53 protein-coding genes (1 of these 53 only partly in view) are annotated in these 56149 nt (G+C 66.2%); 36 read left to right on the top strand and 17 right to left on the bottom strand.

Features of this window, described 5'->3' with window-relative positions; genetic code table 11:
• The 4 genes from HMPREF9710_RS07350 to HMPREF9710_RS07365 all read left to right on the top strand — a co-directional run.
• On the top strand, nucleotides 1–375 hold a 375-nt coding region (locus HMPREF9710_RS07350), incomplete at its 5' end, for an ATP-binding protein (RefSeq protein ID WP_005665251.1).
• 3 nt (nucleotides 376–378) lie between these two features.
• Nucleotides 379–1839 carry a sigma-54-dependent transcriptional regulator gene (locus tag HMPREF9710_RS07355; protein ID WP_005665253.1) on the top strand — a complete coding sequence of 487 codons (1461 nt, stop codon included), beginning with the start codon at nucleotides 379–381 and terminating at the stop codon, nucleotides 1837–1839.
• A 661-nt stretch (nucleotides 1840–2500) separates the two neighbouring features.
• Nucleotides 2501–5431: a ribonucleoside-diphosphate reductase subunit alpha gene (locus tag HMPREF9710_RS07360; protein ID WP_005665256.1), complete on the top strand. Its 2931-nt coding sequence runs from the start codon at nucleotides 2501–2503 to the stop codon at nucleotides 5429–5431.
• Nucleotides 5432–5548: 117 nt separating this feature from the next.
• Nucleotides 5549–6652, top strand: coding sequence for a ribonucleotide-diphosphate reductase subunit beta (locus HMPREF9710_RS07365; protein ID WP_005665258.1), 1104 nt, complete (start codon nucleotides 5549–5551; stop codon nucleotides 6650–6652).
• Nucleotides 6653–6717: 65 nt separating this feature from the next.
• Here the strand turns inward: HMPREF9710_RS07365 and HMPREF9710_RS07370 are convergent, their stop codons facing one another.
• On the bottom strand, nucleotides 6718–7143 hold the full coding sequence (locus HMPREF9710_RS07370) for a VOC family protein (RefSeq protein WP_005665260.1): 426 nt from the start codon (nucleotides 7141–7143) through the stop codon (nucleotides 6718–6720).
• A 74-nt stretch (nucleotides 7144–7217) separates the two neighbouring features.
• On the opposite strand from HMPREF9710_RS07370, the gene HMPREF9710_RS07375 reads away from it, so the two are divergent.
• From HMPREF9710_RS07375 to HMPREF9710_RS07385, 3 genes are all read left to right on the top strand, one after another.
• Nucleotides 7218–7904, top strand: coding sequence for a helix-turn-helix transcriptional regulator (locus HMPREF9710_RS07375; protein WP_005665262.1), 687 nt, complete (start codon nucleotides 7218–7220; stop codon nucleotides 7902–7904).
• A gap of 63 nt (nucleotides 7905–7967) precedes the next feature.
• Entirely contained in the window at nucleotides 7968–9671 is a 1704-nt protein-coding gene (locus tag HMPREF9710_RS07380) for a PQQ-dependent sugar dehydrogenase (RefSeq protein WP_005665264.1), read from the top strand.
• 201 nt (nucleotides 9672–9872) lie between these two features.
• Nucleotides 9873–10160, top strand: a complete 288-nt coding sequence (locus tag HMPREF9710_RS07385; protein WP_157225448.1) for a hypothetical protein — start codon at nucleotides 9873–9875, stop codon at nucleotides 10158–10160.
• A gap of 4 nt (nucleotides 10161–10164) precedes the next feature.
• Here the strand turns inward: HMPREF9710_RS07385 and HMPREF9710_RS07390 are convergent, their stop codons facing one another.
• A complete protein-coding gene (locus tag HMPREF9710_RS07390; RefSeq protein WP_005665267.1) occupies nucleotides 10165–10593 on the bottom strand; it encodes a DoxX family protein in 429 nt (142 codons plus the stop codon).
• A gap of 132 nt (nucleotides 10594–10725) precedes the next feature.
• Between HMPREF9710_RS07390 and HMPREF9710_RS07395 the strand changes: the two genes are divergently transcribed.
• Nucleotides 10726–11619: a LysR family transcriptional regulator gene (locus tag HMPREF9710_RS07395; protein WP_005665268.1), complete on the top strand. Its 894-nt coding sequence runs from the start codon at nucleotides 10726–10728 to the stop codon at nucleotides 11617–11619.
• 737 nt (nucleotides 11620–12356) lie between these two features.
• Here HMPREF9710_RS07395 and HMPREF9710_RS28805 read toward each other — a convergent pair.
• The gene (locus HMPREF9710_RS28805; protein WP_051205030.1) at nucleotides 12357–13379 is read right to left on the bottom strand and encodes a hypothetical protein; all 1023 of its coding nucleotides are present in this window, start codon (nucleotides 13377–13379) and stop codon (nucleotides 12357–12359) included.
• 31 nt (nucleotides 13380–13410) lie between these two features.
• Here HMPREF9710_RS28805 and HMPREF9710_RS28365 point away from each other — a divergent pair, with 31 nt between their 5' ends.
• Nucleotides 13411–13731 carry a hypothetical protein gene (locus HMPREF9710_RS28365; protein ID WP_179944484.1) on the top strand — a complete coding sequence of 107 codons (321 nt, stop codon included), beginning with the start codon at nucleotides 13411–13413 and terminating at the stop codon, nucleotides 13729–13731.
• A gap of 115 nt (nucleotides 13732–13846) precedes the next feature.
• Nucleotides 13847–14374, top strand: coding sequence for a YggT family protein (locus HMPREF9710_RS07410; protein ID WP_005665272.1), 528 nt, complete (start codon nucleotides 13847–13849; stop codon nucleotides 14372–14374).
• Between the two features lie 85 nt (nucleotides 14375–14459).
• Here HMPREF9710_RS07410 and HMPREF9710_RS07415 read toward each other — a convergent pair whose 3' ends face one another.
• The 8 genes from HMPREF9710_RS07415 to HMPREF9710_RS07450 form a co-directional block, all read right to left on the bottom strand.
• Nucleotides 14460–15401: a carbohydrate kinase family protein gene (locus HMPREF9710_RS07415; RefSeq protein ID WP_005665274.1), complete on the bottom strand. Its 942-nt coding sequence runs from the start codon at nucleotides 15399–15401 to the stop codon at nucleotides 14460–14462.
• A 10-nt stretch (nucleotides 15402–15411) separates the two neighbouring features.
• On the bottom strand, nucleotides 15412–16572 hold the full coding sequence (locus HMPREF9710_RS07420) for a DUF3426 domain-containing protein (protein WP_005665276.1): 1161 nt from the start codon (nucleotides 16570–16572) through the stop codon (nucleotides 15412–15414).
• A gap of 6 nt (nucleotides 16573–16578) precedes the next feature.
• Nucleotides 16579–17529 carry a 50S ribosomal protein L11 methyltransferase gene (gene prmA, locus HMPREF9710_RS07425; protein ID WP_005665279.1) on the bottom strand — a complete coding sequence of 317 codons (951 nt, stop codon included), beginning with the start codon at nucleotides 17527–17529 and terminating at the stop codon, nucleotides 16579–16581.
• Nucleotides 17526–18926 (bottom strand): acetyl-CoA carboxylase biotin carboxylase subunit, encoded by a 1401-nt coding sequence (gene accC, locus HMPREF9710_RS07430; RefSeq protein WP_005665280.1) that lies wholly within the window; start codon nucleotides 18924–18926, stop codon nucleotides 17526–17528. Before accC ends, prmA begins: the two co-directional genes overlap by 4 nt.
• 115 nt (nucleotides 18927–19041) lie before the next feature.
• Nucleotides 19042–19509, bottom strand: a complete 468-nt coding sequence (gene accB / locus HMPREF9710_RS07435; RefSeq protein ID WP_005665282.1) for an acetyl-CoA carboxylase biotin carboxyl carrier protein — start codon at nucleotides 19507–19509, stop codon at nucleotides 19042–19044.
• 96 nt (nucleotides 19510–19605) lie between these two features.
• Nucleotides 19606–20037 (bottom strand): type II 3-dehydroquinate dehydratase, encoded by a 432-nt coding sequence (gene aroQ, locus HMPREF9710_RS07440; RefSeq protein WP_005665284.1) that lies wholly within the window; start codon nucleotides 20035–20037, stop codon nucleotides 19606–19608.
• Between the two features lie 131 nt (nucleotides 20038–20168).
• A complete protein-coding gene (locus HMPREF9710_RS07445; protein WP_005665286.1) occupies nucleotides 20169–20735 on the bottom strand; it encodes a TlpA family protein disulfide reductase in 567 nt (188 codons plus the stop codon).
• 14 nt (nucleotides 20736–20749) lie between these two features.
• On the bottom strand, nucleotides 20750–21376 hold the full coding sequence (locus HMPREF9710_RS07450) for a hypothetical protein (protein ID WP_005665287.1): 627 nt from the start codon (nucleotides 21374–21376) through the stop codon (nucleotides 20750–20752).
• Nucleotides 21377–21462: 86 nt separating this feature from the next.
• Between HMPREF9710_RS07450 and mpl the strand changes: the two genes are divergently transcribed.
• The 8 genes from mpl (at nucleotide 21463) to corA (ending at nucleotide 29734) form a co-directional block, all read left to right on the top strand.
• Nucleotides 21463–22833, top strand: a complete 1371-nt coding sequence (gene mpl, locus HMPREF9710_RS07455; RefSeq protein ID WP_005665288.1) for a UDP-N-acetylmuramate:L-alanyl-gamma-D-glutamyl-meso-diaminopimelate ligase — start codon at nucleotides 21463–21465, stop codon at nucleotides 22831–22833.
• On the top strand, nucleotides 22830–23432 hold the full coding sequence (locus HMPREF9710_RS07460; RefSeq protein ID WP_005665289.1) for a YqiA/YcfP family alpha/beta fold hydrolase: 603 nt from the start codon (nucleotides 22830–22832) through the stop codon (nucleotides 23430–23432). Before mpl ends, HMPREF9710_RS07460 begins: the two co-directional genes overlap by 4 nt.
• Nucleotides 23429–24019, top strand: a complete 591-nt coding sequence (locus HMPREF9710_RS07465; RefSeq protein ID WP_005665290.1) for a chorismate--pyruvate lyase family protein — start codon at nucleotides 23429–23431, stop codon at nucleotides 24017–24019. The genes HMPREF9710_RS07460 and HMPREF9710_RS07465 overlap by 4 nt, the downstream gene beginning before the upstream one ends.
• A 1-nt stretch (nucleotide 24020) precedes the next feature.
• Nucleotides 24021–26063, top strand: coding sequence for a ribonuclease catalytic domain-containing protein (locus HMPREF9710_RS07470; protein WP_005665291.1), 2043 nt, complete (start codon nucleotides 24021–24023; stop codon nucleotides 26061–26063).
• A 202-nt stretch (nucleotides 26064–26265) separates the two neighbouring features.
• Nucleotides 26266–27123 (top strand): TonB C-terminal domain-containing protein, encoded by an 858-nt coding sequence (locus HMPREF9710_RS07475; protein WP_005665292.1) that lies wholly within the window; start codon nucleotides 26266–26268, stop codon nucleotides 27121–27123.
• Nucleotides 27120–27947, top strand: a complete 828-nt coding sequence (gene aroE / locus HMPREF9710_RS07480; RefSeq protein WP_005665293.1) for a shikimate dehydrogenase — start codon at nucleotides 27120–27122, stop codon at nucleotides 27945–27947. Before HMPREF9710_RS07475 ends, aroE begins: the two co-directional genes overlap by 4 nt.
• A gap of 2 nt (nucleotides 27948–27949) precedes the next feature.
• The gene (mtgA, locus tag HMPREF9710_RS07485) at nucleotides 27950–28666 is read left to right on the top strand and encodes a monofunctional biosynthetic peptidoglycan transglycosylase (RefSeq protein WP_005665294.1); all 717 of its coding nucleotides are present in this window, start codon (nucleotides 27950–27952) and stop codon (nucleotides 28664–28666) included.
• 102 nt (nucleotides 28667–28768) lie between these two features.
• Nucleotides 28769–29734 carry a magnesium/cobalt transporter CorA gene (gene corA / locus HMPREF9710_RS07490; protein ID WP_005665296.1) on the top strand — a complete coding sequence of 322 codons (966 nt, stop codon included), beginning with the start codon at nucleotides 28769–28771 and terminating at the stop codon, nucleotides 29732–29734.
• A 57-nt stretch (nucleotides 29735–29791) separates the two neighbouring features.
• Here corA and hemL read toward each other — a convergent pair whose 3' ends face one another.
• Together hemL and thiD are read right to left on the bottom strand one after the other, a co-directional pair.
• Entirely contained in the window at nucleotides 29792–31090 is a 1299-nt protein-coding gene (gene hemL / locus HMPREF9710_RS07495; protein WP_005665299.1) for a glutamate-1-semialdehyde 2,1-aminomutase, read from the bottom strand.
• A 44-nt stretch (nucleotides 31091–31134) separates the two neighbouring features.
• Entirely contained in the window at nucleotides 31135–31944 is an 810-nt protein-coding gene (gene thiD / locus HMPREF9710_RS07500; protein WP_005665301.1) for a bifunctional hydroxymethylpyrimidine kinase/phosphomethylpyrimidine kinase, read from the bottom strand.
• Nucleotides 31945–32042: 98 nt separating this feature from the next.
• Between thiD and HMPREF9710_RS07505 the strand changes: the two genes are divergently transcribed.
• The 6 genes from HMPREF9710_RS07505 to HMPREF9710_RS07530 all read left to right on the top strand — a co-directional run bounded on the left by HMPREF9710_RS07505 (nucleotide 32043) and on the right by HMPREF9710_RS07530 (nucleotide 41307).
• Entirely contained in the window at nucleotides 32043–32195 is a 153-nt protein-coding gene (locus HMPREF9710_RS07505) for a rubredoxin (RefSeq protein WP_040775196.1), read from the top strand.
• Nucleotides 32196–32358: 163 nt separating this feature from the next.
• On the top strand, nucleotides 32359–32754 hold the full coding sequence (locus tag HMPREF9710_RS07510; protein ID WP_005665305.1) for a response regulator: 396 nt from the start codon (nucleotides 32359–32361) through the stop codon (nucleotides 32752–32754).
• A 24-nt stretch (nucleotides 32755–32778) separates the two neighbouring features.
• Nucleotides 32779–33165, top strand: a complete 387-nt coding sequence (locus HMPREF9710_RS07515; protein WP_005665307.1) for a response regulator — start codon at nucleotides 32779–32781, stop codon at nucleotides 33163–33165.
• The gene (locus tag HMPREF9710_RS07520) at nucleotides 33162–33707 is read left to right on the top strand and encodes a chemotaxis protein CheW (protein WP_005665309.1); all 546 of its coding nucleotides are present in this window, start codon (nucleotides 33162–33164) and stop codon (nucleotides 33705–33707) included. The genes HMPREF9710_RS07515 and HMPREF9710_RS07520 overlap by 4 nt, the downstream gene beginning before the upstream one ends.
• Nucleotides 33708–33755: 48 nt before the next feature.
• Nucleotides 33756–36029: a methyl-accepting chemotaxis protein gene (locus tag HMPREF9710_RS07525; protein ID WP_005665312.1), complete on the top strand. Its 2274-nt coding sequence runs from the start codon at nucleotides 33756–33758 to the stop codon at nucleotides 36027–36029.
• 7 nt (nucleotides 36030–36036) lie between these two features.
• Nucleotides 36037–41307 (top strand): hybrid sensor histidine kinase/response regulator, encoded by a 5271-nt coding sequence (locus HMPREF9710_RS07530; RefSeq protein ID WP_005665314.1) that lies wholly within the window; start codon nucleotides 36037–36039, stop codon nucleotides 41305–41307.
• Here HMPREF9710_RS07530 and HMPREF9710_RS07535 read toward each other — a convergent pair.
• A complete protein-coding gene (locus tag HMPREF9710_RS07535; protein ID WP_005665317.1) occupies nucleotides 41297–42751 on the bottom strand; it encodes a cryptochrome/photolyase family protein in 1455 nt (484 codons plus the stop codon). The genes HMPREF9710_RS07530 and HMPREF9710_RS07535 overlap by 11 nt on opposite strands.
• A gap of 231 nt (nucleotides 42752–42982) precedes the next feature.
• Between HMPREF9710_RS07535 and HMPREF9710_RS07540 the strand changes: the two genes are divergently transcribed.
• From HMPREF9710_RS07540 to HMPREF9710_RS07565, 6 genes are read left to right on the top strand one after another with little or no spacing between them, the layout of a single operon-like run.
• On the top strand, nucleotides 42983–43597 hold the full coding sequence (locus HMPREF9710_RS07540; protein WP_085986709.1) for a YqgE/AlgH family protein: 615 nt from the start codon (nucleotides 42983–42985) through the stop codon (nucleotides 43595–43597).
• Nucleotides 43598–43621: 24 nt separating this feature from the next.
• A complete protein-coding gene (gene ruvX, locus HMPREF9710_RS07545) occupies nucleotides 43622–44011 on the top strand; it encodes a Holliday junction resolvase RuvX (protein ID WP_005665321.1) in 390 nt (129 codons plus the stop codon).
• Nucleotides 44012–44028: 17 nt separating this feature from the next.
• On the top strand, nucleotides 44029–44559 hold the full coding sequence (pyrR, locus tag HMPREF9710_RS07550) for a bifunctional pyr operon transcriptional regulator/uracil phosphoribosyltransferase PyrR (RefSeq protein ID WP_005665324.1): 531 nt from the start codon (nucleotides 44029–44031) through the stop codon (nucleotides 44557–44559).
• Nucleotides 44540–45514: an aspartate carbamoyltransferase catalytic subunit gene (locus HMPREF9710_RS07555; RefSeq protein WP_005665326.1), complete on the top strand. Its 975-nt coding sequence runs from the start codon at nucleotides 44540–44542 to the stop codon at nucleotides 45512–45514. Before pyrR ends, HMPREF9710_RS07555 begins: the two co-directional genes overlap by 20 nt.
• Nucleotides 45511–46794, top strand: coding sequence for a dihydroorotase (locus HMPREF9710_RS07560; protein ID WP_005665327.1), 1284 nt, complete (start codon nucleotides 45511–45513; stop codon nucleotides 46792–46794). The genes HMPREF9710_RS07555 and HMPREF9710_RS07560 overlap by 4 nt, the downstream gene beginning before the upstream one ends.
• A gap of 56 nt (nucleotides 46795–46850) precedes the next feature.
• Nucleotides 46851–47582, top strand: coding sequence for a lysophospholipid acyltransferase family protein (locus tag HMPREF9710_RS07565; RefSeq protein WP_040775199.1), 732 nt, complete (start codon nucleotides 46851–46853; stop codon nucleotides 47580–47582).
• Here HMPREF9710_RS07565 and HMPREF9710_RS07570 read toward each other — a convergent pair.
• Entirely contained in the window at nucleotides 47579–48427 is an 849-nt protein-coding gene (locus HMPREF9710_RS07570) for a symmetrical bis(5'-nucleosyl)-tetraphosphatase (RefSeq protein WP_005665329.1), read from the bottom strand. The genes HMPREF9710_RS07565 and HMPREF9710_RS07570 overlap by 4 nt on opposite strands.
• A 313-nt stretch (nucleotides 48428–48740) precedes the next feature.
• Here HMPREF9710_RS07570 and HMPREF9710_RS07575 point away from each other — a divergent pair, with 313 nt between their 5' ends.
• The 6 genes from HMPREF9710_RS07575 (at nucleotide 48741) to HMPREF9710_RS07600 (ending at nucleotide 54764) form a co-directional block, all read left to right on the top strand.
• Entirely contained in the window at nucleotides 48741–49835 is a 1095-nt protein-coding gene (locus tag HMPREF9710_RS07575; RefSeq protein ID WP_005665330.1) for an MraY family glycosyltransferase, read from the top strand.
• A 101-nt stretch (nucleotides 49836–49936) separates the two neighbouring features.
• Complete coding sequence (locus HMPREF9710_RS07580) at nucleotides 49937–50248, top strand: H-NS histone family protein (protein ID WP_005665331.1); 312 nt, start codon at nucleotides 49937–49939, stop codon at nucleotides 50246–50248.
• A gap of 231 nt (nucleotides 50249–50479) precedes the next feature.
• Entirely contained in the window at nucleotides 50480–51862 is a 1383-nt protein-coding gene (locus tag HMPREF9710_RS07585; RefSeq protein ID WP_005665332.1) for a phosphomannomutase/phosphoglucomutase, read from the top strand.
• Between the two features lie 9 nt (nucleotides 51863–51871).
• Nucleotides 51872–52852, top strand: coding sequence for a lipopolysaccharide heptosyltransferase I (gene waaC / locus HMPREF9710_RS07590; protein ID WP_005665333.1), 981 nt, complete (start codon nucleotides 51872–51874; stop codon nucleotides 52850–52852).
• Nucleotides 52849–54147, top strand: a complete 1299-nt coding sequence (gene waaA / locus HMPREF9710_RS07595; RefSeq protein ID WP_005665334.1) for a lipid IV(A) 3-deoxy-D-manno-octulosonic acid transferase — start codon at nucleotides 52849–52851, stop codon at nucleotides 54145–54147. The genes waaC and waaA overlap by 4 nt, the downstream gene beginning before the upstream one ends.
• A gap of 155 nt (nucleotides 54148–54302) precedes the next feature.
• Complete coding sequence (locus HMPREF9710_RS07600) at nucleotides 54303–54764, top strand: YcxB family protein (protein WP_143054497.1); 462 nt, start codon at nucleotides 54303–54305, stop codon at nucleotides 54762–54764.
• Between the two features lie 54 nt (nucleotides 54765–54818).
• Here the strand turns inward: HMPREF9710_RS07600 and HMPREF9710_RS07605 are convergent, their stop codons facing one another.
• Both HMPREF9710_RS07605 and HMPREF9710_RS07610 read right to left on the bottom strand, forming a co-directional pair.
• Nucleotides 54819–55718 (bottom strand): M48 family metallopeptidase, encoded by a 900-nt coding sequence (locus tag HMPREF9710_RS07605; protein ID WP_005665336.1) that lies wholly within the window; start codon nucleotides 55716–55718, stop codon nucleotides 54819–54821.
• Nucleotides 55719–55759: 41 nt separating this feature from the next.
• On the bottom strand, nucleotides 55760–56149 hold the 3' portion of the coding sequence (locus tag HMPREF9710_RS07610) for a lysophospholipid acyltransferase family protein (protein WP_005665337.1). It continues 351 nt past the right edge of the window; only the last 390 of its 741 coding nucleotides appear in the window; its start codon lies off the right edge, out of view; its stop codon occupies nucleotides 55760–55762.

Consider the following 56149-nt stretch of genomic DNA (forward strand, 5'->3'; position numbering starts at 1 on the left):
GATCCGGGCGGCAGCGCGGTGCGCTTCGATCCGCTGCACCTGCACGAGGTCTTGCTCAACCTGCTGAACAACGCGGTGCGCTACGCCAGCCGCCAGCCGGCCAGCATCCGCATCTTTCCGGCGCGCGACGCCGCCGGCCGGCGCGAGCTGCACGTGCAGGACGACGGCCCCGGCATCACGCCGGAAGTGCGCGACCACCTGTTCGAGCCCTTCTATACTACGTCGAGCAAGGGGACCGGCCTGGGACTCTACCTGGCGCGCGAACTGTGCCTGAACAACGATGCGAAACTCGATTATGAATACCGGTTCGACCCGTCCGCGCTGGGACCGCGCAAGGCCAGCGGCCGCTTTGTCATCACTTTCGCGCTCGAGTAAGCCATGAGCGCGCCCCGCATCCTGGTGCTCGACGACGAAGCCGACCTGCGCGAGCTGCTCGAGATCACCCTGCTCAAGATGGGCCTGGACGTCGACAGCGCCGCCACGTTGCGCCAGGCACGTGCCTTGTTCGAGGAACACGACTACGCGCTGGTGCTGACCGATATGCGCCTGCCGGACGGCCTGGGGCTGGAACTGGTGCGCGAGATCGCCGCCTCGGGCAAGGGCACGCCGGTCGCCGTGATCACCGCCTACGGCAGCGCCGAGAACGCGGTGGTGGCGCTCAAGGCCGGCGCCTTCGACTACATCGCCAAGCCGGTGGCGCTCGACGCGCTGCGCGTGATGGTGCGCTCGGCCCTGAAACTGTCGGAAGGGGGCGCCGCGGCGCCTGACGGTGGAGCGATTGCTTCGCGCATGATCGGCCATTCCGCGGCGATGCAGTCGCTGCGGGCGCAGATCGCGCGCCTGGCGCGCTCGATGGCGCCGATCTCGATCACCGGCGAATCCGGCAGCGGCAAGGAGCTGGCGGCGCGCGAGATCCACGCCCAGAGCTCGCGTGCAGGTAAACCCTTCGTGGCGGTGAACTGCGGCGCGATCCCCGAAACCCTGATGGAGGCCGAGTTCTTCGGCTACCGCAAGGGCGCCTTCACCGGCGCGGCCGAGGAGCGCGACGGCTTCTTCCAGGCCGCCAACGGCGGCACCCTGATGCTCGACGAAGTGGCGGACTTGCCGCTGGCGATGCAGGTCAAGCTGCTGCGCGCGATCCAGGAGCGGCGCGTGCGCAAGATCGGCGCGACGAGCGAAGAGCCGGTCGACGTGCGCATCATCAGCGCCACCCACCAGGACCTGGCGCGCTGCGTCGAGACGGGCAAGTTCAGGCAAGACCTGTTTTATCGCCTGAACGTGATCGAGCTGGCGCTGCCGCCGCTGCGCGAGCGGCTGGACGACCTGCCCCTGCTGGCGAACGGCATCCTGGACCGGCTGGCCGGGCCGGGGCAGGCGTCGCTCGGGCCGGGCGTGCTGGAGGCATTGAAGGCGTATTCCTTCCCCGGCAATGTGCGCGAGCTGGAGAACGTGCTGGAGCGGGCGCTGGCGTTCGCCAACGATGGCGTGATCCAGGTCGGGGACTTGTCGCTCAAGGCGGCGCGGCCGGTGGAAGGAGGGCGGAAGGACGACGGCACCGCTGCGCCGGTTGCCGCAGCGGAGCCGACATTGGTGAACCCGGTCGCTGATCCGGCGCCACCGCATGCACCCAAGGCGGCGCCTGCTCCGGTCGCCCTCGGCCCCGCCGAACTTCCGAGCAACCTGCCAGAGTATCTTGAGCAGGTCGAACGCGACATCATCGGCCGCGCGCTGCAGCAGACCCAGTTCAACCGCACCCAGGCGGCGAGCCTGCTGGGGATCAGCGTGCGCCAGCTGCGTTATCAGATGCAGAAACTGGACATCAGCGCGCCGGACGATTGACGACATGCGTAGGGTTGGCGGCTCTGCCGCCGACGCGTTCAAGGGGCGCCAACGATCACTGCGTCGGCAGGATTTGCCGCCCTATGATCGCCTCCAGTCACCTGGTTATGTTACTTTATGGTAATTATTTTGGTGCAAAATGCGCTGTGGCGGAGCATGCGCGCCTCGTTTTGATTCCTACGTAATTTGCCCATTTGGCGCAGATTTTTCTGATGTTAGTGCTTGCTCACCGTGTGCTGCCCTTCTTTTGTACGACGCTGAAATGTCAAGACTGCGCACGCCAAAAAACAAAAAAAATGACCATTTATTAGCTTGCCTCGATCGCAAGCGAGGTACTACAATTAGTCTCATATCAAAGCTTGGCACTAGATGTAGTGGTAGCAGACCGAACGGTACTAGCATTTTGGCCAGCTGAGAGTTGTCCGCACGTTGTCCACAAGTTGCCCACAAATTGCCCACACGTTTGTTCAGCGACTTGTCTATTAAGCATCTGCTGACAAGCTTTATTTACATATTCTTAACCCTGCTTCTCTGGTTTGCCAGCATCGGCCACCGGCTGGCGGGGATTTGTTTTGCTTTTAATTTTGTTGACGGACCGCGGCGCCATCCGCCACCCGGTTCTCATGTACAAAGGCGGTCCGCCGCTCATCCTGGAGGCTCAATGCAAACAGCACAGAACATCTCGATCAACCAACACGTCACCCCAGGATCGGCGTCGACCAGCCCAACCCCGGCCGAGATCGTCGCGCGCGGCGATTACCGCGTCATCCGCCGCAACGGCGCCGTCGTCGCTTTCGAGCCGAACAAGATCTCGGTCGCGATGACCAAGGCCTTCCTGGCCGTGGCCGGCGGCCAGGGCGCGGTCTCGGCGCGCATCCGCGAACTGGTGGAACAGCTGACCGGCAACGTGGTGGCCGCGCTGGTGCGCCGCCAGCCGAACGGCGGCACCTTCCACATCGAAGACGTGCAGGACCAGGTCGAGCTGTCGCTGATGCGTTCGGGCGAACACGACGTCGCGCGTGAATACGTGCTGTACCGCGCCAAGCGCATGGACGAGCGCCGCGCGGCCAAGGAAGCTCTAGGTGGCGCGCCGGTCGCCGCGCCGCAGATCCACGTGGTCGACGGCGGCGAACGCCGCCTGCTGGACATCAACGACGTCCACGCCCTCGTGAACGCCGCCTGCTCGGGCCTGGAAAAGCACGTCGACGCCGACGCGATCGTCGCCGAGACCCTGAAGAACCTGTACGACGGCGTGCCGGTCGAAGAGCTGTACAAGTCCGCCATCCTGGCTGCTAGAGCCCTGATGGAAAAAGACCCGGCCTACAGCCAGGTGACCGCGCGCATCCTGCTGCACACCATCCGTAAAGAAGTGTTCGGCCACGAAGTGCCGCAAGCCGGCGCCGCCGCCGAATACCTGACCTACTTCCCGCAATACGTGGCGAAGGGCATCCAGGCCGAGCTGCTGGACGAAGAGCTGGGCAAGTACGACCTCGAGCGCCTGGCGAAGGCCATCGTCGCCGACCGCGACCTGCAGTTCGGCTACATCGGCCTGCAGACCCTGTACGACCGCTACTTCCTGCACGTGCGCGACGTGCGCATCGAGATGCCGCAGGCCTTCTACATGCGTGTCGCGATGGGCCTGGCCCTGCGCGAAGACGACCGCGAAGCGCGCGCCATCGAGTTCTACAACCTGCTGTCGTCGTTCGACTTCATGAGCTCGACCCCGACCCTGTTCAACTCGGGCACCCGCCGCTCGCAGCTGTCGTCGTGCTACCTGACTACCGTCGGCGACGACCTGGAAGGCATCTACGACGCCATCAAGGAGAACGCGCTGCTGTCGAAGTTCGCCGGCGGCCTGGGCAACGACTGGACTCCGGTGCGTGCGCTGGGCTCGCGCATCAAGGGCACCAACGGCCGTTCGCAGGGCGTGGTCCCGTTCCTGAAAGTGGTCAACGACACCGCCGTGGCGGTGAACCAGGGCGGCAAGCGCAAGGGCGCGGTCTGCGCCTACCTGGAAACCTGGCACCTGGACATCGAAGAATTCCTGGACCTGCGCAAGAACACCGGCGACGACCGCCGCCGCACCCACGACATGAACACCGCGAACTGGATTCCCGACCTGTTCATGAAGCGCGTGATGGAAAAGGGCAGCTGGACCCTGTTCTCGCCGTCCGAGACGCCAGACCTGCACGATCTGACCGGCAAGGCCTTCGAGAAAGCCTACCTGGCCTATGAAACCAAAGCGGCCAACGGCGAAATGGCGGTCTTCAAGAAGATCGAAGCCATGGACCTGTGGCGCAAGATGCTGTCGATGCTGTTCGAAACCGGCCACCCATGGATCACCTTCAAGGACCCATGCAATATCCGTTCGCCGCAGCAGCACGTGGGCGTGGTGCACTCGTCGAACCTGTGCACCGAGATCACCCTGAACACCAGCGCCGACGAAATCGCCGTCTGCAACCTGGGCTCGGTGAACCTGCCGCAGCACATGAAGGGCGATGGCCTGGACCACGTCAAGCTGCAAAAGACCATCCGCACCGCGATGCGCATGCTGGACAACGTCATCGACATCAATTACTACGCGGTGGAAAAGGCGCGCAACTCGAACCTGCGCCACCGTCCGGTGGGCATGGGCGTCATGGGTCACCAGGACTGCCTGCACATGATGCGCATCCCGTTCGCGTCGGAGCAAGCGGTGAAGTTCGCCGACGTTTCGATGGAAGCGGTCTGCTACTACGCCTACCTGGCGTCGACCGAGCTGGCCGAAGAACGCGGCCGCTACGAGACCTACACCGGCTCGCTGTGGGACCGCGGCATCCTGCCGCAGGACTCGATCAAGCTGCTGGCGGAAGAACGCGGCGGCTACCTGGAGCAGGACACCAGCGAATCGATGGACTGGACCCCGGTGCGCGAGCGCATCAAGCAGTTCGGCATGCGTAACTCGAACTGCGTGGCGATCGCCCCGACCGCGACCATCTCGAACATCATCGGCGTGTCGGCCTGCATCGAACCGACCTTCCAGAACCTGTACGTGAAGTCGAACCTGTCGGGCGAATTCACCGAGATCAACTCGTACCTGGTGCGCGACCTGAAAGCGCGCGACCTGTGGGACGAAGTCATGATCGCCGACCTGAAGTACTTCGACGGTTCGCTCTCGAAGATCGACCGCGTGCCGCAAGACCTGCGCGACATCTACGCAACGGCCTTCGAAGTCGAGCCGAAGTGGCTGGTGGAAGCCGCCTCGCGCCGCCAGAAGTGGATCGACCAGGCCCAGTCGCTGAACATCTACATGGCCGGCGCCTCGGGCAAGAAGCTGGACGAGACGTACAAGCTGGCGTGGCTGCGTGGCCTGAAGACCACCTACTACCTGCGCACCATCGCCGCGACCCACCTGGAGAAGTCGACCACCCGCACCGGCGCCCTGAACGCCGTGCCGGTCTCGGGCGGCCTGCAGGCAGGTCATGCAGCGCCGGCAGCCGCTTCGGTGGCCGCCGCCGCGGCAGCGGCGCCAGCCGCACCGGAAGCCGAAGGCGCCGCCTGCTACCTGCGTCCGGGCGACGCCGGTTTCGACGAGTGCGAAGCCTGCCAGTAATGCTGTAACCGGGTGCGGGCCGACCGGACGGTCGCCCGCACCATCATCTCCGCTATCAACACATCATGTGGCCTCACCGCGCTTGTTCGCGCCAGGCCACGACAGAAGGAAATCACCATGCTCTCTTGGGACGACGAACCAACCAGCGCCCAGCGCGCCCCACAAGCCGCCAATCCAGAAGGCGCTCCCGCCGCTGAAGTGGCCAAGCGCGTCAACGCCGACGACAAGCGCATCATCAATGGCGAAACCGACGTCAACCAGCTGGTGCCGTTCAAGTACAAGTGGGCATGGGACAAGTACCTGGCCGGCTGCGCGAACCACTGGATGCCGCAAGAAGTGAACATGCAGCGCGACATCGAGCTGTGGAAGAACCCGAACGGCCTGTCGGAAGACGAGCGCCGCCTGGTCAAGCGCAATCTGGGCTTCTTCGTGACCGCCGACTCGCTGGCCGCGAACAACATCGTGCTGGGCACCTACCGCCACATCACCGCCCCCGAGTGCCGCCAGTACCTGCTGCGCCAGGCTTTCGAAGAGGCGATCCACACCCACGCCTACCAGTACATCGTCGAATCGCTGGGCCTGGACGAAGGCGAGATCTTCAACGCTTACAACGAGATCGAATCGATCCACGACAAGGACCAGTTCCTGATCCCGTTCATCGACGTCCTGACCAACCCTGACTTCAAGACCGGCACGGTCGAGAACGACCAGAAGCTGCTGAAGTCGATCATCGTCTTCGCCTGCCTGATGGAAGGCCTGTTCTTCTACGTCGGCTTCACCCAGATCCTGGCGCTCGGCCGCCAGAACAAGATGACCGGCGCCGCCGAGCAGTACCAGTACATCCTGCGCGACGAGTCGATGCACGTGAACTTCGGCATCGACCTGATCAACACGATCAAGATGGAAAACCCGCAGCTGTGGACCCCGGAATTCCGCGACGAGATCAAGGCCCTGTTCCTGCAGGCCGTCGACCTGGAATACCGCTACGCCGAAGACACCATGCCACGCGGCGTGCTGGGCCTGAACGCCCCGATGTTCAAGGGCTACCTGCGCTTCATCGCCAACCGCCGCGCGGTGCAGATCGGCCTGGAGCCGCTGTTCCCGAACGAAGAGAATCCGTTCCCGTGGATGAGCGAGATGATCGACCTGAAGAAGGAACGTAACTTCTTCGAGACGCGTGTAACCGAGTACCAGACCGGAGGCACCCTGAGCTGGGATTGATTGCTATCGGCATCGCATGAATGACAAAACCCCGCAGCTGCGGGGTTTTGTTTGTCCGGACCGCCTCAGGCGCCATCCGCAGGCACGACGACGTTCACGATCCAGGTCACGCCGAAGCGGTCCTTCAGCATGCCGTACAGCGGCGACCACTCGGCCGCCGCCAGCGGCTGTGCGATATCGGCGCCGTGCGCCAGCCCATTCCACAGCGTCCTGATCTCGTCCTGCGATTCGCCGACCAGCGCGGCGAAGAAGGCATTGCGGCCCTGGTCCCATGGCTTGGCGGCTTCGACGTCGTAGGCCATGATATGAAAGCCACTCGGCGCCTTGACCTGGCCGTAGATGATGCGGTCGGCGTCCGCGGCATCGTTGACCTTGCCCGACTCGCCGTAGGTGACCTGCATGATCTCGCCGCCGAACACGGACTGGTAGAAGGCGAGGGCGGCGCGCGCCTGGCCCTGGAAATTGAGGTGGATGACTGCCTGGACCGACATGGTGAACTCCTTTGGGTGGTGGAAAAGACAGGTGCTACTATAGGAAATCGTCCTGCCAATTCCTGTCAGTAGCCATGTCCCGCCCCAATCGTCTTTTCCGCTTGCTCGATGCCCTGCGCCGCTTGCCGGCGCCGGTCACGGCGGCCCAGCTGGCGCAGGAGACTGGGGTTTCGGTGCGCTCGGTCTACCGCGACATCGAGAGCCTGCGCGTGAGCGGCGCCGAGATCGGCGGCGAGCGCGGGTTCGGCTACACCCTGGTCGAAGACGGCACCCTGCGTCCGCAGACTTTCAGCCGCATCGAGATCGAGGCGCTCACCCTCGGGCTGGCCGAAGTGCGCAATATGGGCGACCCCGCATTGGCCGCGGCGGCCGAGTCGGTGCTGGGCAAGGTGGCCGCGACCCTGCCGTCGCTGGGGCAGCAGCACCTGCTGCATGCGGTGTCGCGGGTCCACCATTTCAGCGAGCGTTTCGCGCGACTGCCCGACATGGCGCTGATCCGCGCCTGCTGCTGGCGCGAAGAGGCGCTCACGATCGATTACGTCGACCGCGATGGCGCCGCGACCAGCCGCACGATCTGGCCGCTCGCCATCGTCTACCTCGACCGGATGCTGGTGGTGCTGGCGCGCTGCTGCCTGCGCGACGACTTCCGGATGTTCCGCGCCGACCGCATCGCCGCGGTCGCGGCCACCGGCATCAGTTTCAGGCCGCGCCGCGCGGCGCTGCTGCGCGATTACGGCGCCAGGCTGGCCGACGAAGGATAAATGCGTGCGCAGGGATAACTTGCCCTATGATGGCGATTTTTCACGCCTGACCAGGAGACAACCTTGCAAGCCAACACCCTGACGCTGCATGCCCTCATGCTCGCCAGCCTGGCGACGGTATCCGTCGCTCACGCCGCCTCCGCGCCGCAAGTCACCGCCGGCCGCACCATCTTCCAGAACAACTGCGCCAGCTGCCACACGGTCGATGCGAAGCTGTCGCCGCTGGCCGGTCCCGGCATGTTCGGCGTCGTCGGCCGCAAGGCTGCCGGCATCCCAGGCTTCGGCTATTCGGGCGCGCTGGCCAAGGCCGGCGCCGCGGGCCTGGTCTGGACCCGTGAAGAACTCGACGTGTTCCTGCTCGACCCGGCCAAGCGCGTGCCCGGCACCACGATGCCGGTCGGCGTGCCGGACCAGAAGATGCGCACCGCGCTGATCGACTACCTGGCCAGCCTGCAAGGCCCTGCTACCGCCGCCGCGCCGGCCGCAGCCGCCAGGCCGGCGGACCGCGCCGGTTCCTGGGACGACACCCAGCCAGGCAAGGTCTTCCACATCAAGCCGGGCGACCTGGCCAAGCCGTTCGCCACCGAGAGCGCCGGCAACAGCCCGCGCGTGCAGGCGCGTCCGAACGGCACGCTGCCGATCGTGATGCCGGGCTTCGAGGTGAGCGTGTTCGCCCAGGATGCCGACAAGCCGCGCGTCGCTCTGCGCGCACCGAACGGCGACGTGTTCCTGGCCGCGACCGGCGCCGGTGAAGTCAAAGTGCTGCGCTCGAAGAACGGCGACAAGGCCGATACCGCCGCAGTGTTCGCCAGCGGCCTGTCGCGTCCTTACGGCATGGCGTTCTGGCCTTCCGGCGCCAACCCGCAATACCTGTACGTGGCGGGCGTCAATTCGGTGGTGCGCATCCCCTACCGCAACGGCGACCTGAAGGCGCGCGGGCAAGCCGAGGTGGTGATCCCCGAGCTGTCCGAGACCAGCGGCGGCCACACCACCCGCACCCTGGTGTTCTCGAAGGACGACAAGACGATGCTGCTGTCGATCGGCTCGGCCACCAACGTCGCCAGCGACATCGGTCCAAAGCCGCCGCTGCCGCTCGCCGAGTGGGAGAAAAAGCACGGCGTAGGCAGCGCCTGGGGCGTCGAGACCGACCGCGCCACCGTGATGGCCTTCGACCCGGACGGCAAGAACCGCCGCACCTATGCGACTGGGCTGCGCAACTGCGTCGGCCTGCTGGTGTATCCGGCCACCGGCGACGTGATGTGCAATGTGAACGAGCGCGACGCGCTGGGCGACAACCTGCCGCCGGACTATCTGACGCGTGTGAAGCAGGGCGGTTTCTACGGCTGGCCGTGGTACTACATCGGCGACAACGAAGACCCGCGCCTGAAAGGCATCCGCCCCGACCTGAAGGGCAAGACGATCACCCCGGACGTGCTGCTGCAGGCCCACTCGGCGCCGCTGGGCATGGTGGTGTATCACGCGCCGAAGGGCGCCAAGCACGCTTTCCCGAAGGAGTACGAGGGTGAGGTCTTCGTCGCGCTGCACGGCTCCTGGAACCGCGGCGTGCGCACCGGCTACAAGGTGGCGCGCGTGTTCATGAAGGATGGCGTGCCGACCGGGCAGTACCAGGACTTCATGAGCGGCATGGTGATCAGCGACCGCGACGTCTGGGGCCGTCCTGCCGCGGTCGAAGTCGCGGCCGACGGCGCCTTGCTGGTGGTGGACGACGCCGGCGGCACGGTGTGGCGCATCGTGCCCAAACGCTAGATCGGCGCCAGGGCTTGCGCTAAGATGGAATCGACGCGGCGGCCGCCGCGTCGATTCCTGAATACCTACGATCCGGAGCAGCGCATGCGACACCCCGGTAGTTTGCTGGCAGTATTCCTTGCCGTCACCCACGGCGCCTGCGCCGCCAGTCAAGCGGAGCCCGTCCGGCTGCCGATGGCCCCGGCCATGCATGCGGAGCGCATGCCCCGCGACGCAGCCTGCGCCGGCCTGATCGAACGCGCCTTGGCGCGCGACGCCGAGGGCGGTTTCAAGCTGGCCGGCATGCTCATCACGAACACCGATCCGAAGCCGGGCCACTCAACGGGGGCGCTGCGTCCCACCGGCAGCCATCCGGCCGACATCCCGACCCGGCAACTGGACGGCACCTTCCGCGCGCTGTTCGTCAACTGCGAAACGCGCCAGGCTTATGTTTCAAAGCGTGGCGCGGTCATCGACATCACTTACTGGTACGGGCCGTTCGGCCTGTGAACCTTCACGCCGCCAGCGGCGCGGCCTTGCGGCCGGTGGCCGCGTCCAGGCTCCATGCGCCGGCGCCGAAGGCCACCACCTGCAACAGGCCGCCGGCCATCGCGACGTTTTTCAACAGGTGGATCAGCTGGTTCTGGTCGCCGATCGCGTTATGGAACACAAAGGCCGTCACCAGCGAGAACGCCGCCAGGCCGGCCGCGACGAGGCGGGTCTGGTAGCCGAGGGCGAGCAGGGCGCCGCCGCCGATCTCGACGGCGATCGCGCCGACCAGGGCGAGCGAGGCGAAAGGCAGCCCGACCGACTGGATGTAACCCAGGGTCGCCTCCGGCGCCAGCGCCTTGCCGACGCCGCTGAAGACGAAGATCGTGGCCATCAGGATGCGGCCGATGGCGGGGATGATGGACTGGCTGGTCTGGGTGGCGTTGGCGGTCATGGTCGTTCCTTTCGAATGGTTGTCGTGGTTGACGCCAGCTCGTGTGCGGCGTCCATGAACAACATCTTAGGCGTGCTTGATCGATCCAAGAAGCCTATATAATTCGATATCAACTGTCGATGGAGTAGATGGATGCTCGACGGAATGTCCATGGACCAGCTGCGCACCTTTATCGCCGCAGCCGACGAGGGCAGCTTTTCCGCCGCCGGCCGCAAGCTGCGGCGCGCGCAATCGGTGGTGAGCCACACGCTGGCCAATCTCGAGTCGCAGGTGGGCTTCGCGCTGTTCGACCGCTCGGGCCGTTATCCGCAACTGACCGAGGCCGGCCGCGCCTTGCTGGCCGAGGCGCGCCACGCGGCCGACGGCATGGATGCGTTCAAGGCGCGGGCGCGCGCGCTGGCCGGCGGCCTGGAGCCGGAGCTATCAGTGGCGGTCGACGTGATGTATCCGATCGTGAAGCTCACCGAGGCGGTGCAGGCCTTCCACCGCGAGTTTCCATCGACGCCGCTGCGCCTGTACGTCGAGGCGCTCGGCGCCGTGGTGCAGCCGCTGCTCGATGAGCAGTGCCGCATCGCGGTGATCGGTTCGTTTCCGGACGTGCCGGCCGCCTGCGCTTCGGAATATTTGCTCGGCGTGCAGGCGGCGACGGTGGTTGCGCCCGGCCATCCGCTGGCGCGCATCGAAGGCACGGTGATGCGGGCGCAGGCGGGGCGCCACGTGCAGCTGGTGCTGACCGACCGCTCGAGCCTGACCCGTGGCCGCGACTTCGGCGTGCTGTCGCCGCGCGTGTGGCGCCTGGCCGATCTCGGCGCCAAGCACGCCTTCCTGCGCGCCGGCCTGGGCTGGGGCAATATGCCGCTGCATATGGTCGAGCAAGACCTGGCGAGCGGCGCGCTGGTGCGCATCGAACTCGAGACGCATCCGGTGCTCGGGTCGGGCTTTTCGATGCACGCGATCTTCATGAAGGACCACCCGCCGGGACCGGCGGGGCGCTGGTTCATCGAACGCCTGAAATCCGGCGGTTGACGGCGAACGCGCAGTCGCTGGCGCGTCGACCGCGGAGCAAATGGTGTGGCATGGAAGATCATTTCGAACGGCGCAATTGGGTGCGGAGTATGCGTTCTCGCGTGCAGCGAGACTTACTCGGATGACGTTGATTCAGATGCATTGGCGCGTTGGCGGGCGCTTTGCGGTCATGCGGCGCTGGAAACAGGAATATGACCCGCTGGCGGAGGCAAGATGCCGGCGTGATTCCCGCTTATCGATCAGTTGAAATGCGATAGGTAAAGGCTGCAGCGCATGTCAGGCATGTCGCTGATTGGCGCGCGGATGCGCAATTCAACGTCCAAATCGCGCGACTTTTTTTGCGATTCACGGTTGCGCGCTCACAAAGAATGCGCGTACTTTACGTGATTGAATTTGTCAAATCGAGAAGATGTGATATTGTCGCGGGCATCGGGCAAAATCGATCGAATAATAGGACGCTGAACCAAACAGTATGCACGGAAGCGAAGCGAAAAGAACAAGCCGGCTTGTCTGACCAATTGCTCAGGCAAGGCGGCTTTTTCTTTTCGCACCCGCAAGGGTAGCGATGTGAAACGCTGGAACGGTGACCTGTCGACGTTGGCTGAAGCGCTGCAACTGTGAGGAGTTGCAGCAGTTCAGCCGGTGCCGGATTCATTGGCCTAAATCGACGCTTGCTTTGGTCCGATGAATAATTCGCCGGGTTTGATCCGGCGGGTTTTAAACCTTGAGCGTATTTCTCATCGCAGATGAAGGAGAACAAGAATGGCAACCGCTAAGAAACCAGCAGCAAAGGCAGCAGCAAAGAGCGCGCCTTCGTCCACGACGAAGTCGAACGCAAAGGCTGCAGCAGAGAAACCAGTCGCAAAGAAAGCCGCGACCAAGACCACCACCACCACCACCAAGGCAGCCGCCAAGCCGGCAGCCAAGGCCGTGAGCAAGCCGGCGGCGAAAACCGCTGCTAAACCTGTTGCAAAGAAAGCTACTGCAACCAAGACCGCCGCGACCAAAACCGCTGCTACCAAGGCAACGGCCAAAACCGCGACCAAATCGGCAGCCAAGCCGGCAGCAAAGCCTGCAGTGAAGAAAGCCGCTGCAAAACCGGCAGCCAAGTCGGCAACTAAGCCAGCAGCGAAGAAAGCCGCTGCTAAACCGGCAGCCAAGCCGGCAGCGAAGAAAGCCGCCGCTAAACCGGCAGCCAAGCCGGCAGCAAAGAAAGCCGCCGCTAAACCAGCAGCAAAATCGGCAGCTAAGTCGGCCACCAAGTCGGCCACCAAGCCGGCAGCAAAGAAAGCCGCCGCTAAACCAGCAGCCAAGCCGGCAGCGAAAAAGGCCGCCGCTAAACCAGCCGCCAAGTCGACCGCTAAAACCGCGACCAAAGCCGCCGCTAAACCTGCAGCCAAAAAAGCGACTGCAAGCAAGGCCGCCGCTAAACCGGTAGCAAAGAAAGCGACCGCCACCAAGGCAGCCGCCAAACCGGCAGCGAAAAAAGCGACCGCGACCAAAACCGCCGCCAAACCGGCAGCGAAGAAAGCGACCGCAAGCAAAACCGCCGCCAAACCGGCAGCAAAGAAAGCGACCGCCACCAAAACCGCCGCCAAACCGGTAGCGAAGAAAGCGACCGCGACCAAAACCGCCGCCAAACCGGCAGCGAAAAAAGCGACCGCCACCAAAACCGCCGCAAAACCAGCAGTGAAGAAAGCGTCGCCCGCAGCAAAAAAAGCCTCGCCGGCCGCTAATAAAGCTGCGCCGGCTGCAACCAAGGCTGCTCCAGCCGCCAAAAAAGCTGCTCCAGTGAAAGCTGCAGCAACCAAGACCGTTGCCGCCAAGCCAGAAGCCAAGCCAGCAGCAGTGGCCAAGGCCGACGCCAAGCCGGAAGCCAAAGTCGACACCAAGGCCGATACCAAGCCGGAAGTGAAGACCGACGCCAAGGCCGAAGCCAAGCCGGAAGCGAAAAAACCGGCCGCCAAGAAACCGGCGGCCAAGCCGGCAGCGACCACCGCCGCGCAACCGGCAGCCGCACCAAGCGCCGTTCCGGCAGCGCCAAGCGCCGCTCCTGCGAAGACCGTGCTGGCGCCGACCGCATGGCCGTTCCCGACCAGCAGCCGTCCTTAATACCGGACCTCGCCCGACCTGCTGCGCGCCATGTGCGCATGGCAAGTCGGGGCTGCTTCAGGCACAATGCCGCTGTGTGATTGTTCGCACAGCGGTTTTTTTTTGAGGAGAGTCCGTGCTGTCCATTCTTCAGTTTATCGTCGATATCATCGCAGGCTTGGTGGGTGGAGTGCTGCTGCTGCGCTTCTGGACGAACGCCATCCGCGTGCGCTTGCCCGACCAGATCCGCCAGTTCGTGCACACCATCACCGACTGGCTGGTGATGCCGCTGCGGCGCGTGGTGCCGGGCACCCGGGGCTACGACTGGGCGAGCCTGATCGGCGCCTTCCTGGTGGTGCTGGTGGCCAGCACGCTCCTGCTGCTGCAGGGCGGCAGCGGCGAGATGGTGCTGCTGTATGCGCTGCACCGCTTCCTGAACTGGATCCTGTACGGCTTCATGGCGCTCCTGATCATCGAGGCGATCTTCAGCTGGGTGAACCCGAACGCGCCGCTGGCGCCGTTCGTGCACGCCCTGAACCAGCCGCTGCTGCGCCCGATCCGGCGCGTGGTCCCGCCGATCGGCGGCATCGACCTGTCGGTGCTGGTGGCGCTGGTGCTGATCCAGATCCTGCTGTTCCTGCTGAGGCAGGTGTTCGGCTTCTGAGCGCCGCCGCTGCGCTCCAGACGAGCTGGAAACAAAATGGCCTTGCATCGCAAGGCCATTTTTTATCCGGTGACGCCAGGCGTCATCAGCGGAAGGTGAAGCCGAAGGCGGCCTCGAACTGCTGGTCGAACTCTTGCGGCGTGAAGCTGTGGTTCTGGCCGCCCTGGGAGGCGATCTTGATCGCGCCCAGCAGGCTGGCGATGCGGCCGCTGGTCGGCCAGTCCAGGCCATTGGTGATCCCGAACAGCAGGCCGGCGCGGTAGGCGTCGCCGCAGCCGGTGGGGTCGACCACGTTCGCCGCCTGCACCGCCGGGATGCGATGGTGCTCGCCGCCGGCGTAGATGTCGGAACCTTCGGCGCCGCGCGTGATGATCAGCGCATCCAGGCGCGCCGCGATGTCGGCCTGGCTCAAGCCGGTGCGGTCCATCACCATCTCGAATTCGTAGTCGTTGCACGCCAGGTAGCTGGCCTGGCCGATGAAGGTGATCAGCTCGTCGCCCGAGAACATCGGCAGCTGCTGGCCCGGATCGAACATGAACGGCACCTTCAGCTCGGCGCAGTCGCGCGCATGCTTGATCATGCCGTCGCGGCCGTCCGGCGAAATGATCGCCACCGCCAGCGGGCCCTGGTCGGCCACGTTGTTCTCGTGCGAGAACTGCATGGCGCCCGGGTGGAAGGCGTTGATCTGGTTGTTGTCCTCGTCGGCGGTGACGAAGCATTGCGCGGTGTACGCGTCGGCGATGGTGCGGATGCCGCGCGTCTGCAGTCCTTGCGCTTCCATGCGCTTGAGGTAGTCGCCGCCGTCCTGGCCCAGGGTGCCCATGATCAGCGGTTCGCCGCCCAGCAGCTTGAGGTTGTAGGCGATATTGGCCGAGCAGCCGCCGTACTCGGTGCGCAGGGTCGGCACCAGGAACGACACGTTCACGCGGTGCAGCTGGTCGGCCAGCAGGGTGTCGCCGAAGCGGCCGTGGTATTGCATGATCTTGTCGAATGCGAGCGAGCCGCAGATCAGGGCGGTTTTGGTCATGGTTCAGCCTTCAGGGGTAGAAAACGGCAATGTGGTAGCCGGAAGGTTCGAGTCCTTCCAGCCTGAAATGGATCTTGACCGGCTGCTCGGCGCGCGCGCCGAAGCCGGCGAAGTTGTCGGCGGAAGCGTTGGCCATCCGGGGCGCGTAGTCGCGCGGACCGAACACGCGCCGCACCAGCGGCTTGTCGTCGCCATCGTTCAGGGTCAGCTCGATGCTGGGCCAGGCCAGCGCCAGGTCGCCGCCGTTGCGCAGCACGGTGTTCAAGGTATAGGCGTTGCCGCCCAGGGTGATCAATTCTCCGGTCTCGATCACCAGCGCGTCGGGCCGCGCCGGCAGGCCGACCTGGCAGCCGAACAGCGCGCAGGTCGAGACCAGGGCCGGACGCAGCGCCGGGTAGCGCGCCGCCAATACGTCGCGGAAGCTCACCATGGCCTGCAGGACGAGCGCCAGCAGCAGCAGGATGCTGCCGGCGACCATCGCGATGCGCACGGCCTTGCTCGACTGCTCGCGCTGGCGGCCGCGGCGTACGAACTCGGGTTCGTCGATCTCGGGCACGCGCAGCTTGGGCGTCTCTTCGATCCGGGTCGGGGTCAGCTTGGAACGACGCGAACGGGCGTCGGCGGCGCGTGCGCGCGGCGATCTGGATGGCGGCGGCGCTGCGGGCGAGACGATCGGCGGCGAGCCGCCGGCCGATTCGCGCAGCAGCAGCGGCGGGGCGTCGGGCGCCGGCTGGCGCGCGGCGGGTTCGGGTTCGGATTCGGGGGCGGCTTCGTGCTGGTCGAGACCGTCGTCCGGCGGCGGGGCGGCTACGATCTCTTCATCGACCGGTAGCTCGGCCACGGCGGCATCCGTGTCTGGTTCGACCGTGGCTTGATCGTCGTTCGTGGCATGCGGCAGGATCCCGAACGGGGACAGCGCACGGTCGAATTCGAGCGTGTAGATCGGTTGTTCGGTGTCGTCGGTCGCGGGAACGCCTGGCGTGATGGCCGGTTCGGCGACTGGCGGAGAAGGAGGGGAAGACGGCGGGGCGTTCAGGTCGACCAGCCCCGCATTGCCGTCGAAGACTTGCTGGCAGGCGCCGCAGCGCACGATGCCCCCACGCAGCTTGAGCTGGTCCGCGGCGACGCGGAACAGCGTGCCGCAGTGGGGGCATTGGGTGGCGAGCGCCATGCCTGCCTAGCCCTTGGTGCGGGGCGGCGGCGCGCTGTCCTGGCCGAGCGTCCCGTGAAGGGCGACCCAGCCGTCCTGCTCGGCCCAGACGCCCAGCTTGATGAAAGGTGCGTAGGCGGCGGCGACTTCTTCGGCCTGGCGCGCGAGCACGCCCGACAGGATCAGGTTGCCGCCGTCGGCCACGCGGCCGGCCAGCATCGGCGCCATCAGCTTCAGTGGGCTCGACAGGATGTTGGCCACCACGATGTCGAACTTGCCGCCCGCATGACGCTCGTTGCCGGACGCGGCGAAGGTGTCGGGCAGGTAGTAGTCGATCTCGACGCCGTTGCGCTCGGCGTTGGCGCGCGCCGACTCGATCGCCTGCGGATCGATGTCGACACCGGCGACGTCTTGCGCGCCCAGCTTCTTGGCCACCATCGCCAGGATGCCCGAGCCGCAACCGTAGTCCAGCACCGACTTGCCCGGCGCCGGATGGGCTTCCAGCCACTCCATGCACAGGCGGGTGGTCGGATGGCTGCCGGTGCCGAAGGCCAGGCCCGGATCGAGTTCGAGGATCAGGCCGGACGGATCGGGCGCTTCGTGCCAGCTCGGCACGACCCAGATGTTCTTGCCGATGTGGATGGGCTCGAACTGCGATTGCGTCAGGCGCACCCAGTCGGCGTCTTCGACCTTGCGGGTGGTGAAGGCCGGCACGACGGCCAGCTTGACCGCCTGCGCCGCCTCGGTGACGATTGCGAGTTGATCGGCATCGGTGTCGGTCAGGGCCACGACGCGGCTGTGGTCCCAGGCGGCCTGGGTCGGCTCCATGCCCGGCTCGCCGAACAGGGGTTTTTCGTCCTCGGTGCCTTCGTCGGCGTCCTCGACGGACACCGACAGCGCGCCGGCTTCCATCAGGGCGTCGGACAGCGCTTCCGCGTGGTCGCGGGCGATCTCGATGACGACTTCAGTCCAGCTCATTCTTGTACCTTGGCTTCCGATTTGGCGCCGAGCGCCGTTTCCTTCGGCAGGTCGGGCTTGGCGGCCAGTTTCTGCTCCAGGTAGTGGATATTGGTGCCGCCCTCGATGAAACGGGCGTCGACCATCAGTTCGCGATGCAGCGGAATATTGGTGAGGATACCTTCGACCACCATTTCGGAGAGCGCGATTTGCATGCGGCGGATCGCTTGCTCACGGGTCGCACCGTACGAAATTACCTTGCCGATCATCGAGTCGTAGTGAGGTGGCACATAGTATCCCGCATACGAGTGCGAATCGACACGGATGCCGGGGCCTCCCGGCGGGTGCCAGCCGGTGATGCGGCCTGGCGACGGGGTGAACTTGAACGGATCCTCGGCATTGATGCGGCACTCGATCGAGTGACCCGACAGCATGATGTCGCGCTGGCGGAAACGCAGCTTCTCGCCGCAGGCGATGCGGATCTGCTCCTGCACGATGTCGATCCCGGTGATCATCTCGGTGACCGGGTGCTCGACCTGGACCCGGGTGTTCATCTCGATGAAGTAGAACTCGCCGTTCTCGTACAGGAATTCGAAGGTGCCGGCGCCGCGGTAGCCGATCTTGCGGCAGGCTTCGGCGCAGCGGTCGCCGATCTTCTCGATGAGTTTACGCGGAATGCCCGGCGCCGGCGCTTCCTCGATCACCTTCTGGTGGCGGCGCTGCATCGAGCAGTCGCGTTCGCCCAGCCAGACGGCGTTCTTGTGTTCGTCGGCCAGGATCTGGATCTCCACGTGGCGCGGATTCTCCAGATACTTCTCCATATAGACTTCCGGATTGCCGAAGGCGGTGCCGGCTTCGGTCTTGGTCATCTGCACGGCATTGAGCAGCGCGGCTTCGGTATGCACCACGCGCATGCCGCGGCCACCGCCGCCGCCGGCGGCCTTGATGATGACCGGGTAGCCGATGCGGCGCGCGGTCTGCACGATTTCCTTCGGATCGTCCGGCAGGGCGCCGTCCGAACCCGGCACGCACGGCACGCCGGCGCGGATCATCGCCTGTTTGGCCGAGACCTTGTCGCCCATCAGGCGGATCGAGTCGGAACGCGGGCCGATGAAGACGAAGCCGGATTTTTCGACGCGCTCGGCGAAGTCGGCGTTCTCGGACAGGAAGCCATAGCCCGGGTGGATCGCTTCGGCGTCGGTCACTTCGGCCGCGCTGATGATCGCGGGCATGTTCAGGTAGCTGAGGGTCGATTGCGCCGGCCCGATGCAGACCGATTCGTCCGCCAGTTTCACGTACTTGGCGTCCTTGTCGGCCTCGGAGTGGACGACGACCGTCTTGATGCCCAGCTCGCGGCAGGCGCGCTGGATACGCAGCGCGATTTCACCACGGTTGGCGATGAGGATTTTTTCAAACATGGTAGGTCCGGTATTCAGTGAAAACCGGCGCGGCTGAGAGAACAGGCGGCGCCGGACACGTCATGGGTGAGCCGGCGGCGCGCGTCGTGGGCGCGGGCCGGCTTGGAGAAGCAGATCAGCCGATCACGAACAGTGGCTGGCCGAATTCGACCGGCTGGCCGTTTTCAACGAGAATCTTGGTGATGGTGCCGGAGACGTCGGCATCGATTTCGTTCAGGAGCTTCATCGCTTCGATGATGCACAGGGTATCGCCTTCCTTGATGCTCTGGCCGACTTCGACGAAGGCGGCGGCGCCAGGCGCGGACGAGCGGTAGAAGGTGCCGACCATCGGCGACTTGACCACGTGGCCGGTCGGTTCGGCGGCGACGGCCGGCGCGGCTGCCGGCGCAGGCGCGGCAGCAGGGGCAGTGGCGGGCGCCGAGTATTGCTGCACGCCTTGGTGCGGCAGCATGACCATCTGGTTCTGCGGGATTGCGGACGACTTGACGATGCGAACCTTGCTTTCGCCTTCGGTCACTTCCAGTTCGGCGATGTCCGATTCAGCGACCAGGTCGATCAAAGTCTTGAGTTTTCGTAGATCCATGTGAAACCCCTTGGAATTATTCGTTTTAGAGAGCAGGCCGCAGCGTCGGAAATGGGTCGCGCGGCCGCTGTTACATGAAGTTGACGTAGATTAACGCTATTTAAGTGCGAAGTCGATGGCAAACCGATATCCGTCCGCCCCCAGTCCGCAGATCACGCCGCGCGCGATTCCAGACAAATAAGAGTGGTGCCGGAAGGACTCGCGTTGGTGGATATTCGAAATATGCACCTCCACGAAGGGAATGGCCACCGAGGCGAACGCATCGCGCAGGGCTACGCTGGTATGGGTCAGGCCGCCAGGGTTGATGACGATGAAATCCACGCCTTCGCTACGCGCGGCATGGATGCGGTCGATCAACGCTCCCTCATGGTTACTCTGGAAATATTCCAGCGCCGCGCCGGCCTGGCTGGCCTGTGCGACTGCAGCTTGTTCGATGTCGGCCAGGGTGGTCGTGCCGTACACCGCCGGTTCCCGCGTCCCCAATAGATTGAGGTTGGGGCCGTTCAGCAGCAGTAGCTTTTTCGCCATGGTGAGAGTCTGGTTGCCCGAAAGTCAGGCATTGTGCCGCCTAGCTCAGCTATTGGCAAGCAGTAAAATTGCCAGTCGATAGGAGAAGTTGGCGGCATTATCAATCGTACGATCGTTCGTAATTTTCCGGATCAGGAGTCGAGTTTGGCGAGGTCGGCGCGCAATTCATCGAACTTCAGTTCGCCCAGATAAGTCTTGATCACTTGCCCATCGGCGCCGATCAGCACGGTATACGGCAAGCCGCCATTCGTATTGCCGAATCCGCGCGACAGTTCGGTGCCGCCCATGCCGCCGACGTACAGCGGATAGGTGACGTTCATTTTTGCGGCGAACTCGCTCATATTGGTGGGCGAATCGATGCCGATGCCGATCACGTTGAAGCGCTTGCCGCCGTCCTCGCTCGCCAGGTGCGCCAGTTCGGGCATCTCGCGCACGCAGGGACCGCACCAGGTGGCCCAGAAATTGACCAGCAAGGGCTTGCCCTTCCATTGGGCCAGCGGCTGCGGCTTGCCTTCGAGGTCGTTGAGCGACTGTGCATACAGGCTGGTGACGGGATTGGTGACCTGGCCGTCGCGGGCGACGGTGGTCGGCGCAGGCAGCACGCTTTGCGCCGGTTTCTTGTAGACCGCCACCAGGGCGCCCATCACGCCGAACAGCGCGGCGACTGCCGCGTAGGCGGCCAGATGTTTCTTGTTCATTCGTCAGCTTCCACTCAGTTTCCGTTTTGCTCGCCAGCGGCGATCAGTGCGCGCAGGCCGGCCATGTCGATGCGCTGCGCCCGACCGTCGGCGCGCGGCTTGAGCGCGCCGCGCAGGTCCTGGTATTCATACAGTTCGGCATGCACCGTCTCCTTCATCCACGGGAAGGACACGGTCTCGACCGGGGCATGGCGGCCCCCCTTGAAATGCGGGGTTTCCGAGATATCGATATTAACATTACGGTTGAGCAAGTAGATTTCCACCTCCTTGGCGCTGTCGGCGAACAGCTGGAGGTGGATGTCGTCGTGCGCGCCCGCGGTGCCGTTGAGGACGGCGCCGGTGAGATAGGGATTGAAGTCGGCCAGCGCTTCCATCACCTGCAGCGCGGTCGCGCGCAGGTGGGCCAGGCGCTCGGTGTGGGCAGCGCCACCGAACAGGGCCAGGTACTTGCGCACCTCGTCCTCGATTTGGCCGTCGTCGGGCAGCATATTCGGTTTCAAAGGGGTGACGCCCAGCACCTGGCGGGCGGCCTTGCGGCGGGCGGTATCGAGATCGGCGCCGTCCTGCGCGACCAGGCGCGCAGCCAGCAGGGCGATCTCGTTACGCAACTGGAGGAGATCGGTGTTCAGATTCGGCATCATGCCTGGGATCATACTCTTGAACGGAAAATGACAGCGGCTCGGGTAGAATCGCGTATTCGTCCATTCATTCCTGGCTAGAATTTTCCATGCACATTCATATCCTCGGCATCTGCGGCACCTTCATGGGCGGCCTGGCCGTCCTGGCCAAGGAGGCGGGCCACCGCGTGACCGGTTGCGACGCCAACGTCTATCCTCCGATGAGCACCCAGCTGGAAGCCCAGGGGATCGAACTGATCCAGGGCTATGGCCCGGAACAGGTGGCGCTGAACCCCGACCTGTATGTGATCGGGAATGTCATGACGCGCGGCAATCCGCTGATCGAAGAGATCCTGAACCGCGGCCTGCCCTACGTCTCGGGCCCGCAGTGGATCGGTGAACATATTCTGCGCGAAAAATGGGTGCTGGCCGTGGCCGGCACGCACGGCAAGACCACGACCACCTCGATGCTGGCCTGGATCCTGGAAGACGCGGGTTACGCGCCGGGCTTCCTGATCGGCGGCGTGCCGATGAATTTCGGCGTGTCGGCGCGCCTGCATGGCGACAAGCCAAGCGACTTCTTCGTGATCGAGGCCGACGAATACGACACCGCCTTCTTCGACAAGCGCAGCAAGTTCGTGCACTACCATGCCAAGACCGCGGTGCTGAACAACCTGGAATACGACCACGCCGACATCTTCCCCGACATCGGCGCCATCGAGACCCAGTTCCACCACCTGGTGCGCACCGTGCCGGGCGTGGGCCGGTTGGTCGTGAATGGCGATGAAGCGTCGCTCGGCCGCGTGCTCAAACGCGGCTGCTGGAGCGACAAGGAAAGCTTCGGTTCGGCCGACGGCGTCGACTGGGCCATGGTCGAGCATCCGGGCGGCGCCAGTTTCGACGTCCTGTTCAAGGGAGAATTTCAGGGCACCGTGGGTTGGGACCTGACCGGCAAGCACAACCGCTCGAACGCGCTGGCCGCGATCGCCGCCGCGCGCCACGTCGGCGTGCCGACCGCCCAGGCGATCGAGTCGCTGGCGCGTTTCCAGAACGTCAAGCGGCGCATGGAAGTGCGCGGCGTCGTCAACGATATTACGGTGTACGACGATTTCGCCCACCATCCGACGGCGATCGCCACGACGGTCGGCGGCCTGCGCCAGAAGCTGGGAACGGGCGGCCGCATCCTGGCCGTGCTCGAGCCGCGTTCGAACACGATGAAGCTGGGCGCCATGAAAGATGCGCTGCCGGGCAGCCTGAAGGATGCCGACCTGGTGTTCGGCTTCGGCAGCCAGCAGGCGCTGGGCTGGTCGCTGGCCGACGCCTTGACACCGCTGGGCAAGATCGCGCACAGCTTCGACCAGATCGACTATATGGTGCAGGCCATCGTGCAGCAAGCGCAGCCGGGCGACCACATCCTCGTGATGAGCAATGGCGGCTTTGGCGGCGTGCACCAGAAACTGCTGGACGCGCTGGCGCCATGACGGCCAATCCCTATCTGTTGTATCTGCACGGCTTTCGCTCCTCGCCGCGTTCGTTCAAGGCGCGCGTGGTGCAGGAAAGGCTCGCGCAGGCCGGCATGCAGGAGCGCCTGATCTGCCCGCAGCTGCCGGCTTCGCCGAAGGCGGCGATGGATCTTGCACTGGAACTGGCCGAGCGCCACGCGCCTCACGACCTCGCCATCGTCGGCTCTTCGCTGGGCGGCTTTTATGCATGCTGGCTGGCCGAGCGCCTGGGCGTGCGCGCGGTCGTCATCAATCCTGCGGTCGACCCGACGCGCAACCTGGAAAAGCATGTTGGCGTGACCACCGCCTGGCACTCCGACGAGCCGTTCGAATTCCGCCAGGAGTACATCGGCGAGCTGCAGGCGCTGCGCGTGGCGAATATCACCCGTCCGGAGCGTTACTTCCTGCTGGCCGCGACCGGCGACGAAGTGCTGGACTACCGCGACATGGTGGCCCACTATGCGGGAGCGCGCCAGCACGTGATCGAGGGCAGCGACCATGCGATCCCGGAGTTCCCGCAGTATGTGGACGAGGTGCTGGCGTTTTGCGGTTTTGCGCCGGTGGACGCGGCGCAGTGAGGGGCAAATCGTTACGCCTGGCTGCATGGCAGCCGCATGCGCGCGCAGTGCGCGCGCCGGAAGGCATGCACGACTGGCTGGTCACGCCAGGTTCGCTGACGGCGCGCCTGGTGTCCAGAAGCGCCGCGTTCCGGGTGCGCCGCCTGCACCAGCGCAGCGCCACCTGCCTGGCGGACGAGGCGCAGGTGATCGGCCTGGCGCATCCACAGCGGGCCTGGGAACGCGAAGTGCTGCTGGAGTGCGACGGCGCGCCGGTGGTGTTCGCCCACACGGTGGTGCCGATGGATTGCGATGCCACCGACTGGCCGCTGTTCTCGGCGCTGGGCGAGCGCTCGCTGGGCACGACCTTGTTCTACGATCCGCTGGTGCGGCGTGGGCAACTGGAATTCGCGCGCCTGTCTGCCGACCATCCGCTGGTGCGCCGCGCGCACGCGGCGCTCGGCAGGCAAGGCGGCGCCGACACGACTATTTATTACGCGCGGCGCTGCGTCTATCGCCGCCGTCAAGGCCTGCTCCTGGTCACCGAGGTATTCTTGCCCGCGGTATTGGACCTGGGAGCGGCTGCAACCATGAAGAACATTACTTAATATGAACGTATTTTTCGAGGAATCGGGCGACTTCAAGGTCGGCGCCATCCTGTCGCAAGCGGGCGAGGCCTACCAGGTGGAGATGCCGAGCGGTAAGCGCACCAAGGTCAAGACGCGCGACGTGCTGCTGCAGTTCGACAAGCCCGAGCCCCAAGCCTTGCTGGATGCGGCCAAGGCGATCGTTCTTGATGTCGATCTCGACTTCCTGTGGGAAGTCGCGGGACAGGAAGAATTCGGTTTCGCCGAGCTGGGCGCCGAATATTTCGGCCACGCGCCGCTGCCGCACGAAGCCGCCGGCCTGGTGCTGGCCCTGCATGGCTCCCCCATCTATTTCTACAAGAAGGGCCGTGGCCGCTACAAGGCGGCGCCGGAACAGTCGCTCAAGGCCGCGCTGGCCGGCATCGAAAAGAAAAAGCAGCAGGCGATCGTCCAGGCCGGCTATGTGGAAGAGCTGAAGGCGGGCAAGCTGCCGCAATCGATGCAACAGATCGTGCACCAGCTGCTGTTCAAGCCCGACAAGAACACCATCGAATACAAGGCCTTCGAGACGGCGGCCAGCGAACTGCAGACCAGCGCGCCGCGCCTGATGCTGGACGTCGGCGGCCTGGCTTCGCCGAAAGAGCTGCACATGGGCCGCTTCCTGTTCGAGCACTTCCCGCGCGGCGCCGGTTTCGCGCCGGTGGACATTCCGAAGGCGCCGGGCGACCTGCCGCTGGCCAATGTTGCCGCCTTCTCGATCGACGACGTCACCACCACCGAGATCGACGACGCCTTCTCGGTCGTGCGCCTGGATGACGGCAGCGTGCAGGTCGGCATCCACATCGCCGCGCCGGGCCTGGGCATCCGCCCGGACGACGCGATCGACAAGATCGCGCGCGCGCGCATGTCGACCGTGTATATGCCGGGTGACAAGATCACCATGCTGCCGGACGAGGTGGTCAACGCCTTCACCCTCGCGGAAGGCAACGATTGCCCGGCCTTGTCGCTGTACGCCGTGCTCGATCCGAGCGACTGGAGCCTCAAGTCGACCACGACCCGCGCCGAGCGCGTGCCGATCAAGAACAACCTGCGCCACAACGACCTCGATCACGTGGTCAACGAAGAGACGCTCGAGAGCGGCGCGGGCGACTATCCGCACAAGGACGAACTGGGCCTGCTGTGGAAGTGGGCGCTGCAGCTGGAAGCGGGCCGCATGAAGAAGCGCGAAGCCTTCGGCCTCAAGCCGGAACAGGCGAACCGGGTCGACTTCAATTTCTACGTCGAGGACGACGTGGTCTCGATCGTGCGCCGCAAGCGCGGCGCGCCGCTGGACAAGATCGTGGCCGAGCTGATGATCTTCGCCAACAGCACCTGGGGCAAGCTGCTGCACGACTCGGGCGTGCCGGGCATCTATCGCTCGCAGACGCCGGGCGCCGGCGGCTGGGCCGCCAAGATGCAGGTGCGCATGGTCACGCACGCGGCCCCGCACCAGGGCCTGGGCGTGGACCAGTATGCCTGGAGCACCTCGCCGCTGCGCCGTTACACCGACCTGGTCAACCAGTGGCAGATCCTGGCCGCCGCCGAGCACGGCGTGACGGCGCCGCTGGTGGCCCCCTTTAAACACCGCGATGCGACCCTGTTTTCCATCGTCTCGGCATTCGATGCGGCCTATTCGGCGTATAACGACTTCCAGCAGAACATGGAGCGCTACTGGTGCCTGCGCTGGCTGGGGCAGGAGAACGTGAAGCAGGCCGAGGCCGTCGTGCTCAAGGACGAACTGGTGCGCCTGGTCGACGTGCCGCTGGTGGTGCGCCTGACCGGCATGCCCCAGGTGGCGCGCGGCGCCCAGGTGAAACTCGACATCGTGCGCTGGGACGAGATCGACCTGCAGCTCGAAGCGCGCCTGCTCGAGGTGGCGTCGGCCGAACCGGACGCGTCGCTCGACTACGAGGAAGAAGCGGACACCGGCGAAGCGGCGGTGGCCGAAGTGGTCGAGGCCGAAGGCGCGGTGGCGGCGGTCGATACCGGCGATGCGCCGCAGCCGGCGCCGGCGTCGGCGCAATAACAGGTGGAATGATATGCGGACCGTGGTGGACGGTTGCACCGTTCACCACACCTGTTATCGAAGCAACCACGTTCCGCATCGTCCGCATTGTTCGGCCTCCCTCATCCGTTCGCGCCGGGTTAGAATGGATCAATTCTCTGATTCAATTGCCCCACCAGGCCACCCGTAGCGCGTGAAGTCCTTTCTCCAACACCGTCCCCTGATGATCGCCCTGGCCGTATCGGTGGCAGCCCACGCGGGCCTGCTGGCGCTGCGCTTCGCCGCGCCAGAGGCGTTTCGCCACCAGCCGGCCGATCCCGGACTGGAAGTGGTGCTGGTCAATGCCAGGCACGACCGGGCGCCAGCCAGGGCCGACGCGCTGGCCCAGGCCAACCTGGACGGTGGCGGGACGGCGGAGGCGGGCCGCGCCAAGTCGCCGCTGCCCGACCTGCGCAAGGTCGAGGACGGCGACAGCATCAAGGCCCTGCAGCGCCGCATCGCCGAACTCGAGCGCCTGCAGCAGAACGTGCTGACGCGCGCGCGCAGCGGCGGCAATTTCACCGCCCCGCCGGTGACCGAGCGCGACAAGCCCGATCCGACCCGCACGGGTAGCGACAACATCGACACCGCGCGCGCCATTTCGCGCACCAGCGCCGAGATCTTCGAGCGCATCGAGGAAGAAAACCGCCGCCCCAAGCGCACGCAAATCACGCCCAGCACGCGCCAGGTCGGCTACGCGCTGTACTACAAGGCGATGCAAAAGCGCATCGAGGAAGTCGGCACGCTGAATTTCCCGCAGCAGGCCGGCCGCAAGCTGTATGGCGATCTGGTGGTCTACATCCCCGTGTTCCAGGACGGCACCCTGTACCTGGGCGATGGCGGCCCGCGCGTCGAACGCAGCTCGGGCAATCCGGCCCTCGACAAGGCGGCGCTCGAGATCGTGCGCCGCTCGGCCCCGTTCGGCGCCTTCCCGGCCAATATGCGCACCCAGGGCAAGGACGACCTGTGGGAAGTGTTCACCCGTTTCCGTTTCACCCGTGAGGACAAGATGCAGGCAACCCTTGGAGAAGCCGCCAAATGAGCCGCCCTGTGACCGATAAATATTGCGTCATCGGCAATCCGATCGCCCACAGCAAATCCCCGCAGATCCACGCCGCCTACGCGCAGCAGACCGGCCAGGAACTGACGTATGAGCGCTGCCTGGCGCCGCTGGACGGCTTCGAGGCCACCGTGCGGCGCCTGGTCGCCGAAGGTTATCGGGGCGCCAACGTCACCGTGCCGTTCAAGCTCGACGCGGCGCGGCTGGCGACCCGGCTGGCGCCGCGCGCCCAGGCGGCGGGCGCCGTGAACACCCTGATCTTCGAACACGGCGAGATCGTCGGCGACAACACCGACGGCCCCGGCCTGGTGGCCGACATCGTGCGCAATGCCGGCGTGTCGCTGGCCGATAAACGCATCCTGCTACTGGGCGCCGGCGGCGCCGCGCGCGGCGCGCTGCTGCCGCTCCTGACGGAAAACCCGCGCCAGATCGTGATTGCCAACCGCACCCTGGCGACCGCCGAACGGCTGGCAGGCGACTTCGCGGCGCACGCGGACCGGCTGGCGGTGAGCGGTTTCGCCGACGTGGAAGGCGGCTTCGATGTCGTCATCAACGCCACCTCGGCCAGCCTGGCGGCCGACGTGCCGCCGGTGCCGCCATCGGTATTTGGCCCCGGCGTGCTGGCGCTGGACATGATGTACGGGAAGGAGCCGACCGTGTTCATGGCATTCGCCGCGCGCCATGGCGCGACCGTGCGTGACGGCCTGGGCATGCTGGTCGAGCAGGCGGCCGAGGCCTTCCTGCTGTGGCGCGGCGTGCGGCCGGAGACGAACGCCGTGCTGGCCGCGATGCGCCAGGCAGGCTGACCATGGCCAAGTCGCGCAAGGCCGCGCCGACCGGGCGCCGCTGGATCAAGTGGATCTTCCTGGCCCCGTTGCTGCTGGTGCTGCTGGTCCAGCTGTATTTCTTCGCCATGGTGTGCTGGTATTCCCAGTTCAATCCCGGCTCGACCAGCTTCATGCGTGAACAGCTGTCCCAGCTGCGCGAAAAGAATCCGGACGCGACCCTCAAGCACCAGTGGGTGCCGTACGAACGCATCTCGCGCAACCTGAAGCGCGCGGTGGTGGCCTCGGAAGACGCCAACTTCAGCGTGCATGGCGGCGTGGACTGGGAAGCGATCGAACGCGCCTACGAGCGCAACCAGCGGCGCAGCAAGGTGGTCGGCGGCGGCTCGACCATCACCCAGCAACTGGCCAAGAACCTGTTCCTGTCCGGCTCGCGCAGCATGTTCCGCAAGGGCCAGGAGCTGGTGATTGCCTATATGCTGGAAACGGTGATGAGCAAGGAGCGCATCCTCGAGCTCTACCTGAACGTGGTCGAATTCGGGCGCGGCGTGTTCGGCGCCGAGGCGGCGGCGCGCTACTACTACAAGACGTCGGCTGCCAATCTGAGCCCGGCCCAGGCCGCCCGGCTGGCGGTGATGCTGCCCAATCCGCGCTATTACGACAAGCACCGCTCGACCAGTTACCTGCAGCGGCGCACCAACGCCATCCTGCGCCAGATGCGCTTCGCCGAGGTGCCTTGACGCGAAATGTCGTTACTGAGTTGGCTCAGTGCACGGCGAGCGGTTACACTTGCGCTAATTTTTCTCCCCCCGGCCAGAAAATAGCGAACGAGACCCCAGCGCATGATCAACGTATTTGTCCTACAGAATGGCCGCCTGAACCAGGCAACGATCGCTTCCCGGGAAGACCTGGAGAACGTCGCGCCGGTGTGGGTCGACCTGACCGACCCGGACGAGGAAGAGCGCACCTGGGTCAAGGCCAGGTATGGCGTGACCCTGCCGGGCGAGGACGAAGTCCAGGACATCGAAGCCTCGGCGCGCTACTACGAGGCCGAAAACGGCGACCTGCACCTGCGCACCGACTTCCTGCTCGAGGAAGAAGACGGCCCGTCGCGGGTGGTGACGGTGGCCTTCATCCTGTCCGGCAAAATCCTGTTCTCGGTCCATAACGACGACCTGCCCGTGTTCCGCCTGGTGCGCATGCGCGCGCGTTCGCGGCCCGGCTCGATCGAAGACTATATGGACGTGCTGCTCGACCTGTACGCGACCGACGCCGAATATTCGGCCGACGCGCTGGAAGGCATCTACGAAAGCCTCGAAGAAGTCTCGACCCGCGTGCTGCAGAAGGAATTCACCGACCAGGACGCGGCCGCCGCGCTGAACGCCATCGCCCACGAGGAAGACTTGAACGGCCGCATCCGCCGCAACATGATGGATACCCGGCGCGCGGTCAGCTTCCTGATGCGCGGCCGGCTGCTCAACTCCGACCAGTTCGAGGAAGCGCGCCAGATCCTGCGCGACATCGAGTCGCTCGACGGCCACACGTCCTTCCTGTTCGACAAGGTGAACTTCCTGATGGACGCCACCGTCGGCTTCATCAACATCAACCAGAACAAGATCATCAAGATCTTCTCGGTGGCCTCGGTCGCCTTCCTGCCGCCGACCCTGATCGCCAGCCTGTACGGCATGAACTTCGCCCTGATGCCGGAACTGAACTGGCGCTTCGGCTATCCGTTCGCGATCGCCCTGATGGCGGCCAGCGCGGTGGCGCCGCTGCTGTACTTCCGCCGGCGCGGCTGGTTGAAGTAATCCGGCAATGAAAAACGGCGCACCTCGGTGCGCCGTGTTGTTTTGCGTCGAGCGTGCTTAGCCGATGCGCTTGAACACGCGCCGCGCAGCCTCGATCGTGGCGTCGATCACGGCGTCGTCGTGCTGGATCGACACGAAGCCCGCTTCGAACATGGCCGGCGCGAAGTACACGCCTTCTTCGAGCATGCCGTGGAAGAAGCGGTTGAAGCGCTCCTTGTCGCCCGCCATCATCTCGCTGTAGCTGGACGGGACGTCCTTCGAGAAGTAAAAGCCGAACATGCCGCCCACCGAGTCGCCGCAGAAATCGATGCCGGCTTCCTGCGCGGCCGCGGTGAGGCCCGTCACCAGGCGGTCGGCCGTCGCCGTCAGCTGCTCGTAGAAGCCTTCTTCCTGGATCAGCTTCAGGGTGGTCATGCCGGCCGCCACCGCCACCGGGTTGCCCGACAGCGTGCCGGCCTGGTACACCGGACCGATCGGGGCCATCTTCTGCATCAGGTCCGCGCGCCCGCCGAAGGCCGCCACCGGCATGCCGCCGCCGATCACCTTGCCCAGCGCGGTCAGGTCGGGGGTGATGCCGTACATGCCCTGGGCGCCTTCGAGGCCCACGCGGAAGCCGCACATCACCTCGTCGAAGATCAGCACCGCGCCATGCTCGGTGCACAGTTCGCGCATGCGCTGCAGGAATTCCGGGGTGGCGCGGATCAGGTTCATATTGCCGGCCACCGGCTCCACGATCACGCAGGCGATGGTGTCGCCCATCGAGGCGAAGGCGTCTTCCAGTTGCGGGACATTGTTGTAGTCGAGCACCAGGGTGTGCTTGACGAAGTCTTCCGGCACGCCGGCCGAGGTCGGGTTGCCGAAGGTCAGCAGGCCGCTGCCGGCCTTCACCAGCAGCGAATCGGCGTGGCCGTGGTAGCAGCCTTCGAACTTGACGATCTTGTCGCGGCCGGTGGCGCCGCGCGCCAGGCGCAGCGCGCTCATGGTGGCCTCGGTGCCGGACGAGACCAGGCGCACCTGTTCGATCGACGGCAGCAGGCGGCAGATTTCCTCGGCGATCTCGATCTCGCCTTCTGTCGGCGCGCCGAAAGATAGACCGTTAGCAGCAGCGGCCTGCACCGCCTTGACCACTTCGGACCTGGCGTGGCCGAGGATGGCCGGGCCCCAGGAGCCGATGTAGTCGATGTAGCGCTTGCCGTCGGCGTCCCAGAAATACGGGCCCTGGGCGCGCTCGATGAAGCGCGGGGTGCCGCCCACCGAGCGGAAGGCGCGCACCGGAGAATTGACGCCGCCAGGGGTCGATTGCTGGGCGCGGGCGAACAGGATGTCGTTGCGCGAGGTGGATTGTTCAGTGGTCATGATGGCTGCTTCGTGATTGAAAAGAACCCGTCCGCGCAGCGGGGCTAGGGACGGAAGAATTTACTGGGAATGAACTTGCCCATGCCGAAGCGCTGCGCATGCTCGAGCGCGCCGGTGGTGTATTCCTGAGCCAGGGCCAGCGCCTGCGGCGCGTCCATGCCGCGCGCCAGGCAGGCGGTGAAGGCCGCCGAATAGGTGTTGCCGGCGCCCAGGAAGGGGCCGGGCAGGTGCTGCCAGTCGACCCGCGCGACTTCGCCGCCGGCGTCGTACAGGCGGTTCGAGAAGCCGCCGTGTTCGTCGCGGCTGCCGGTCACCAGCACGTAGTGCAGGCCGCTCGAGGTAAGCTCGGCCACGTCTTCTTCGAGGTCGCCGTCCTTGCGCTCGGCGCCATCGCGCCACAGCTCGGCCATGCGGCCCAGTTCGGACTGGGACAGGATCAGGGCGGTGGCCTGCGGCGCCAGGATCGAGCGCAGCGCGGACAGCATTTCCTCGTCGCCCAGGCCGGCGTCGGGCAGGGCCGACAGGAAGGGGTCGAGGACCAGCGGCGCGTCCGGGTAGTCGGACACGATCTCGGCGATCGCGGCCAGGTGCAGGGCCGAGCCGACGGCGCCGACCTTGAAGGCGGCGATCGGCATGTCTTCCAGCAAGGTGCGCGCCTGCTCGGCCATCCAGTCGCTGTCGAGCTCGTACATATTCTCGATGCGGGCACTGTCCGCGACCAGCAAGCCGGCGATGGCCGATAGCCCGTGGCATCCGAGGGCGGCGAACGCGGCGCAATCCGCCTGCACGCCGATGGCGCCGACGGGATCGCAGACGCCGAAGCTCAGGATGAGGGGGAACGTTTGGTTTTGCACGTCGGGTAGATTAAGATGCCGGATTCCGATTCCACATTTTACTAGATACAAGGACCAATACTGTGAGTACCGAATCCACCGCGCCTTTCCAGACCTGGATGTGCCTGATTTGTGGCTGGGTCTATGACGAGGCTGTCGGTGCACCCGACGATGGCATCGCTCCCGGCACGCGCTGGGCCGACGTACCGATGAACTGGACTTGCCCGGAGTGCGGCGCGCGCAAGGACGACTTCGAGATGACGGCAATCTGAAGCAATAATCATGCAATAAAGATCACAATGTGATCAGCTTGCTAATGGCATCTCGTCCACTCCCGGGATGCCATATCAGGGAGTAGTTGACTCCCTGCAACACTTTGCGCACAAGAAAGATGCGCTGTGCTATCGTGGCGCTTCAAGCCGAAGTGAAACGAAAATGACGACATCGCCGCAATCCACGGCCCTGACCATCATGGTAATCGACGACAGCAGCACGATCCGCCGCTCCGCCGAGATTTTCCTGAACCAGGCCGGTTACCAGGTGGTGTTGGCCGATGACGGCTTCGACGCCCTGGCCAAGATCAACGACCATCATCCGGCGCTGGTGTTCTGCGACATTCTGATGCCGCGCCTGGACGGTTACCAGACCTGCGCCCTGATCAAGAAGAGCGCGCGCTTTCGCGCGACGCCGGTGCTGATGCTGTCGTCCAAGGATGGCCTGTTCGACCGCGCGCGCGGCGCGATGGTCGGCGCCAGCGCCTATCTCACCAAACCCTTTACCAAAGACAGCCTGCTGGCGGCCGTGCGCGAGCACGCCATGCCCCAGGACTGACATCCATACGAGCCGGAGCCGTAAGTGGCCATCAACAAGATCCTCATCGTCGACGATTCCCCGACCGAACGCCTGTACCTGACCGACATCCTGGTGAAGAACGGCTTTGCCGTCAGCACCGCCGTGAATGGCGACGAAGCGATCGAGCGCATCCGCGCCGAGCGCCCCGAACTGATCCTCATGGACGTGGTCATGCCGGGCAGTAACGGCTTCCAGGTGACGCGCGCCATCGCGCGCGATCCGGAGCTGGCGGCGCTGCCGGTCATCATCTGCAGCAGCAAGAACCAGGAAACCGACCGCATCTGGGGCATGCGCCAGGGCGCCAGGGACTACCTGGTCAAACCGGTCGATCCCGAGCGCCTGCTGGCCAGCATCGCGGCCGTGGCGACCGCCGGCGGCGTGAGCGCATGACCAGCGCGGCGGGCGACGGCAAGGAGCGTGAAGAGAGCGGCCGGCGCGATCCCGCGGCGCGCCGTACCCGCCTGCGCCTGTACCAGGAGCAGCTGCTGGAAAAGATGCAGGCGGCCCGCACCGGCGCCGGCGGCAATGCCGGCCAGCTGGGCCTGGCGATCGGGGCCACGCGCTACCTGGTCGACCTGCTCGAGGTCGGCGAGATCGTCTCCCCCGCGCCCCTGACCGTCGTTCCGCTGACCCAGCCCTGGTACCTGGGCCTGGCCAATGTGCGCGGCAGCCTGCTGGGCGTGATCGACCTGGCGCGCTACCTGGGCGAGGAAGCATCGCCCGATGGCCCCGCGACGCCGCGCCTGGTGGTGTTCGCACCGCATCTCGGCTTCAACTGCGCCTTGCTGGCCTCGAACGTCCACGGACTGCGCCAGGCCGGCGCGATGGAGCGCGTGGGCGACGTCCTGCGCGACGCCGACGGCAACACATGGACGCCGCTGTCGCTGGCGGAGCTGGTGCGGGAAGAGCGTTTCCTGCGCGTCGCAGGCTAACTTGCACGCTAACAACAACCACACTCACAGCAGGAACAGGGAGCAGCAATGGGATTCGCTTCGAAACTGACCACGAACTTCTTCGCGAAGGGCGACGCCGCCCTGGCGCCGGCGCCGGCCGGCGAATCCCCTTCGGCGTCGCATCCGGATGCGGGCGGTTCGGCCGCCGCGGCCGCGCGCCGGCTCGGGGGCTTTCGCAGCCGCAGCGCGAGCGAGGCGATGGCGGCGGAAAGCGCCGACGACCTGCGCGCCGTCCCGATCGGCGCGCAGTTCCAGCCCAGCCGCCTGAACCTGCTGCTCGGCGCCTTCGTGGGCGGCGTGCTGCTGACCATGCTGGCGGCCTGGCAGAATTCGGCGTTTGACGCCCGCCTGGCCGGCCAGAGCCAGGTGACCGGCGACGCCGTGATGCACTCCCAGCGTTTCGCCAAGGCCGCGCCGATCGCGCTGCGCGGCGACGCCGCCGCCTTCGACCAGCTCGAAGACAGCCGCGCCCAGCTGGGCCGCGAACTGGACCTGCTGGCGCGCGGCGGCCAGTCGCCGACCGGGCGCATCCCGGCCGCCAGCGGAGCGCGCGCGCAAGAACTGCAAAAGGCGATCGTGCTGTGGAACGCCTCGTCCAGGGCGGCCGCCAGCATCATCGCCAACAAGCGCAACCTGCTGGCCTTCGGCGTCAGCCTGCGCCAGTATGAAGAAGTGGGGCCGGAGCTGACCGCGATCGCCGAGCGCCTGCAAAAGGACGCGTCGAGCGACGCCCGGCGCCAGGTGGCGGCGCTGAGCATGCAGTCGCTGGCCCAGCGCCTGTCGGCCGGCACCCAGACCTTCACCACCCCGGGTTCGGCCCAGAACGCGGTGACCTACATCATGGGCGACATCGAGTCGCTGAGCGCGATCATCGACGGCCTGCTCGATGGCGGCGGCAAGCTGGGCCTGGCGCCGCTGACCGACCTCGAACAGCGCATGCGCCTGGCGCGCACCCGCGACAGCTTCGACGAGTACGTCAAGACCATCACCCCGCTACTGGGCAACCTGACCAACTACGCCAGCGCGCGCGCCGCCGAGCGCGTGATCTCGCGCGACAGCGAACAGCTGCGCGTCATGCTGGCGGAGCTGCACCACGACTACCAGCGCGACCAGGCCGGCGCCAGCGGCTGGTTCTGGCTGACGGTCGCCGCCGCCCTGTTCACCCTGGTCGCGGCGCTGGGCATCTCGCGCACCATGCTGCAGGACGCCGCCGCCCGTGCGCGCGCCGCCGAGGAACGCCGCCGCGAAGCGGAAACGATGCGCCAGCTGGCCCAGGCCAAGGAAGAAGAAGCCAAGGCCACCAACGACCAGAACCAGGCCGCGATCCTGCGCCTGATGAACGAGCTGCAAGAGGTGGCGGACGGCGACCTGACGGTGCAGGCCACGGTGTCGGAAGACATCACCGGCGCGATCGCCGACTCGGTCAACTACACGGTCGAGGAATTGCGCGAGCTGGTGGTGCGCGTCATCAAGACCTCGGAACAGGTGGCGCGCGCCTCGAACGGCGCGCAGCAGGTCTCGACCGAGCTCCTGGGCGCGGCCGAGCGGCAGTCGCGCGAGATCCAGGACGCGTCCAGCACCACCATGCGCCTGGCCGGCCTGATCACCGACGTGTCGCGCTCGGCCCTGGAATCGGCCGACGTGGCGCGCCAGTCGGTGGCGGCGGCGGAGCAGGGCGCGACCGCGGTGCAGAACGCGATTCGCGGCATGCAGGAGATCCGCGAGCAGATCCAGGAAACCTCGAAGCGCATCAAGCGCCTGGGCGAATCGTCGCAGGAGATCGGCGAGATCACCGAGCTGATCTCGGACATTACCGAGCAGACCAACGTGCTGGCGCTGAACGCCGCGATCCAGGCCGCATCGGCCGGCGAGGCCGGTCGCGGCTTCTCGGTGGTGGCGGAAGAGGTGCAGCGCCTGGCGGAACGCTCGGGCGAGGCGGCCAAGCAGATCGGCGCGCTGGTGCGCACCATCCAGACCGACACCCACGACGCGGTGGCGGCCATGGAAAAATCGACCCAGGGCGTGGTCGAGGGCGCGCGCCTGTCGGACGCCGCCGGCGCCGCGCTGTCGGACATCTCGCGCGTGTCGAACCGCCTCGGTGAACTGATCGGGGACATGTCGCACGCCACCGACCGCCAGGCTACCCAAGCCACCGGCGTGGCCGACAAGATGCAGGAGATCCTGTCGGTGACCGAACATGCCCAGCAGGGCACGCGCCAGACCGCACAGTCGATTCATGAACTGGCCACCCTGGCCCAGGAGCTCAAGGATTCGGTGTCGCGCTTCCGCGTGGTATCCTGAGCGGCCCATGGCAACCCTGAGCCCGACCTTGCAACGCTCCAGCAACTTCGACACCGGCCCGCTGTCCTGGGTCATCGGCGAAATCCGCGATGCCCTGGCGCGCGCGTCGACCGCATTGCGCGAGGCCGCCGGGCGTTCGCCAGAAGCCCAGCCGACCCTGCTGCTGCACGCCAAGACCCACCTGCACCAGGCGCACGGCGCCCTGCAACTGGTCGACGTCGAAGGCGTCGGGGTGTACACCGGCGCGGCCGAGGCGGTGCTGGACGGGTTCAAAGATGGGAGCCTGCCATGCACCGTGGATAGCGTGCAGGTGGTGCTGGACGCCTTCGGGGCGCTCGGCGAATACCTCGACGAACTGCTGGCCGGCATGCCGCAACAGCCCGCGCGCCTGTTCCCGTATTACCGCGACATGGTCGAGCGCCAGGGCGAGCGCAAGGTGCATCCATCCGACCTGATGCCGCTCGACCTGTCGACGCCGCCCGAGCTGCCCGCGCTGGAAGGTGACGGCCAGGTCGATGTCGCGGCCTGCCGAAGCCGTTTCGAAAAAGCCCTGCTGCCCTACCTGAAGGCCGAGGACGACGCCGGGCGCCAGATTCATGCCGCCGACCTGGTGGCGGCCATCGCGCCGATCGGCGCCGCGCAAGAGGATGTTCGCGCGCGCCTGTTCTGGCAGGCGATGCATGCCTTCGCCACCGTGGTGGCCGACGGCCAGGTCGAGAGCGATCTGTACATCAAGCAGCTGTTCGGTCAAATCAACCTGCAATTGCGGCGCCTGGCCAAGGGCGAGATGGATGCGCCCGAAGCGATGCTGCGCGACGCGCTGTTCTTCATCGCCGCCGCGCGCGAACCGGGGCCGCAGGCGCGCGCGCTGCGCCAGGCCCTGGGCCTGGACGGCGCCGTGCCGCCCGACTATGCCGAGCGCCGCTATGGCAAGCTCGACCCGCAAGCCCTGCAAGAGGCGCGCGAAGCGCTGGCCCGCACCAAGTTGGACTGGGACCGCATCGCCGGCGAGGGCGAGCCTGACCTTGACGTCGAACACGACTTCAACGACGCATTGGCGCGCCTGGCCGGCGCCAGCGAAAAGCTGGGCGCCCCGGCGCTGGCCCAGCTGCTGCGCGAGCTGGGCCGCGCGGCCAGCGATTCGGTGCAGTCGGGCCGCGACGACCAGTTCGGGCTCGAGATGGCGGCCGCCATGCTGTTCGTCGAGAACGGCCTGGACCAGCTGCGCCAGCTGCCCGACGATTTCTCGGAAAATGCCGAAGCCGTCGGCGCGCGCCTGCTGGCGCTGGCCGCCGGCGAGACGCCGCCCGACGCCCCGCACTGGCAGGGCGAGCTGGCGCGCCAGATCCAGCAGGGCCAGACCGTGGCCGTGCTGGCGAACGAGGTCAAGGCGGGCCTGCGCCAGATCGAGAAGCTGCTCGACGACTACTACGACGACCCGGGCAAGCGCCAGGTGCTCGGGCAGGCGACGCCGATCCTGCACCAGCTGCAGGGGGCGTTCGCCATCCTCGACCAGGACCAGGCGGTGCTTGCCGTGCGCCACGTCGAGGAAGCGGTGCGGCTGCTGTCCGCCAGCGAGGCGAACGTGACCGACCAGCACGCGTCGCTGCACAACATCGCCCAGAACATCGGCGCGCTCGGTTTCTTCGCCGACCTGCTGGCCCAGGACAGCGAGGCCGCGCGCGGCCGCTTCACCTTCGACCTTGATAAGCTCCTGCTGCGCGAGCTGCCGTTCGAGTTCGTCGCGGCGCCGGCCGAGGCCGCGCCTGTGGATATGCCGGCGCAGACGGCGCAGGCCGCGGACGGCGTCGACGCCGAACTGCTCGGCATCTTCATCGCCGAGGCGCAGGAAGTGCTGGCCTTCGTGGTCGAGACCCTGCCGCGCGCGGCCGACGAGCCGGCCAACCAGGAAATCCTGACCCAGCTGCGCCGCGGCTTCCATACGCTCAAGGGCAGCAGCCGCATGGTGGACCTGGAGGCCTTCGCCGCCACCGCCGCCGCCATCGAACGCGTGATGAACGTGTGGCTGGCCGACGGCCGTTCGGCCACCGCCGACCTGCTGGCCCTGCTGGCCCATGCCTATGCCGAACTCGATGCCTGGGTGGCCGAGCTGGCCGCCGGCCTCCTGCCGGAACGCGATGGCGCGGCGCTGATCGCCGCCGCCGCGCGGGTGCAGGAGGGCGGGCCGTTCGAGCCGCTGAAGTTCGAGCCACTGAAGTTCGAGCCACCGAGCGACGAGCCATTGGTGCTGGACGACATCATCGACACGCCGGCGCTCGACGACATTCCGCTGCTCGACGAGCCGCTGGCCATGCCGGGCGACGATGGCGTCAAGCGCGTCGGCGACCTGGCCATCCCGCAGGCGCTGCACGACGTCTACCTGGGCGAGACCGAGACGCTGTGCGCCACCCTCGAACAGGGCTTCGACGCGCTGCGCCGCGGCCTGGACAAACAGGCGGTGCACGACACGGTGACGGCGGCGCATACCTTGTCCGGCACCTCGGCCACGGTCGGCTATGCCTCGCTGCGCGACCTCGCGCACGAGCTGGAGACGACGCTCGAGAAGCTGGCGGCGCCGGGCACGCAGCTCGAGGACGGCCAGTTCGACCTGTTCGATTCGACCCTGTCGCGCATGCGCACCATGCTGCAGGTGTTCACCCTGGGCGAGCTGGCCCCAGGCCAGCCCGACCTGGTGGAACAGCTGGCGGCGCTGCGCGAGCGCCTGGCCAGCCAGCAGGCGGCGGCCTTGTATGGCGAGGCCGATCCGGCCCTGGCCAGCCAGCTCGACGCGCTGTTCGCGGCCGCCTACGAGCAGTTGCTGGCCGCGCCGCCCGCCTTCGAAGCGCGCCCGGCGCCTCCGGCCGCGCCAAAGCCGGCCGCGACGGACGACGTCGACGACCTGTTCGATTCCTTCCTCGACGACACCTTCGCCGCGCCGGAACTCGATCAGGCGGCGCCGCAGGCGCAGGATGCCGCGCCGGACGCCGCGCCGGACGCCGATTTCGTGGCCGTGACCCCGGACGAAGCGGTGCTGGCCGAACCCGAGCCTGAGCCCGAACCCGAACTGGTCGGCGCCAGCTATGCCGACGAGATCGACCCGGACCTGCTGCCGGTGTTCCTGGAAGAGGCGGCGGACCTGTTGCCGCGCATCGGCCACGACCTGCGCCAGTGGCAGCAAGAGCCAGGCAATACCGCGATCGCGCAGGGCATGCAGCGCGACCTGCATACGGTCAAGGGCAGCGCGCGCATGGCCGGCGCGATGCGCCTGGGCCAGCACGCGCACGAGCTGGAAACCCAGATCGAGAACATGGTCCACGCCGGCACCTCGACCTTGCCGGCCACCGCCTTCGACGAGCTGCTGGCCAACTACGACGCGGCGCTGCTGCTGTTCGAGGGCTTGCAGCGCCCGGCGCAAGCGGACGCCGCGCCGGCGCAGACACAGGAGCAGAAGCGGGCGCGGGCGCACACGCCGCCGGCCCTTGAACCGGCCCGCGCGCCGCTGGTGCGGGTGCGCGCCGACATCCTCGACCGCGTGATGAACCAGGCCGGCGAGGTGTCGATCACGCGCTCGCGCCTGGAAAACCAGATGGGCGCGCTCAAGGGTTCGCTGGGCGACTTCTCGGACAACGTGGCGCGCCTGCGGCGCCAGCTGCGCGAGATCGAGATGCAGGCCGAATCGCAGATCGCATCGAAGCTGTCGATCTCGGGCGAACGCGAATTCGATCCGCTCGAATTCGACCGTTTCACGCGCCTGCAGGAACTCACGCGCATGCTGGCCGAGAGCGTCGACGACGTCGCCTCGTTCCAGGAAAGCCTGGCGCGCACGGTCGACGGCGCCAACGAGGAACTGGCCAGCCAGGCGCGCATGACGCGCGACCTGCAGCGCGACCTGATGCGGGTGCGGATGGTGCCGTTCGCCAGCCTGTCGGAACGCCTGTTCCGCGTCGCCCGCCAGACCGCCAAGGAAACCGACAAGCGCGTCAACCTCGACATCCGCGGCGGCGCCGTGGAGATCGACCGCGGCGTGCTGGAACAGATGGCCGCGCCGTTCGAGCACCTGCTGAGGAATGCGATCGTGCACGGCATCGAGCCGCGCGCGGCGCGCCAGGATGCGGGCAAGGCGGAGACGGGAGAATTGCTGGTGCAGGTCAGCCAGCACGGCAACGAAGTCCTGATCGTGTTCGGCGACGACGGCGCCGGCCTGGACCTGGAACGCATCCGCGCCAAGGCGCTCGAGAACGGCCTGCTGGCCGAGGAAGACGCCGTGTCCGACCAGGACGTGACCGAACTGATCTTCGAGCCGGGCTTTTCGACGGCGGACACGCTGACCGAGCTGGCCGGCCGCGGCGTCGGCATGGACGTGGTGCGTTCCGAAGCCCAGGCGCTGGGCGGACGGGTGGCGGTCGTGTCCGAGCCGGGGCAGGGCGCGCGCTTCACGATCACGCTGCCGCTGACGCTTGCCGTCGCCCAGGTGGTGCTGGTGACGGCCGGCGGGCGCACGCATGCGGTGCCCTCGACCCTGGTCGAGCGGGTAGAGCAGGTGCGTGAGCTGGACCTGGCGGCGGCGATCGAGGCCGGCAGTATCTCGCTGGCCGGCGCCGCGCTGGCGTTGCATGCGCTGCCTGCCCTGCTGGGCGAGGATGACGAAGAGCGGACGGCGCGCCAGCGTTCGACGCCGGTGCTGGTGCTGGGCGGCGGCGCCGGCCGCATCGCGCTGCGCGTGGACGAGGTGCTGGGCAACCGCGAGGTGGTGGTCAAGCACATCGGCCCGCAATTGTCGCGGGTGCCGGGCATCGCCGGCGCGACGGTGCTGGGCTCGGGCGAGATCGTCCTGATCCTCGATCCGCTGGCACTGGCGCAGCAGCCGCAGGCCGCCGCGCAGGTGAAGAAGGAAGTGGCGCGCCAGGTGCGGCGCCCGACCGTGATGGTGGTCGACGACTCGCTGACGGTGCGCCGCGTGACCCAGCGCCTGCTGGAACGCGAAGGCTATCGCGTGCAGTTGGCCAAGGACGGCGTCGAGGCGCTCGAACTCATTGGGCAGGGCGCGCCCGACCTGATGCTGGTCGACATCGAGATGCCGCGCATGGATGGTTTCGACCTGACGCGCAATGTGCGCGGCAATGAGGCCACCAAAGACATCCCGATCATCATGATCACCTCGCGCACGGCGGACAAGCACCGCAACGTGGCGCTGGGGCTGGGCGTGAACGCCTATTACGGCAAGCCGTACCAGGAGCCGGTGCTGCTGGCGGCGATCGAAGAGCTGCTCAAACGCTGACGCTTTTCCTGACCACCGCAAACCGCTCCAGCGTGCGCCTGCGCGCCGCGTCGTGGTCCACGACCGGCGCCGGATAATCCTCGCCCAGCACCACGCCGCGCTCGGCCAGCGCCTCGGGCTTGACCTGCCACGGCGCGTGGATCTGCTTCGCATCCAGTTTGCGCAATTGCGGCAGGTAGCGCCGGATGAATTCGCCGCGGGCGTCGAAACGCGTCGACTGCGTCACCGGATTGAAGATCCTGAACCAGGGCTGGGTATCGCAGCCGGTCGACGCCGCCCACTGCCAGCCGCCGTTGTTCGACGCCATCTCGTAGTCGTTCAGCTGCAAGGCGAAATACGCTTCGCCGCGGCGCCAGTCGATGCCGAGGTCCTTGGTGAGAAAGCTGGCCGTCACCATGCGCAGCCGGTTGTGCATGAAGCCGGTCGTGTTCAGCTGCACCATGGCGGCGTCGACCAGCGGATAGCCGGTGCGGCCCTCGCACCAGGCGGCGAACAACTCGTCGGCGTCAGGACCGTCGTCCCACTGCACCGCGTCGAAGGCCGGCTTGAACGACCGCTCGAGCACGTGCGGGTGCCGGGCCAGCACCATCGCATAGAAATCGCGCCAGATGAGTTCGGACAGCCATACCGAGGCGCCGGCGCCGCCCGCGCCCGACAGCGTCAATTGCTGCGCCGTGCGCACCAGGTGGCGGATCGAGGTGGTGCCGAAACGCAAATGCGTCGATAACCTCGACGTGCCATCCTCGGCCGGGAAATCGCGTGCGCGGCCGTAGTCGGCGATGTCTTCGACGAAGGCCTCGAACAGCGCTTCCGCTCCTGCCATGCCGGCCGGCAGCGGCGATTCGCCCGCGTCGAAGCCGATGTCTTCCAGCGACGGCAATGCCGGTGGTGACGATGGCGGCGCGAACGCATGCGCACAGGCATCGACCGGATACGCCGCCAGCGTCTCGGGATGCGCCGCCAGCCGCTTGCGCCAGGCGTTCTTGTAGGGCGTGAACACCGAGTACGGCTGTCCCGCCAGCGTCAGCACTTCATCCTTCTCGAAGATGACCTGGTCCTTGTACGTATGGAAGGCGCTGCCTTGCGCCGCCAGCAGCAGCGCGACCTCGTCATCGCGCGCGATCGCGAGCGGTTCATAATCGGTGCAGGCATGCACTGCGTCAACATCGAGTGCCTTCGCCAGCGCCACCACCTCATCCCGGGCGCTGCCGTGGCGCACGATGAGGTAGCCTCCAAGACGACGCAATTCCTCATCCAGGCTGGCCAGGCTGGCGTGAATGAAACGCAGGCGGCGATCGTCGCGCGGCAAGCCGTCGAGAATATCGGTGTCATACACGAAGACGCAGAACACCTGTTGCGAATAGCGCAAGGCGTGGTGCAGGGCGGCGTGGTCGAATGCGCGCAGGTCGCGCCGGAACCAGACCAAAGACTTGCTCAAATTCATTGCTGTGTGCGGGGTCAAGGCGGGAGCAGATTTTACTGTCTAGGATCGGACCATGGTGTGCGTGTCGTGATGCTTCCGAGGGCCCTCCGGCCAAATGGGTGTAAACTAGGGAAAAGCGTAACGTTGTGCTGCAGAACGTTGGCAGTCGATCATGTTTAACGCAAGAGTGCGCCTTTTGAGAGTATCCGTATGAAAAAAAGCAAAGTTGGCAAAACTCTACCGATGCCGGGCATGCCCCGGGAGCAGGATGAAGCGCTCGCCAAGGCCGGTCCGGCAGCATCCGGGCTCAACCTTGCGAACCATTTCCTGATCGCCATGCCATCGATCCAGGATCCGATCTTCGGCGGCACCGTCGTCTATGTCTGCGAGCACAACGACAAGGGCGTGCTGGGCGTGGTCATCAACAAGCCGACCGACATGACGATGGAAACCCTGTTCGACCGCGTCGACCTGAAGCTGGCCGAAGGCCTGCGCGCGACCGTGGTGGACGAACCGATCATGTTCGGCGGGCCGGTCCAGGACGACCGCGGCTTCGTGCTGCATTCGCCCGGCGGCCGTTATTCCTCGTCGCTCAGCGTCACCGACGACGTCGCCTTCACGACCTCGATCGACGTGCTCGAAGCCGTCGCCAGCGGCGGCGGTCCCGCGCGCATGCTGGTCTCGATCGGCTACGCCGGCTGGAGCCCGGGCCAGCTCGAAGAAGAAATCTCGCGCAACGGCTGGCTGACGGTGGGCGCCGACGCGCGCGTGCTGTTCGACCTGCCGATCGAGGAACGCTACAACGCCGCCATCAAACTGCTGGGGATTGATCCCTTCATGCTCGCCACCGAAGCCGGCCATGCGTGATTTGCTGTACCTGCGTGGTTGCGCATGATGGTCGATATCGTTTTCGGCTTCGACTTCGGCGTCAAGCGGATCGGCATCGCCATGGGCAACACCCTGACCGGGCAGGCGCAGCCGCTGCGCGTCATTGCCGCCATCGACAACGCCACCCGCTTCAAGATCATCGGCGAGCTGATCGCCGAGTGGCGCCCGGCGCGCCTGGTGGTGGGCGAGCCGCGCCATCCCGACGGCGCCGAACACGACATGACCCTGCGCAGCCGCCGCTTCGCCAACCAGCTGCATGGCCGCTTCAACCTGCCTGTCGAGCTGGTCGACGAGCGCTATTCGTCGGCCGTGATCGCATCGAAGCGCGGCGACGTCATCGACGACAAGGCGGCCGCCATCATTCTGCAGCAATATTTCGACGCATCTCCTTAGCCGCATCTTCTCACCCTATGCCAACAACCAATCTCAACCTCGACGCCGAGGCGCTCTACCGCGAGCTGCTGGGCCAGGTCCGCGCGGGCCTGGACGGCGTGCCCGACGCCGCCATCGTCGGCATCCATTCCGGCGGCGCCTGGCTGGCCGAGCGCCTGGCGCGCGACCTCGACCTCACTGCCCGCCTGGGTTCGATCGACGTGTCGTTCTACCGCGACGACTATGCGCGCAAGGGCCTGCATCCTGACGTGAAGCCGACCCATATCCGCTTCCCGGTCGACGGCGCCACGGTGGTGCTGGTCGACGACGTGCTGCAGACCGGCCGCACCACGCGCGCCGCGATCAACGTGCTGTTCGACTATGGCCGGCCAAGCTGCATCAAGCTGGCCGCGCTGGCCGACCGCGGCGGGCGCGAGCTGCCGGTGGCGGCCGATTTCGCCGGCGCGCGCGTGTCGCTCGCGGCAAACCAGTCGCTGTGCCTGCAGCGCGACGAAACAGGCCAACTCTCGCTGACCATCGAAGAAGACAATGCCGACCCTGCACAATAATCCGCAACTGAACAAGAACGGCGAGCTGCAACACCTGCTCACCATCGAGGGACTCAAGAAGTCGCACATCGACCACATCCTCGACACCGCATCGAGCTTCGTCGGCATCTCCGACCGCGAAGTCAAGAAAGTCCCGCTCATGCGCGGCAAGAGCGTGTTCAACCTGTTCTTCGAAAACTCGACGCGCACCCGTACCACCTTCGAGATCGCCTCGAAGCGCCTGTCGGCCGACGTCATCAACCTGAACATCCAGGCCTCGTCGACCACCAAGGGCGAGTCGCTGCTCGACACCATCGACAACCTGGCCGCGATGCACGCCGATATGTTCGTGGTGCGCCACGCGCAATCGGGCGCGCCCTACATGATCGCCCAGCACCTGAACCGCACCCGCTCCGACGTGCACGTGGTCAACGCCGGCGACGGCCGCCACGCCCACCCGACCCAGGGCCTGCTGGACATGTACACGATCCGGCACTACAAGAAGGACTTCACCAACCTGCGCGTGGCCATCGTCGGCGACATCCTGCACAGCCGCGTGGCGCGCTCGGATATCCACGCGCTGACCACGCTGGGCGTGCCCGAGGTGCGCGCGATCGGCCCGCACACGCTGCTGCCGGGCGGCCTGGAGCAGATGGGCGTGCGCACCTTCACCAACATGGATGAAGGCCTGAAGGACGTCGACGTCATCATCATGCTGCGCCTGCAGAACGAGCGCATGAGCGGCGCGCTGCTGCCTTCGGCGCAGGAATACTTCAAGAGCTATGGCCTGACGCCGGAACGCCTGGCGCTGGCCAAGCCGGACGCGATCGTGATGCATCCGGGCCCGATGAACCGCGGCGTCGAGATCGACTCGGCGGTGGCGGACGGCGCCCAGGCGGTGATCCTGCCGCAGGTAACTTTCGGGATCGCGGTACGGATGGCGGTGATGAGCATTTTGGCAGGAACCCACGCATGAAACTTCATATCAAGAACGGGCGAGTGATCGACCCGGCGAACGGCATCGACGCAGCGCAAGACCTGTTCATCGCCGACGGCAGGATCGCGGCCCTCGGCGCCGCGCCGCAAGGCTTCAGCGCCGACCAGACCATCGATGCAAGCGGCCTGGTGGTTGCCCCCGGCCTGATCGACCTGTCGGCGCGCCTGCGCGAGCCGGGCTACGAATACAAGGCCACGCTCGAATCCGAGCTGCAGGCCGCGATGCAGGGCGGCGTGACCACGCTCGTGTGCCCGCCCGACACCGATCCGGTGCTCGACGAGCCGGGCCTGGTCGAGATGCTCAAGCACCGCGCGCGCATGCTCGACCAGGCCAATGTGCACCCGCTGGGCGCGCTGACCGTGGGCCTGAAGGGCCAGGCGCTGACCGAGATGGCCGAACTGACCGAAGCCGGCTGCATCGGCTTCGCCCAGGCCGAGGAACCGATCCTCGATACCACCGTGCTGCTGCGCGCCATGCAGTATGCGAAAACCTTTGGCTATACCGTGTGGCTGCGTCCGCAGGACGCCCACATCGGCCGCGGCGGCGTGGCCCACAGCGGTCCGCTGGCGTCGCGCCTGGGCCTGTCGGGCGTGCCGGTGATGTCCGAGACCATCGCGCTGCACACGATCTTCGAACTGATGCGCGCCACCGGCGCGCGCGTGCACCTGTGCCGCATCTCGTCCGCCGCCGGCCTGGAGCTGATCCGCGCCGCCAAGAAGGAAGGCCTGGACCTCAGCGTCGACGTCGGCGTGCACCACCTGCACATGACCGACGCCGACATCGGCTTCTTCGATTCCAACGCGCGCCTGACGCCGCCACTGCGTTCGCAGCGCGACCGCGACGCGATCCGTGCGGCCGTGCTGGACGGCACCGTGGACGCGGTCTGCTCCGACCACACCCCGGTCGACGACGACGAGAAGCTGCTGCCGTTCGGCGAAGCCTCGCCCGGCGCCACCGGCCTGGAACTGCTGCTCAGCCTCACGCTCAAGTGGGCCCAGGACCAGCAGGACGCCGACAAGGCGCTGGCCCTGGCGCTCGGCCGCATCACGCATGACGCGGCCCGCATCGCCGGGCTGCCGGCCGGCACCCTAGGCGTCGGCGCCGCGGCCGACGTGGTGCTGTTCGATCCAGACGCGCGCTGGAAGGTGGAGGGCAAGACCCTGGCCAGCCAGGGCAAGCACACGCCTTTCCTCGGCTACGAGCTGGCCGGACAGGTCAAGGCCACCATCGTGCGCGGCCGCGTGGCGTACCAGCGCTGATCCACCCGGGACGGCGGGCCTGCCATGAAGCCGCCGTCCTTACTGTGTTTGCTATCTTGAAGATCCGCCTTGCCTGGCGCCTTGCGCGCGTCGTCGTCCACCTGTGCGAGGGCCTGGCGACCTGCGCGCTGGTGTTTCCCTTCGTGTCGTCCAGCCGCCGTGCGCGCCTGACCCGCGGCTGGTCGCGCCGCCTGTTGCGCCTGTGCCGGGTCGAGGTCGACCATGTCGGCGGCGTGCCGGCCCTCGAGCACGCGCTGGTGGTGGCCAACCACGTGTCCTGGCTCGACATCTTCGTCATCAACGCCCTCGATCCCTGCCGCTTCGTGGCCAAGGCCGAGATCCGTTCCTGGCCGGTGATGGGCTGGCTGGCGGCCGGCGCCGGCACCGTGTTCATCGCGCGCGGCAACCGGCGCGAGCTGCGCCACGTGTTCAAGGGACTGGTCGAGGTGCTGCAACAAGGGGAACGGGTCGCCCTGTTCCCCGAAGGCACGACCGGCCTGCAGGGCGCGGTGCTGCCCTTTCACGCCAACCTGTTCGAGGCCGCGATCGACGCAGGCGTGCCGGTGCAGCCGTATGCGCTGGCCTATGTCGATGCCGATGGCGGCCCGCACCCGTCGATCGATTACGTGGGCGACACCACCTTCGTCGACAGCCTGCTGCGCATCCTGCAGGGCCCGCCCGTGAAAGCGCGCCTGGCCTGCCTGGCGCCGCTGGACAGCGTTGGCGCGCACCGGCGCGAGCTGGCGCTGGCGGCGCAGGAGGCGGTGGAAGCCGCCGTGCGCGTTTAACGCTTCTTGCCGCCGTGTTCCCGGTACTCGGGACAATCCACCTGCAATAGCGTGCGGTCGTCGAGGCACACCGCCGTCAGCTTGCCGCCCCACACGCAGCCGCTATCGAGGCCGATCAGGTTCGGCCGCTGCACCAGGCCCAGCGCCGACCAGTGGCCGAACACCACCGTCACGTCCTGGGTGCGGCGCTGCGGCAGGTCGAACCAGGGCAGGAGGCCGCTGCCGGCCGGGCCGGCGTCGCTTTCCTTGTGCTTGAAGTCCATCGTGCCGTCCGGCGCGCACAGGCGCATGCGGGTGAGGGCGTTGACGATGCAGCGCAGGCGGTCGATGCCCACCAGGCCATCGTCCCAGCGATCCGGCAGGTTGCCGTACATCGCGCCCAGGAAATCGATCCAGCCCTCGCCGCGCAGCGCGGCCTCCACTTCGCCGGCCAGCGCCATGGTCTGGCGCGCGTCCCATTGCGGCGCCACGCCGGCGTGCACCAGCAGGTGGGCGTCGACGAACATCGCCAGCGGACGCTGGCGCAGCCAGGCGATCAATTCGTCGCGGTCGGGCGCGGCCAGGATCTCGTCGAGGGTGTCGGAGCGGCTCAGGCGCTGGGCGCCGGCCGCCACCGCGATCAGGTGCAGGTCGTGGTTGCCGAGCAGGGCTTCGATGCGCCCGCCGCTCGATTCCGACAAGGCCTTCATGCGCCGCAGCGCGGTGAGCGAATCGGGACCGCGATTGATCAGGTCTCCCACGAACAGGATACGCGCGTCAAGGCCCGCCGTCTCGAAGATCCGGTCGAGGAGCAGTTGCGCTTCGTGCGCGCAACCCTGGAGGTCGCCAATGGCATAGGTTTTCATATTTTTCGAGATTGGCCCGTGAAGCTGTCGTTGTTGCTTTTGCGGATACTAAATGATTTTACCCGCCGGCGCTGTCGCCCGGCACCGCGCTTGTGGTTCCCTGCGCCTGTCTCGTGCCCGGAATGCGCGCGCATCGGCATTTTTTGACTCGCTTCCAACACTGCGTGCGCGTTAAATACGTGCGCCCGGAAATACCCGTCCATTCCGGTACAATGAATCCGGCTTTCCTCCCGTGAATAGCGTGCACTGGCCATTCCATTTGCCAACCGCCGCTGCCCGAGGCTCCACATACAGGCATCGAAAGAAAACAATAATGTTCTCGTTTTTCGTGAGCTTCCTTTCCTGCGCATTGCTGACGCTGCTGGTTATCAAGACCGCGCGAAAACATGGGCTGGGGCTCGATGGCGATTTTGGCGGCGTGCAGAAAGTGCACTCGCATGCGGTCGCGCGTATCGGCGGCATTCCAATTTTCCTCGCGGTGGTGGTGGCGTCCGGGATTTCGATCCTGCGCGAGCCGCAAATGATGGCGTGGCTCGCGACCCTGATTGCCTGCGCCACGATCGCGCTCGCCGGCGGCATCGCCGAGGATTACACCGGCCGCGTTTCGCCGCTGCGCCGGCTGGCGCTGACGATGGTCGCGGCGGCCCTCGGCTACTGGCTGCTCGACGCGCGCGTCGGCCGGCTCGACCTGCCGTGGGCCGTGCTGCCGATCGAGACGCTGTGGATCGTGCTGCCGCTGACGATGCTGGCGGTGGCGGGCATCGCCAACGCCATCAATATCATCGACGGCTTCAATGGCCTGGCGGGCGTGATCAGCATCTTCATGCTGCTGTCGCTGTCCTACGTGGCGCTGCAGGTGGGCGATATGTTCGTGCTGGTGGCGGCCCTGATCGTGGCCGGCGCCACCGCCGGCTTCCTGATCTGGAACTATCCGGTGGGGCTGATCTTCCTGGGCGACGGCGGCGCCTATTTCATCGGTTTCCTGCTGGGCGAGCTGGCGCTGCTGCTGGTGATGCGCAATCCCGGCGTGTCGACCTGGTATGCGGCGCTGTTACTGATTTATCCGGCTTTCGAAACGATATTCTCCGCTTATCGCCGCATGTTTGTGCGCGGAAAGTCGCCGGCGATGCCGGATGGTATTCACCTGCACAGCTTGATATTTCGCCGTATCGTGCAATGGACGGTAGGGCCGCGCGAAGCACGCGCATTGATGAAGCGCAATGCGCGGACTTCTCCTTATTTATGGCTGTTTTCACTGCTGGCCGTGATACCGGCAACGGTGTTCTGGAAAAACACGACGGCCCTGATGTTCTTCTGTTTGTTGTTCATAATCAGTTACCTCTGGTTGTATGGCCGTATTGTTCGATTCAAGTCCCCACGTTGGCTTTTTTTAAGCAAGAAGGACTAGTCCCGGTTTATTGTTGTATTATATTGCGACATTTAGTGAGAATTCACTAGATTCGGTAATTGCTGAATCTGCATTTAATCTTTAACGAACGAGGAATGATGATGGATCTGTCGAATATGTCCGTAGGCGATTTGCGCAACCTGCAGGAGCAAATCAAGCAGGAGATGAAGAAGCGTGAAGTCCAGGAAGTGCAAAAAGCACGCGAGCAAATCCTGGCCATCGCCCAAAGCGTCGGCATGCCGCTGAAAGACCTGATGGCCGCCACCGGCCGCGGTTCGAAAGGCGCCACCGTCGCCGTGCGCTATCGTCACCCGGACGATTCCAACCTGCAGTGGACCGGCCGCGGCCGCCAGCCGAAGTGGGTCAAGGAATGGGTCGAAGGCGGCAAGTCGATCGACGATCTGCGCGTCTGATTCCAATTTCCCCTGCGCTGAGGAACCTCACTTCCACAGCGCAGGCGGAAAGTAGCATTCCGCCAGGCACCGGGCGCTTTCCACGCCGCCCGATCTCCGCGCGCCAATCCCACGGCGCCAGCGCTTGCCGGTACAATAGCAAGCGATTTTTTATCATTCCTCCAACATCCGGCGATGACCACGGTCGATCCAGCGACCGGTGCATGCCTCTCAAGAATTCCAAGGAAGAACATGGTTGCTCTCTCGAAAACGATTTTCAAGGCCTATGACATTCGCGGCATCATCGGCAAGACCCTGGATGCGGGGATCGCGCGCCACATCGGCCGTGCCTTCGGCGCCGCCGCGCTGGCCAAGGGAGAGCGCAAGGTCGTGATCGGCCGCGACGGCCGCCTGTCGGGCCCGGAACTCAGCGCCGCCCTCAGCGAAGGCCTGCGCGACGCCGGCGTCGACGTGATCGATCTGGGCATGGTCGCCACCCCGATGGTGTATTTCGGCACCAACGTGCTGGAAACGCGCTCGGGCATCATGGTCACCGGCAGCCACAACCCGCCCGACTACAACGGCTTCAAGATGGTAATGGCGGGCGAGGCGATCTATGGCGATGCCATCACCGGCCTGCACGACAGCATCGCTGCCTACGACGGCGCGATCGCCGACCAGCGCGGCGGCTACAGCACCCACGACATCCGCGCCGCCTACATCGAGCGCATCGTCGGCGACGTCAAGCTGGCGCGTCCGATCAAGATCGTGGTCGACTGCGGCAACGGCGTCGCCGGCGCCTTCGCGCCCGAGCTGTTTACCCGCATGGGCGCCGAGGTCGTCGAGCTGTTCTGCGAAGTCGACGGCACCTTCCCGAACCACCACCCGGACCCGGCCCACCCGGAAAACCTGCAGGACGTGATTCGCGCGCTGCAAGAGACCGACGCCGAGATCGGCCTGGCTTTCGACGGCGACGGCGACCGCCTGGGCCTGGTCACCAAGGATGGCCAGATCATCTTCCCGGACCGCCAGATGATGCTGTTCGCGGCCGACGTCCTGTCGCGCAACCCGGGCGCCGAGATCCTGTACGACGTCAAGTGCACGCGCCACCTGGCGCCCTACATCGAGAAGAATGGCGGCAAGCCGCTGATGTGGAAGACCGGCCACTCGCTGGTCAAGGCCAAGCTGAAGGAAACCGGCGCCCCGCTGGGAGGCGAGATGAGCGGCCACATCTTCTTCAAGGACCGCTGGTACGGCTTCGACGACGGCCTGTATGCCGGCGCGCGCATGCTCGAGATCCTGACCAAGGGACCGAATCCGTCGGCGCTGCTCAACGGCCTGCCGATCGCCAGCAGCACCCCGGAACTGCACCTGCACCTGCAGGAAGGCGAGAACTTCGCGCTGATCGACCAGCTGCGCCGTGACGCCAGGTTCCCGACCTCGGAAAAGATCAACGACATCGACGGCTTGCGCGTCGAGTACGCGGACGGCTTCGGCCTGGCGCGCTCGTCGAACACGACCCCGGTGGTGGTGCTGCGCTTCGAGGGCGAGAATCCGGAAGCGCTCGCGCGCATCCAGTCCGAATTCAAGAGCGTGATCCTGGCCGCCAAGCCGGATGCTCACCTGCCTTTCTGAGGTGATTGCTTGAAGATTCTACTTGTGCGGGTGTCGTCCCTGGGCGATGTCCTGCACAACCTGCCGATGGTGGCCGACCTGCTGCGCCGCCATCCGGGCGCCACGATCGACTGGGTGGTCGAGGAAGGCTACGTCAGCCTGGTGCGCCTGAATCCGCACGTGCGCAAGGTGATCCCCTGGGCGCTGCGGCGCTGGCGCAAGAGCCTGGGCAAATCCGGGACGCGCGCCGAGATCCGCGCTTTCTTTCGCACCCTGCGCGAGGAAGAATACGACTATGTGTTCGACACCCAGGGCCTGCTCAAGACCGGCATCATCATGGGCGCCGCGCGCGTTCGCAAGGGCGGCAGGAAGGTCGGCCTGGCCAACGGCAGCGAAGGCTCGGGCTATGAAGGCATTTCGCGCATCTTCCATACCGACAGCATTCCCCTGAGCCCGCGCACCCACGCGGTGGCGCGCGGACGGCTGGTGGCCGGCGCGGCGCTCGGTTATCCGGTCGATACGGCGCCCGATTTCGGCCTGCCGGCGCCGGATGCGTCGCAGCGTCCGGCCTTCCTGCCGCCCGAAGACTATGCGGTGTTCTTCCACGGCACGGCGCGCGCGGCCAAGAAGTGGGCGGACGCCAACTGGATCGCGCTCGGCAAGGCGCTGGCGCCGATGCCGGTGCTGCTACCCTGGGGTTCGGAGGCCGAACACCGGGACGCCGAGGCGCTGGCCGCCGGCATCCCGAACGCGCGCGTGCTGCCCAGGCTGTCGATGATGGACGCCGTGACCCTGGCCCAGCATGCGCGGCTCGCGGTCGGCGTCGACACCGGCCTGACCCATATCGCCGCCGCTTTCGTGCGGCCGACGATCGAGATCTATTGCGATTCGCCGAAGTGGAAGACCGAGGGCAACTGGTCCGAGCGCATCGTCAACCTGGGCGAGCTGGGTGCGCCGCCATCAAGCGACGAGGTGGCGGCGGCCGCGCGCCGCCTGCTGGCCGCGGCATGAACCGCGCGCTGTATTCAAGCCTGTGGTGGCTGGCCCTGCCGGCCGTGCTGGGCCGCCTGTGGTGGCGTGGCCGCAAGGAGCCGGGCTACCGCGCGCACTGGGGCGAACGCCTGGCCCTGATCGGTCCGGCGCCGAGCGAACGTCCGACCATCATGGTGCACGCCGTCTCGGTCGGCGAGACGCGCGCCGCCGAACCGGTGGTCGACGCGCTCCTGGCGGCCTATCCCGATTGCCGCATCCTGCTGACCCATATGACGCCGACCGGCCGCGCCACCGGACAATCCCTGTTCGCCCACCATGGCGAGCGCGTGGTGCAAAGCTACCTGCCATACGATACCGGCTTGATGACGCGGCGCTTCCTGCGCCGCCATCGCCCGCGCGCCTGCATCCTGATGGAGACCGAGGTCTGGCCCAACCTGATCCACGCCTGCAATCGGCTTGCTGTGCCGGTCGTGTTGGCCAATGCCCGCCTGTCCGAAAAATCCCTGAAGCGTGGCCGCAAGGCGGGCGCCGTGATGCGGGAGGCGGCGCGCGGCTTCACCCTGGTCGCGGCCCAGACCGAGGTTGATGCAGAGCGCATCCGCTCGCTCGGCGCGCCGAACGTGGTGGTCACCGGCAGCGTCAAGTTCGACGTGACGCCGCCGCCGGCGGCGCTGGAAAAGGGTGACTGGCTGCGCAGCCGCATCCGCTCCGGCGGCCCTGAGCGGCCCGTGTTCCTGTGCGCCAGCACGCGCGAGGGCGAAGAGGCGCTGATCCTCGACGCCTGGCGGCGGATGCCCGACAAGCCGGCCGGCGCGCTCCTGGCGATCGTGCCGCGCCATCCGCAGCGTTTCGACGAAGTCGCTTCCCTGGCCTCGGCGCGCGGATTCACGCTGGCGCGGCGTTCGCAGTTCGGGCTTGACCACGGCGTCGACCATGGCGTGGGCGGCGCCGACGTGCTGCTGGGCGATTCGATGGGCGAGATGTTCGCCTATTACGCAGCCTGCGATTGCGCGTATATCGGCGGCAGCCTGCTGCCGCTGGGCGGCCAGAACCTGATCGAAGCCTGCGCGCTGGGCAAGCCGGTGCTGGTGGGCGAGCATACCTTCAACTTCCTCGACGCCACCAATGAGGCGGTGGACGACGGCGCCGCGCTGCGGCTGCCTGACGCCGACGCGCTGGTGACGGCGGCCGTGCGCCTGCTGCGCGACGGCGCGGCGCGGGTGGCGATGGGGGAGAAGGCGCTGGCCTTCGCGCGCCGCCACCGTGGGGCGACCCTGCGCACTGTTGAACTCGTGCAACGGCATATCCGGTAGGTTTTGTTACCATTCCAAACTGCACGGTACAAAACAAAAGGGGATGCGCCATGTTGTCGTTCAATCACCCGAGGCCGGTCGGTAGTGGAAAGCCCGCGGTTTTGCCAACTTCGGTACTGGTCCAGGAACAGGCGGCAGAGGCGCTGGAGGCGATCATGACCGCAGCACCGACCGAAGTCCCGGCATCGCCACCCGCTGGCGTTGCGCTCCCGCCGCTGGATGCGCTGCACTTTTTCGTGCGCTATTCGCTGCGCGAGTACACCAGTTTCATGTGGCAGCATGGCGGCTTCCTGATCCGCCGCCGGCGCGTGCGCTGGCCGGCCAGCCTGCTCCTGCGCCTGAGAAGCACCTTCAGCGCGGCCCTGAACTTCGTCCTGCTCGGACGCGGGCGCCGCACCTATGAGTTCACCATCGACGAACACGGCATCGTACGCACCAGCGGCGGCGTGACCCTGATCGGCTGGGAAGACGTGGCCGCCGTGCGCACCTACTCGCGCGGCTTCATGATGGTGCTCAAGCGGGGCACCCTGCCGATTCCGTTTCGTTGCCTGTCCGAGGGACAGGTGGCCGCCATGCGCGAGCTGGCGGCGGCGCGGCACGAGCTGGCTTTGCGCTGATTTTTTCCCGGCCTGCGGGCAGTGTTGGATGCGTGGACGGGGGACCCGTCCACCCTACTCGAACAACACCGGCATCTCGTGCGAGCGCTTGCGCAGTGCCAGGCGCGCGCCGTCGTAATCCGGATACACCTCGCCCACCGTGGCCCAGAACGCCGGGCTGTGGTTCATCTCGCGCAGGTGGGCCAGTTCGTGCGCCACCACGTAGTCGATCAGCGCTGGCGGATAATGGATCAGGCGCCAGTTGAGGCGAATGCTGCCGCCCACCGTGCACGAGCCCCAGCGCGAGCCGGCCGACGACAGCGTGAAGCTGCTGTAGCTCACGCCCAGCTGCGGCGCGAAATGGTCCAGGCGCTCGCGGAACAGGCGCTTGGCCTCGGCCTGGAACCAGATCTTCACTCTTTCCTTGAGCTGCCATTCGGACAGCCCCGGCACCACGCCGATCCACAGCTCGTTGCTGGCGGCGTCGAACTGGCAGTGGCTGCGCTCCGCGTCCTCGAGGCGCAGCACGATGTCGCCGCCCAGGTAGGGCAGGCGCGCGCCATCCTTCCATTCGACAGGCAGCCGTTGCTGGCGCTGGTCGCGCCGTTCTCCCCGTTCGAGCAGCTTGGTGACGATCCAGCGCTGCTTGGCGCGCAGCGCGTTGTCGATCTCTTCGAGCGTCACGCGGCGTGGCGCCGTCACGCGCAGGCCGTCGTCGTCGATGGTGAAGCCGATCGAGCGCCGTGACGAGCGGCGCAAGGCGTACTCGATGGTGTGGTGGCCGAGGACGATGCGTTTCAGGGGAGGGTCTTGCGGGCCGACGGGCGGCGAGGGGAGCTTGATGCGGGGCGGCGCCGGCGGCGCCTTGAACAGCGGCTGCGCGGGCGGCGCAGGCTTGTCGGAAGGTTTCAGCGCCGCGAAGAATTCTTGCGCGAACAACTCCAGCTGATGCCCGTCGACCTTCGCCGAGGCCATGGTCTGAGGCCTCGACTCACGAATCTGGGCGCTGACGTCGCTCAACCACCTTTGTAGGCGTGGGGCGAAATGACGCGCATTTCGGATTCTATCCAATTTTCTACCTCTTGCATCAGGCTGTCGGGGGTATGGCCTTCGGGCGAGATCGGCTTGCCGATCGAGACCGTGATCAATCCGGGCCGTTTGATGAATGAATTCTTGGGCCAGCACTCGCCCGAATTATGCGCGATCGGCACCACGACCGCTTGGGTTTCCACAGCCAGGCGTGTGCCGCCGCTCTTGTACTTGCCCTTCTGGCCGACCGGGATGCGGGTGCCTTCGGGGAACATGATGATCCACTGGCCGTCGGCCAGGCGGCGCTTCCCGTGGCGCACGACCGAACTGAAGGCATTCTTGCCCTGCTTGCGGTCGATCGGGATCATGCGCAGCAA

It is taken from the genome of Massilia timonae CCUG 45783 (genome assembly GCF_000315425.1).
Taxonomy (GTDB): Bacteria; Pseudomonadota; Gammaproteobacteria; order Burkholderiales; family Burkholderiaceae_D; genus Telluria; species Telluria timonae.

Coding starts and splice junctions, on each gene's coding strand:
- HMPREF9710_RS07355 (WP_005665253.1), top strand. CDS start 379: ATGAGCGCGCCCCGCATCCTGGTGCTCGACGACGAAGCCGACCTGCGC.
- HMPREF9710_RS07360 (WP_005665256.1), top strand. CDS start 2,501: ATGCAAACAGCACAGAACATCTCGATCAACCAACACGTCACCCCAGGA.
- HMPREF9710_RS07365 (WP_005665258.1), top strand. CDS start 5,549: ATGCTCTCTTGGGACGACGAACCAACCAGCGCCCAGCGCGCCCCACAA.
- HMPREF9710_RS07370 (WP_005665260.1), bottom strand. CDS start 7,143: ATGTCGGTCCAGGCAGTCATCCACCTCAATTTCCAGGGCCAGGCGCGC.
- HMPREF9710_RS07375 (WP_005665262.1), top strand. CDS start 7,218: ATGTCCCGCCCCAATCGTCTTTTCCGCTTGCTCGATGCCCTGCGCCGC.
- HMPREF9710_RS07385 (WP_157225448.1), top strand. CDS start 9,873: ATGCCCCGCGACGCAGCCTGCGCCGGCCTGATCGAACGCGCCTTGGCG.
- HMPREF9710_RS07390 (WP_005665267.1), bottom strand. CDS start 10,593: ATGACCGCCAACGCCACCCAGACCAGCCAGTCCATCATCCCCGCCATC.
- HMPREF9710_RS07395 (WP_005665268.1), top strand. CDS start 10,726: ATGCTCGACGGAATGTCCATGGACCAGCTGCGCACCTTTATCGCCGCA.
- HMPREF9710_RS07415 (WP_005665274.1), bottom strand. CDS start 15,401: ATGACCAAAACCGCCCTGATCTGCGGCTCGCTCGCATTCGACAAGATC.
- HMPREF9710_RS07420 (WP_005665276.1), bottom strand. CDS start 16,572: ATGGCGCTCGCCACCCAATGCCCCCACTGCGGCACGCTGTTCCGCGTC.
- prmA (WP_005665279.1), bottom strand. CDS start 17,529: ATGAGCTGGACTGAAGTCGTCATCGAGATCGCCCGCGACCACGCGGAA.
- accC (WP_005665280.1), bottom strand. CDS start 18,926: ATGTTTGAAAAAATCCTCATCGCCAACCGTGGTGAAATCGCGCTGCGT.
- accB (WP_005665282.1), bottom strand. CDS start 19,509: ATGGATCTACGAAAACTCAAGACTTTGATCGACCTGGTCGCTGAATCG.
- aroQ (WP_005665284.1), bottom strand. CDS start 20,037: ATGGCGAAAAAGCTACTGCTGCTGAACGGCCCCAACCTCAATCTATTG.
- HMPREF9710_RS07445 (WP_005665286.1), bottom strand. CDS start 20,735: ATGAACAAGAAACATCTGGCCGCCTACGCGGCAGTCGCCGCGCTGTTC.
- HMPREF9710_RS07450 (WP_005665287.1), bottom strand. CDS start 21,376: ATGATGCCGAATCTGAACACCGATCTCCTCCAGTTGCGTAACGAGATC.
- mpl (WP_005665288.1), top strand. CDS start 21,463: ATGCACATTCATATCCTCGGCATCTGCGGCACCTTCATGGGCGGCCTG.
- HMPREF9710_RS07460 (WP_005665289.1), top strand. CDS start 22,830: ATGACGGCCAATCCCTATCTGTTGTATCTGCACGGCTTTCGCTCCTCG.
- HMPREF9710_RS07470 (WP_005665291.1), top strand. CDS start 24,021: ATGAACGTATTTTTCGAGGAATCGGGCGACTTCAAGGTCGGCGCCATC.
- HMPREF9710_RS07475 (WP_005665292.1), top strand. CDS start 26,266: ATGATCGCCCTGGCCGTATCGGTGGCAGCCCACGCGGGCCTGCTGGCG.
- aroE (WP_005665293.1), top strand. CDS start 27,120: ATGAGCCGCCCTGTGACCGATAAATATTGCGTCATCGGCAATCCGATC.
- mtgA (WP_005665294.1), top strand. CDS start 27,950: ATGGCCAAGTCGCGCAAGGCCGCGCCGACCGGGCGCCGCTGGATCAAG.
- corA (WP_005665296.1), top strand. CDS start 28,769: ATGATCAACGTATTTGTCCTACAGAATGGCCGCCTGAACCAGGCAACG.
- hemL (WP_005665299.1), bottom strand. CDS start 31,090: ATGACCACTGAACAATCCACCTCGCGCAACGACATCCTGTTCGCCCGC.
- HMPREF9710_RS07505 (WP_040775196.1), top strand. CDS start 32,043: ATGTGCCTGATTTGTGGCTGGGTCTATGACGAGGCTGTCGGTGCACCC.
- HMPREF9710_RS07510 (WP_005665305.1), top strand. CDS start 32,359: ATGACGACATCGCCGCAATCCACGGCCCTGACCATCATGGTAATCGAC.
- HMPREF9710_RS07520 (WP_005665309.1), top strand. CDS start 33,162: ATGACCAGCGCGGCGGGCGACGGCAAGGAGCGTGAAGAGAGCGGCCGG.
- HMPREF9710_RS07525 (WP_005665312.1), top strand. CDS start 33,756: ATGGGATTCGCTTCGAAACTGACCACGAACTTCTTCGCGAAGGGCGAC.
- HMPREF9710_RS07530 (WP_005665314.1), top strand. CDS start 36,037: ATGGCAACCCTGAGCCCGACCTTGCAACGCTCCAGCAACTTCGACACC.
- HMPREF9710_RS07535 (WP_005665317.1), bottom strand. CDS start 42,751: ATGAATTTGAGCAAGTCTTTGGTCTGGTTCCGGCGCGACCTGCGCGCA.
- HMPREF9710_RS07540 (WP_085986709.1), top strand. CDS start 42,983: ATGCCCCGGGAGCAGGATGAAGCGCTCGCCAAGGCCGGTCCGGCAGCA.
- ruvX (WP_005665321.1), top strand. CDS start 43,622: ATGATGGTCGATATCGTTTTCGGCTTCGACTTCGGCGTCAAGCGGATC.
- pyrR (WP_005665324.1), top strand. CDS start 44,029: ATGCCAACAACCAATCTCAACCTCGACGCCGAGGCGCTCTACCGCGAG.
- HMPREF9710_RS07555 (WP_005665326.1), top strand. CDS start 44,540: ATGCCGACCCTGCACAATAATCCGCAACTGAACAAGAACGGCGAGCTG.
- HMPREF9710_RS07560 (WP_005665327.1), top strand. CDS start 45,511: ATGAAACTTCATATCAAGAACGGGCGAGTGATCGACCCGGCGAACGGC.
- HMPREF9710_RS07570 (WP_005665329.1), bottom strand. CDS start 48,427: ATGAAAACCTATGCCATTGGCGACCTCCAGGGTTGCGCGCACGAAGCG.
- HMPREF9710_RS07575 (WP_005665330.1), top strand. CDS start 48,741: ATGTTCTCGTTTTTCGTGAGCTTCCTTTCCTGCGCATTGCTGACGCTG.
- HMPREF9710_RS07580 (WP_005665331.1), top strand. CDS start 49,937: ATGGATCTGTCGAATATGTCCGTAGGCGATTTGCGCAACCTGCAGGAG.
- HMPREF9710_RS07585 (WP_005665332.1), top strand. CDS start 50,480: ATGGTTGCTCTCTCGAAAACGATTTTCAAGGCCTATGACATTCGCGGC.
- waaA (WP_005665334.1), top strand. CDS start 52,849: ATGAACCGCGCGCTGTATTCAAGCCTGTGGTGGCTGGCCCTGCCGGCC.
- HMPREF9710_RS07600 (WP_143054497.1), top strand. CDS start 54,303: ATGACCGCAGCACCGACCGAAGTCCCGGCATCGCCACCCGCTGGCGTT.
- HMPREF9710_RS07605 (WP_005665336.1), bottom strand. CDS start 55,718: ATGGCCTCGGCGAAGGTCGACGGGCATCAGCTGGAGTTGTTCGCGCAA.